Below are 54,580 nucleotides of genomic sequence, written 5' to 3'. Positions count from 1 at the left end.
GTGATCAGGCTGCGGTCGCGCGGCGACAGTGCCGGATCGGCCCAGACTTCGCCGAACAGGGTCTTGTCGGTCATTCCCGCCAGATGAGGCGCCAGATCGCCAAAGGATCGGCGCGCGTCGGTGGGTTCGGTCATGTCGGGTCTCCGCAAAATGGACGGCGTCCCCCAGCCTAACCGACTTATCCACAGGCTATTAGGCCCGCATCCGCGCTAGGCCCCATGACCCGGATTCATATATGGTCGGTCAGTCCGTCGATCGCCGCCCAGCCCGCCGCGCCGATCCCGCGCAGCATATGCCGATGCTTTGCCCTGACCCCGCCCAGCGCGATCACGGGCGCCTTCGCCTGCCGCGCAAGCGCCGCAAAGCCGATCCGCCCCAGCGCCCCGGCACCAGGATGCGACCGGGTCGGGAACAGCGGCGAGAGGAAGACCATATCCGCGCGCGCCGCCGCCTGAAGCTCCCGCCGGTCATGCGCCGCCTGGCTGTGGATAAGTCTGTGGAAATTTTTCGGCCCATCCCGCCCATGCCAGCCATCCGCGCGCCAGGCCGCCGCCGTTCGCACGTCCCCCGCCAGCATCAGCACCAGCCGCCGCCGCCGCGCAATCGCCCGCAATGCCTCGAACAGCGCGCGTCGTTTCATCGCTTCGGTGCGATAATGGCGAAAGACGATTCCCGCGCGGCCGCGCGGCAGGCGTGCCGCCGCCGCCAGCAATGATGCGTCTTCTACCCGCTCATCAGTCATCAGCCAGAGGCCGGGCAGCTTTTTGCGGTGGCGGGCGTGCATGGCCATCGCCTATAGCAGCCGCCATGACCACCGACATCCCCGAAGCTGCGGCCCGCCTCGCCACCCTGCGCGACCAGATCGACCGCGCCGCCCGCCTGACCCAGCGCAGTGCCGACGACATCAATCTGATCGCCGTGTCCAAGACCCAGCCGGCCGAAGCGATCCTGCCGCTGATCCACGCCGGCCAGCGCGTCTTCGGCGAAAACCGCGTCCAGGAAAGCCAGGACAAATGGCCGGCCCTGCGCGAACAATTCTCGGATCTGACCCTGCATCTGGTCGGCCAGTTGCAGTCGAACAAGGCCGCCGATGCCGTCGCCCTGTTCGACGTCATCCATTCGCTCGATCGCCTCTCGCTGCTGACCGCGCTCGCCAAGGCAATGGACGCCGCGGGCAAGCGCCTGCCCTGCTTCATCCAGGTGAATATCGGTGCCGAGGAACAGAAGGGCGGCTGCCCGATCGCCGATGTGCCGGCGCTGATCGCCGCCGCGCGCGACGCCGACATCCCCTTGCTCGGCCTGATGTGCGTGCCCCCGGCCGATGTCGAACCGGCACCCTATTTCGCCCTGCTCGCAAAAATGGCGCGGGAAGAGGGTCTCCCGCGCCTGTCGATGGGCATGTCGGGCGATTTCGAAACCGCCCTGATGCTGGGCGCCACCGACATTCGCGTCGGCACCGCCCTGTTCGGCGAACGCGCCCCCGTCAGCCGCCCCGTGCCCCGGAGCGGCCTGGGGATGATCAGAAACGCCCCCGCAAGGTAATGCCATAGGTGCGGGGTTCGGCCAGATAGGCGGAGATGAGCTGGTTCGCCATCGGCGCGCCCTGCGCGAACTGCCCGGTGGTCGATGTCGCCGGGCTGCTCGACTGGAGCGGGCTGCTGAAGGCGACCTGGGTATAATCCTGGTTGAAGATATTCTGGCCCCAGAATTCGACCGCCCAGCGCTGATCCTTGCCCCGCAGGCCGACGCGCGCATTGAACACCGCAAAGCCGTCCTGCGCCTTTTCCGGGAACAGATCGGACCCGGTATTATAGTCGCTCATCATGCGGCCATCGATGTAGAAGAGCGCGGACAGGCCGTTCGACCCGATATCGGGGGTCCAGGCCATGCTCGCGGTGGTCACCAGTTGCGGCGCATTGCTGTTGATCGATCCGGGCAGCAGGAACAGTGCCGGATCGAGCGGCACGCTGCCATCGCCGCTGCCGACCAGCCGCTTGGCGAATTTCGCCCGTGCATAGGTCAGGCCACCGGTCAGGCGGAAATGGCGCACCGGTGAAGCGGTCAGTTCCAGTTCCACGCCCTGGCTGATCAGGCCCGGCCCGACATCGCCGGAATCGCAGGTCCGCGCCGCCGACAGGGCGCTGTCACAGCCATTGATATTCTGCACGACGAAGCTGGTGCCGTTGAAGGTGTTCAGCTGGAAATTCTTGAACTCCTGACGGAAGGCCGCGATGTTCGCGCTCCATTTCGGCTGGGTATATTTAAGGCCGATTTCAAAGGCATCGACCTTCTCTGCGGCGAAGCGCAGGCTCGTCACATCGGCATTGGTGCGCGGCGCATAGACCGCCGGCACGCTGTTCAGGCCGGTCGATCCCAGCTGGAAGCGGTCGAGGTTGAAGCCGCCCGCCTTATAGCCCTTGGAATAGCTGCCATAGACCAGCATCTCGTCGATCGGCTTCCACGACAACACCGCCGTGCCGCTGAACTCGCCGTCGCTGATCTTGTCGTTGAGGTCGAGCGCATTGAGCGTGGTCGAGCCATTGCCAAGGCAGCCGAGCGTCAGGATGCCACCCGCCAGCGCCGCCGCACTGCCCAGCGACGCATTGGTCGCCAGCGTCGGCAGCGAAGAGGCCTGCAACGCCGCGCAGGTCGCGTTGTTGTTGTTGAAATCCGAAGAGAATTTCTTCGATTCATGGGTGTAGCGCAGGCCCAGGGTCAGATCGAGCCGCTTGGTGATGTGGATGATATTATGGGTAAAGAGCGCCCAATTCTCGCTCTTCTGGCGATAGATGGAGGCAACGTCGCCGGTGCCTTCCGGGATTGCCGCCAGCGCGCGCAGGCCATTGCCAAGACCGGTGGAGATCGCCCCCGCCTGCGCCGCCGCAACGCCGGCCGGCAGTCCGGCATTGATCAGCGCGGCAGTCAGGCCGGCGTTGAGATTGGCCTGCGTGCCGCCGATCAGCGCCGACGTGGCGAGACCGCTGCCGCAGGCTGCCAGTTGCGCTGCGGTGAAGTTGCTGTTGACGCCCGCACCCGCCATCAGGCGACAGGCGGCAAAGCGGCCATAGTCTGCGCCAAAGCGGATATTATCTTCCAGCGTCAGCTTCTCATTGGCGTAATAGCCGCCCACCAGCCAGTCGAGCGCCTCGTTGAAGGCCGAACCCTGCGCCCGCAATTCCTGGGTGAAGGTCTTGAACTGGCGATAGGTGTTGGGATCGCGATAGAGAAGGTCGGCGCCCGAATAGTCATAATCGCCATAGTCGCGGGATTTATAGTCGCGATAGGCGGTGATGCTGGTCAGTTTCGCGCCGCCCAGATCATAGTTGATCTCGCCCGACACGCCCCAGTCCTTGAGCTTGCTGACATAGTCGCGCCCTTCGGTGATGGTCAGCTCGCGATCATAGGGATCGGCGGGGAAGACGCTGCCCTGCCCGGCCAGGATCGCGCCGATGCGGTTGAACGGCGCCGTGCTATAGCCACCGCCGGTCGCCGGCCGCCGTTCGCGCGTCTCGACATAGGCCGCGCCGCAGCAGCTTTCGTCGCGATTGGTATAATCGCCGATCAGCCGGATCGACAGGGCGTCGCTGGGTTCGATCAGCGCCTGACCACGCAGGAAATAACGGTCGCGGTCATTGGTATCGCCAACCTTGTTGCCGCTGGCATCGACCAGATCATAGAAGCCGTCACGCTTCGACCAGACGCCATCCAGGCTCAGCGCAATCCCCTTGGCGATCGGGCCGGTGATGCGCCCGGCCAGGCGCCAATAATCATAATTGCCATAGGTCGCCTCGGCCATGCCGCCCAGGGTGAATTCCGGCGCCTTGCTGACGATGTTGATCAGGCCGGCCGACGCGTTGCGGCCGAACAACGTACCCTGCGGCCCGCGCAGCACCTCGACCCGCTCGATCTCGCCCAGATCATTGAGGCCCGCGCCGGTGCGCGACCGATAGACGCCGTCGATGAACACCGCGACCGAGCTTTCCAGGCCAGGATTGTCGCCGACCGTGCCGATGCCGCGAATACGGGCCGAACCATTGGCCTCGGTCCCGGTCGAGGATACCAGCAGGGACGGCGCCAGCTGGTTGAGCGCGCGAATATCATTGGCGCCGCTGTTCTGCATCGCCTGCTGGCCGACCGCCGATACCGCAATCGGTACGTCGGACAACGGGCTGGCGCGGCGGGTCGCAGTGACGATGATGTCGACGCTTTCGGTGTCCACCGCCGCCTGCGGCGCGGCATCCTGGGCATGGGCAAGCGGTATGGCGCCCACCAGTGCGACGGCACCGGCGGACAGCAGCCAAAGGCTCTTGTGCATCATGATGTGCATCCTCTCCTGGCCCGCCTGGCTTTTTGCCGGGTCGGGACTATGCGCGATTATGCTGCCACAGTCGGAATAACGCAATATATCGCGTGATTCCGGGCTTTTTCCGCAGTTGCGTGATGATGGCCGCATAGTCCTGTTGCCTAGCAGCAACAATTTAACGCCCGGTTTCCGTAGCGTTTGCTTACGTCAGCGGAAAGCGCAGCAATCGGTCGGAAACGGGTATCAACGCCATTGCACCCGGCCCGACGGCCTTTTGTATCTCGCCATGGCCTGCATCCAGCCCGCCCGTCAGCGCGCCGAGCGCCGGCAGGATCAGCTTGGTCGGCGATCCGACGAAGCAGCGGCGCGACACATGCCGGCCGCGCAGCGACAGGCGCAGCTTGGGGTGGAAATGGCCCGATATCTCCGGCCGGGGGTCGGCCGGGTCGGCCTCATGCCGCAGCCAGACGCCGTCTACCTCCGCCTCGACCGCACGGCGTCCGCCCGGCATATGCGCCACGCCGACGTCATGATTGCCGGTTATCCACAGCCAGTCGAGCCGTTCGGTCAGCCCCTGCAATCGCGCCCGCGCCCGCGGGTCCAGCCGCGCCGCGCCATCGGCATCATGAAAACTGTCGCCCAGCGACCAGATCGCCCGCGCGCCGGTGCGCGCCACCAGCGCCTCGATCATGTCCAGCGTCGCCGCGCTGTCATGGGGCGGCAGGAACTGGCCGAAGCGCGCATACCAGCTCGCCTTCTCGAAATGCAGGTCGGCGACCAGCAGCGCGCCCTGCGCCGGCCAGAACAAAGCCGCCTCCGGCAAAGCCAGGAAATCATGACCTGCGAACGAAAGGGGAACCATCGCCCGGCTATGCGCCCTCTTCGCCCGGCTTTCAAGTATGCGCGCCAGCGCCTATAGGGCTCCCCATGTTCACCGTCGCAGCCCTCTACCGTTTCGCCACCTTCGCCGACCCGCAGGCAACCGCCGCCGATCTGCGCGCACTGTGCGCCGATCTTGGCACCTGCGGCACGCTGATCCTGGCGCGTGAAGGCATTAATGGCACGGTCGCGGGCACGGCCGACGCGATCGAGCGGCTGGTCGCCCATATCCGCGCCCTGCCCGGCTGCGCCGATGTCGATGTGAAATATGCGACCGCGGACAGCGCCCCCTTCGGCAAGATGAAGGTGAAGGTGAAGGCGGAGATCGTGACGCTGGGCGCGGGCGACCTGGACCCCGCCCATCAAGCCGGCGTGCATCTCGATCCCGCGGACTGGAACGCGCTGATCGCCGATCCCGACACCGTCATCATCGACACGCGCAACGCCTATGAGGTGGCGGTCGGCACGTTCGAGAATGCGATCGACCCGGCCACCCGCTCCTTCCGCGAATTTCCGGCCTGGTTCGACGATTTCGCCGCCAAGCTGCGCGACGAAGGCCGCAGCCCCAAGATCGCGATGTTCTGCACCGGCGGCATCCGCTGCGAAAAATCGACCGCGCTGGTCAAGGCGCGCGGCTTTGACGAAGTCTATCACCTCAAGGGCGGCATCCTGCGCTATCTGGAGGAAATGCCACAGGCGCAAAGCCGCTGGCAGGGCGACTGCTATGTCTTCGATGAGCGGGTCGCGGTCGGCCATGGCCTCAAGCAAGGCCATTATGCCACCTGCAGCGCCTGCGGCCTGCCCTATCCGCGCGATGCCGACCATGACTGCCCCGGCGGCGATGCCGACGGCGCCTGGCCGCATCGGGGCTAGCTGTCACTCTCCACCAATTCGACCATCTCGAACTGATAGGATGTCCAGCCCCGCATCCGCGCGCCATCGGGCGCCGCCGCGCGCTTCTTCTTCGCCTCGGCCAGCGAGCGGGTGTGGCCCCAGAACACCTCGGTCTTGCCATTTTCCAGTATGGCGACGATCCGCCAATAATGGGTGAAGGGGTCGGCGGTCGGCCCGATCTTCTTCACATAGCCGTCGGGCATGGTCGCGGTCAGATAGCGTTTCCGGCGCGCCATCGGTTCAGGCCTGATAGCGGTGCAGGCCCGCCCCATGCGCCTTCAGCCAGGCGCGCGCCGGGCGCGGATCCTCGCCATAGATGCGCGCATGGGCGGCGTGGAAGGCCGGGCTATGGTCCATGTGCAGCAGATGCGCCAGTTCATGCGCCACGGTCGATCGCCGCACCCAGGCCGGCGCCAGGATCAGCCGCCAGCTATAGCGGATCGCCCCGGTCGATGTGCAACTGCCCCAGCGGCTGCGCGTGTCGCCGGTGCCGACCGACGCGACGATCAGGCCATGGTCCTGCGCCATCGCCAGCGTCTCCGCCTCCAGCACGGCCTTCGCCCGCGTCCTCAGCCAGCGCAGCACCCGCGCACCGACCGATTCCGCCGCCCCGCCCAGGATCAGCCGGTCGTCCTCCAGCCGGATCGTGCGGGTCGCCCCCGCGATCCAGCAGATGCGCACCTCGCGCCCCTCCAGCGGAAAGGTCGCGCCATCGCCCAGCAGCGTCACCGCCGGCGTCACCGCCATCTGCGCCCGGACCCAATCCTCATGCCCCTGCGCCCAACCCAGCGCGCGCTTGAGGTTCGCCCGCGCCGGCAGCGACAGCCGCAATTCGCCGCGCAGCCCGTCGATCGTCAGCTTGTAGGCGCGCGCTCGCGCGGACCGGCGCACCCGCACCGGCATGGCGACGCCATCGATCAGGATTTCTGCCTCAGAGCTCTCGGTCGACAAGATGATGTTCCCAATCGCCCGCATCGGCCTCCGCCACGGTCCAGCCGCGCACGGATTCCTTGGCCCGATGCACCGCCTCGCGATCGCCGCAGACCAGATAATGCCAGTCGGGTAGCGGCAGGCCGGCCTCGCGCAGCCGATAGGCGCAGGTGCGCGGCAGCCAGCTGATCTGCTTCACCTTGGCCGGGGTCAGTCGCACGCAATCGGGCACGAACCGCCGCCGATCGGGATAGTTGGTGCACTGGCCGCTATGCCGGTCGAGCAGGCGGCAGGCGACATTGGTCGGATAGATGCGGCCCGTGTCCTCATCTTCCGCCTTGTGCAGGCAGCATTTGCCGCAACCGTCGCACAGCGCTTCCCATTCGGCGCGGTTCAGCTTGTCGAGGGGCTTGTCCCAGAAGTCCAAATGTCACTTGACCCATTTTTCGAGAAAGGCGCGCACGATATCGGGTGCGCCCTCGTCCACATCCGGCGTGCCCGGATCATCCACCGGCACCAGCGCGATCGGCTTGCCGTCCGGCCCGAACAGATAGGGCGTGCGGCTGTGGCTGACCAGATAGTCGCTCGCCCCTTCCGGCTTTTCCGCATTGTAGAGGACGACGAAGTCCTTGGCCACCTTCGCGATCTGCTCCGGCGTGCCGGTCAGGCCGACGAGGCGCGGGTGGAAGGCCGCGACATAGGGCTTCAGCACCGCCGGCGTGTCCCGCTTGGGATCGACGCTGATGAAGATCGGCTGCACCTTCGCGGCGCGGGCGGGCGCGGCCTTTTCAAAGGCGCTGAACGCCTGCATGATCCGCTGCAGATCGACCGGGCAGACATCCGGGCAATAGGTGTAGCCGAAATAGACGATCCGATACTGGCCCTTATAATCGTCCCAATGAACGGTCTTGCCGTCCTGGTCGGTAAGGGTGAAGGGCGCGCCGATGCGCGCGCCGACCAGATTGCCCTGCTCGCTCTCGCCGCTTGATGCGTTGCCGCCAGCCCCCATATTGCAAGCCGTCAGCAAGGCCAGAAGCGGCAGGGCGAGCGAGATCAGCGCTTTGTTCATGGTGTCGCCTGCCATGCCTTGCTATGGGCCGATTTGCAAATCGAACGGGGCGCGCGACGATGAAGATTGGGATGAAGAGCGGACTTTCTACCTGGCTGTTTCTGGCGCGGCCTGCCGCCATCACCCTGGCACTGATGGCCCCGGTTGCGGCCCAGGCCCAGTTTTCCAACAATTACAACTTCCTCAAGGCGGTGAAGGACGCCGATGGGGACAAGGCGACCGAACTGCTGCAGAAGCCGGGTTCGACCGTCATCAACAGCCGTGACGTCACCACCGGCGAAACCGCGCTGCACATCGTCATCGGCCGCCGCGACACGACATGGCTCAACTTCATGCTGTCGAAGGGCGCCAATCCGAACCTTGCCGACAATAATGGCACCACGCCGCTGCTGCTCGCCGTGCAGAACCGGTACGAGGAAGGCGTGCGCCTGCTGCTCACCCGCGGCGCCCAGGTCGACAAGACCAATGGCAGCGGCGAGACCGCCTTGATCCGCGCGGTGCAGCTGCGCGACATCGGCCTGGTCCGCCTGCTGGTGGCGCAGGGCGCCAATGCGGACAAGCGCGACACCATCGCCGGCATGTCCGCCCGCGACTATGCTGAGCGCGACAGCCGCACGCCGGGCCTGGTCGAAGCGCTCGATTCCGCCAAGACCAACGCCGCCGCGCCCAAGGGCCCGGTCCAGGGCCCGGTCTTTTGATATGAAAAAGGGCGGCCTGGCCGCCCTTTTCTTTAACCCTTACCAGCCCAATTCCGCCGCATAATCCGGGTCGGCCAGCGCCGACAGGCGGCGGGCGGCGCGGCGGGCGAAGCGCAGCGTCTCTGCCTTGCGCCGGGCGGCGGCCAGCGGCTCGAACGGCGCGGCCCGCACCAGTTCGGCATCATATTGGTCGGCGACGATCAGGCCGGTGCGGGCCGGCCACAGCGCCTCGCTCTCGAACAGGCTGGTGTCGAAGCCCGATGGCACCGCCCAGAAATAGCGGTCGCAATAGTCGAAATAATCCGGCCATTTCATGTCGCCCAGCAAGTCCGCCCGGCTGCACTTGATCTCGACGATGGTCAGGCGCCCGGCGCTGTCGATCGCCATGATGTCGGCCCGCCGGCCATTGGGCAGCGGCACTTCCAATATGCCGTTCATGTCATGACGGTGGAACAGGCGCAGCGTGCCGCGCGCAACGGCCAGCGCGGTCCCGTCGGTCAGCGGTGAACAGCGATCGGCGTCTTGGGCGGCGTCTTGGATGGTCATGGTACCAGACTAGAACAGGAAGGGAACAAAAGAAAAGGCCGATTCGGACATGGGGTCCGAATCGGCCTTCAAAAGGGCGTCACTGTCGCGCGGTGAGCGCGGATCAGCGATAGAAGACGTGGTTGTCGATCGACGCCAGCTTGGTCTTGCCCCAGCCCGGCGACACGCGGCGGGCATGGAAGAACAGCGCGCCTTCGGCCTGGCTGTCCCAGCTGTCGTCCAGGGCGATCTGCGCGATCGCAACAGCTTCGCGCCAGGAATCGCTGGCAATGTTGATCGGCGGCATGCCGTGACCACGCACGAAGCTGAACTGGCTCGGCTGATAGATGACACCGCACAGGCTGCTGGCGAAGCGACCCGACTTGGCGCGGTTGATGATGACGCGGGCAACGGCCAGCTGGCCCTCCAGCGTTTCACCCTTGGATTCGAAATAGACCGCACCGGCCAGGCACTTCATGTCGCCTTCGACATCCTCGGGAGCGCCTTGCGCATCAACCAGGGCTGCCAGGGTCTCGGCCTTGGGCTCGATATCGGTCGAAAAATTGCTGCCAGCTTTGGTGCCGGAATCCAGCGACTGCGCGACTTCCTGCGGCGCAGCGAAAACGACGGCGGGCTTGGTGCCGGCCGTGGATGCGCTAGTCAGCGCGGCGGTTTCCGGAAGAGAAACCGTGGACAGGGAGGCCTCGCTGGCGCTCGACATGTCCGACGCCGTAACAGCCGCAGCGGCCGACAGCGTAAATGCCGCGATGATCGCGGCCTTCAGACGAAAACTCATTATGGCTCAAAATCGTGCGGTTATTGGCCAGAAACGTCGATTGTAACCGATATTCTGTGACGTTCGGCCGCCCCCCGTCTGCGTGTTTACCGGCCCGCCCCCCATGGACGAATGCAGGCAACCTGCGCGTTCAGCGTCGGCCGCCATTGCCCGCGCGCGTGCAAGGAGTCAACGATCAGCAGATCGTTTCAGCGGCGAACCGTTCCGCATCCGCGATATCAAGCTCCACCAGCCACAGGTCGGGGTCCGATCTGCGCCGACGTTCGGCATAGGCGGCAAACGCATCCGGCCCCTCTTCCGCAGGGGGTCCACAGCGCATCAATGCATGGCCGCCGCGAAAGTTCGATACCCGCTCGAAAATTGCGGATTCCCGCCCCTTGTCCATCACCTGGACCAGGATGACGCCGCTCATCTCGTCGCCCTTGGCCAGGATCATGGCAAAGCCGCCGGCGGCATTCACCCGCTTCACCAGCGCGCCGACCAGCATCGCGCTGGTCAGCCGCGCGGCCGAACTGTCCTCAGCCATGATATCCCGGCAGCGATGACAGCGGAATCTGCGACCGCATGAAGGTGCCGGTGCCCCGGCCCACCTCTTCCCCGTCCGAATCGAGAATGCTCGCCTCGGCGACATAGACGCGGCGCTTGCCGCTGATCCAGCGCCCCTCGGCGCGCAGCTTTCCGGGGCCGATCGGCCGGGTGAAGAGCAGGTTGAAAGCGGTGGTCAGCAGGAAGCGGTCGCTGACCAGGCTGTTGGCGGCATAGAAGGCCGCATCGTCCAGCATCTTGAAATAGACGGTGCCATGCACCGCGCCGGCGGCATGGAAATGCCGCTCGTCGACCTCGAAATCGATCACCGACCGGCCGGGTTCCGGCACGCGCAGGGTCGACAGGAACAGGTCGTTGATCGGCGCGCTGTTGTAGAGATGCTCCAGCGCGCGAAAATGCGCCGCCTCGCCACTGGCGAGCGCGGCGGCCTCAGGCGGCGTCACGCGCCTCACCACCGGCCAGCAGCGCATGCAGCGCCTCGGCCGACTTGGCACCGCGCAGGCGCGTCACCTGCGCCTCGTCGCGCAGATAGCGGGATACACGCGCCAGCGTCTTCAAATGCTCGGCGCCGCTGTCCTGCGGCGACAGCAGCGCGAACACGACATCGACCGGCGCATCATCGACCGCGTCGAACGGCGCCGGCGGATCGAGCAGCACGACCACGCCGCACATGCGGTCGAGGCCCGGCAGCTTGGCATGGGGAATGGCAACGCCGCCACCGAAGCCGGTGGAGCCCAGACGCTCGCGCTCCAGCAGCGCGTCGGCGGCCGCTTCGGCATCCACGCCATAGGATTGCGCCGCCAGAGCCGCGATCTTCTGGAACAGCATCTTCTTGCCGTTCACAGTCACCTCGGTGGCCAGCGCGTCCGGCGAGACAATATCGTTGAAATGCACCATTTTACTTCCGGGGGCAGCCGAGGCGCGCCCAGCCTGTCGAAAAAAATGCGCGTTGCTCGGAGAAACTAAAGCCCGGCCCCATAGGCCGCCTGCACCCGGAGGTCAACAGGCGGCCCGGCTTGGCAGGGGGTCAGCCGCGCGGCTCGACCCAGCCGATCGTGCCGTCCTGACGGCGATAGACCATATTATAGGCCGACGTGCCGGCATTGAGGAACAGCAGCGCATTGGTGTTGCGCAGGTCCAGCATCATCACCGCATCGGACACGCTGGCCTCGGGAATGTCGACCCGTGTTTCGGCGACGATCAGGGGCGCATCGGCCGCTTCGGCCTCCTCGTCGGCGGCACCGGCGAAGATGGTATAGCCCGCGCCGTCGATATCATCGACGCTGTAGCCATTGGCGCGCTGCGCCTCGGCAGCGGCGGCCTGGATGCTGCGGTCCTTCAGGCGGCGCATATAGCGGCGCAGCTGCTTCTCGATCCGGTCCGACGCCTGGTCGAAGGCGGGATGCGCCTCCTGCGCCTCGCCGGCGCCCTTCAGAATCAAGCCGGTCATCACATGGCAGACGATATCACAATGAAAGGCGCCATGCGGGGCCGGTCGGAAGGTCACCTGGGCGGAAATCGTGCGGGAGAAATATTTCTCGGCTATCGCTTCCAGCCGGTCGCTGACGTGCTGCTTGAGCGCCTCGCCCGTCTCGACCTGATGCCCGGAAACACGGATATCCATATGCCTTCTCCTTATTCTTGCCGGGACGCCGGATCAGCGGCCCGGTTGGCACGTGGCAAACGCCGGCAGGTTCAGGCCGGCGGCGCCTCCTCGAGCCAGAGCGGCTTATCCAGCTTCGCGACGAAAGCGGCATGCCTCTCCAGCTCCTCCGCGCTCGCCGTGAAGACGCGCGCGGGACGAACAGGGCGAACAACGGCGGTTTCCGTCAGTTCCACCCTGACGATCTCTTTCTCTTCCTCCTGTGCAAGACCCAGGCCGATCTGACGGCCGCCGGTCAATTCGACATAGAGCTGCGCCAGCAGTTCGGCGTCGAGCAGCGCGCCATGCTTGACGCGATGGCTGCGGTCGATGCCGTACCGGGTGCAGAGCGCGTCCAGGCTGTGCTTGGCGCCGGGATGCAGGGTGCGGGCGATCGCGACCGTGTCGATCATCCGGTCCATCGACACGGCGTCGCGCGCGCACAGCTTCAATTCGTGATTGAGGAATCCGAAGTCGAAGCGCGCATTATGCGCGACCAGCGGGCTGTCCTCCAGGAAATCCATCAGCTCGGCCACGCCCTCGCGGAACAGCGGCTTGTCCGACAGGAACTGGCTCGACAGGCCATGCACCGCCTCGGCGGCCGAGGGCATGTCGCGCTGTGGATTATAATAGGCATGGAAGGTGCGGCCGGTCGGCACGCGATTGATAAGCTCTATGCACCCGATTTCGACCAGCCGATCGCCGGATGCCGGATCAAATCCCGTCGTTTCGGTGTCGAAAATGATCTCGCGCATCGCCCTTTTGAACCGACTCTCTATGACTCTACTTATCTGCCTGTCCGGGCGCCAAGGCAAGCGACCAGACGCCTGACCTGTGCCCGGGTTGCGGCAAATGTCGTACCCGTGTTGATGATATAGTCTGCCCTTAGCCGCTTTTCAGCATCGGGCAGCTGCAAGTGCAGGATTCTACGAAATTTTGCCACCGTCATGCCCGGCCGGGCCAGCACCCGCCGCCGCTGTTTCCAGGCGGGCGCACTGACGACGATGATCCCCGCCATGCGCCGGTAGCCACCTGTCTCGAACAGCAAGGGCACGTCCAGAATCACGAATTGGCGCGACCGATGGCGTTTGAGGAATCGTCGACGCGACTCGCCCACGGCGGGATGGACGATCGCCTCCAGTGCCTTCAATTCGGCGGGATGGCCGAACACCGCCGCGCCCAGCTTGGCCCGGTCGACGCCCTGCGGCCCGGTGGTGCCGGGAAAGCGCGCCTCGATCGCCGGGATCAGCCGGCCGCCCGGCCCCTGCAGCCGATGCACCTCGGCATCGGCATCGAACACCGGCACGCCTTCACGACGAAACATCGCCGCAACCGCCGACTTGCCCATGCCGATCGAGCCGGTGAGGCCGTAGATCTTCACCCCGTCGCCGTTCAGTCCGCCGCCAGCAGCAGCGCGCGCAGTTCCGCGTCCAGCTCGCGCGGTGCCTCCGCATCGAAAAAGATGTCGAATGCCAGCGCCGCCTGGCCGATCAGCATTTCCAGCCCGTCGAGAGTCTTGAGGCCCCGGTTGCGCGCCGCCTTCAGCAAGCCCGTCTCCAGCGGCGCATAGACGATGTCATAGACGGTCGCGCTCGCCGGCAACGGCGACAGGTCCAGATCCAGCGCCGGCTGGCCGACCATGCCCAGCGACGTGCTGTTGACCAGCAGGTCGGCGGCCGGCAGCGCATCGGTCATGCCGATCACCTTGCCCTTCACCCCGGCCCGATCGAGCAGTGCCTGTCCCTTGGCCGGATCGCGCGCCATGATCGTGATCTCCGGCACGCCCAGGCTGGTGAGCGCGAACAGGATCGCCCGCGCCGCGCCGCCCGCGCCGATCAGCACCGCATGGCGCCCCTTCCACTTGTCGCGCAGAAGCGGCTGCAGGAATCCGCCGGCATCGGTGTTGGTGCCGATCAGCGGCCCGGCGGTCTCGCTGGCGATGGTGTTCATCGCACCGATCCGGTCGCGCACCCCACCCGGATCATCGGTATAGTCCATCACCGCGATCTTGTGGGGAATGGTGACATTGCAGCCAAGCCAGTCGGGATCGGCCCGGCGCTGCAGGAAATAGGCGGACAGCCCCTCGGCCGTCACATGAGTCTTCTTATACTCCGCCTCGATATCCAGCGCCTGCAGCCAGAAATTGTGGATAAGTGGCGATTTGCTGTGGTCGATCGGATCGCCGATCACCTCGGCATAGGGGAGCTTGTCGGTCATGACGCCAGAACGCCCCTTATGCGCAGGAAGTCAAGAAGCGGCAGCAGCGGCAGGCCCTGGATGCCGAACTGGCTGCCTTCCACCCTGGCGAACAGTTGCGCGCCCGGCCCCTCTATCCGGTAGCAACCGACGCACCATTGGCATTCGTCCCAGTCGCCCTCCAGATAGGAGTCGATGAATCCGTCCGACAGGGGCCGCACCGTCATCCTTACCCGTTCGACATGGCGCCAGATCGGTTCATTGTTGAGCACGATCACCGCCGCGCTGTGGAGATGATGGACCCGGCCCGACAGCAGGCGCAGGATGCGCGCGGCATCCGCCCTGTCCACTGCCTTGTCGATCATCGTCCCGTCGTCGAGAGTCAGGGTCTGGTCGCAGCCCAGCACCAGCGCCCCCGGCACGCGGCGCGACACCTTGAGCGCCTTCAGCTCCGCCAGCGCATCGGCCAGCGCGCGGCCATCATGGCCATCGGCGCGCAATGCTTCCTTGGCGGCCTCTTCATCCACACCCGGCGACAGCGCCTCGAACGGCACACCGGCCGCGCTCAGCATGGCGCGCCGGCTGACGCTCTGCGAGGCTAGGACGATCATGCTTCATTTCCTTCCGCCAGTTCGCGGTCGTTGAACAGGTTGATGATGGCGGCGGCCGCTTCCTCGATCGACCGGCGGGTCATGTCGATCACCGGCCAGCCATTGTCGGCGAACATGCGCCGGGCAAAGGCCAGTTCCTCCTGCACCTTGTCGCTATCCACATAGGCGGTCTCGGGCGCCTGGTTGAGCGACAGCAGCCGGTTGCGCCGTATCTGGATCAACCGCTCGGGACTGATGGTCAGGCCCACCACCATCGGATGCTTCAGGCCATAGAGGCTGCGCGGCGGCGGCGATTCCGGCACCAGCGGGATATTGGCGGTCTTGTAGCCGCGATTGGCAAGATAGATGGAGGTCGGCGTCTTCGACGCGCGCGACACGCCCGCAAGGACGATATCGGCCTCCTCCCAATTCTCATGCCCCACGCCATCATCATGGGCGATGGTGAACTGGATAGCCTCAATCCGCGCGAAATAGGCTTCGTCGAGGATATGCTTGCGGCCCGGCCGGGTCCGGGTTTCCTGCCCCAATATGTTGGACAGGGCATCGGCCACGCTGTCGAGCGCAGCGACATGGGGCAGGCCGAGCGCGCGGCAGCGCGTTTCCAGCCGCCGCCGCAGCACATGGTTGGTAAGTGTGAACAGCACCAGGCCGGGATGGGCGGAAATCTCCTCCATGATCCGGTCGAGATGCACTTCGGATCGGACCATCGGCCAGAAATGGCGGATCGCCTCGACATTTTCGAACAGGCCGATCGCCGCCTTGGCGATATTCTCCAGCGTCTCGCCGGTGGAGTCCGAAAGCAGGTGAAGATGGATACGTGACACAGGCATATCTCTGTGAGTCCCCTGTGGATAAAGCAAGGGATAGAGTTGTGGATAACTTTGCAGCCCCATTTCGTCCCCAGAAAGCGGAATCTTATCCACAGCCTCTCAACAGGGCCGGAATCTTATCCACAGCCTGTGGGTAATGGGGATGATTCAGATGACTCGCCGCGGAATCGCGTGACTCCAGGAGTCAAGCTGTTGGCAAAAGCGGGGACAGCGCATAAACCCCCGAACCAACAGCCCAACAACCTCAACATTCCTTTTTAAATATCTTTATAAAGTAGAGAGTTCATGACGGGTCCCGACGCTCACGCCGGCGCAGTCAGCGCCAAGCCGCTCCTTTCCGTATTGCGCGGCGCGGTGCCGCCCGTCCCGCCGATGTGGCTCATGCGCCAGGCCGGCCGCTATCTGCCGGAATATCGCGCACTCCGGGCCGACAAGGGCGGCTTCCTCGAACTGGTCTATGACAGCGCCGCCGCGGCAGAGGTCACGCTCCAGCCGCTGCGCCGCTTCGGCTTCGACGGCGCCATCCTCTTTTCCGACATATTGATCGTCCCCTATGCGATGGGACAGGATCTCTGGTTCGAGGCCGGCGAAGGCCCGCGTCTCGCCCCGATCCTGGCGGAGACCGACCTGTCGGCGCTGACACCCGATTTCAGCCGCTATGAGGCTGTGTATGAAACGGTGCGGCAGGTGAAGGCTGCGCTGGACCCGTCGGTGACCTTCCTGGGCTTTGCAGGCAGTCCCTGGACGATCGCCACCTATATGGTCGCGGGACAGGGCAGCAAGGACCAGGGCGCCGCGCGTCGCATGGCTTATCAACAGCCCGATCGCTTCGCCGCGCTGATCGACGCCATCGTCGACGCAACCGTCATCTATCTCTCCGGCCAGATTAAGGCGGGCGTGGAAGCGGTGCAATTGTTCGACAGCTGGGCCGGCAGCCTCGCCCCGCTCCAGTTCGAACGCTGGGTGATAGAGCCCAATGCCGCGATCGTCCGCAAATTGAAGGCGCTCCATCCCGACATTCCGGTGATCGGCTTTCCCAAGGGGGCCGGCGCGAAACTGCCGGCCTATGCGATCGGCACCGGCGTCGATGCGGTGGGTGTGGATGAAACCGTCGACCCGCATTGGGCCAACCAGGCGCTGCCCGCCGGCCTTCCGGTGCAGGGCAATCTCGATCCGCTGGCGCTGATTGCCGGCGGTCAGGCGGTGGAACAGGCTGTGGATAACTTGCGCGCCGCCTTTGCCGGCCGGCCCCATATCTTCAACCTGGGCCATGGCATATTGCCCGATACGCCGATCGCCCATGTCGAGGCGCTGATTGCCTATGTGCGCGGAACGGAGACACGCTGATGCCCTATCTCGGCGCCGCCTATCTGTGGGTGAAGGCCGCCCATGTCATCTTCGTCATCTTCCTGATGGCGGGGCTGTTCATGATGCCGCGTTTCTTCGTCTATCATCAGGAAACCGTGCCGGGCTCGGCGGAGGACCAGCGCTGGATCGAGCGTGAGACGCGCCTGCTCAAGATCATCCTCAACCCGTCGCTGATCCTTACCTGGGTCTTCGGCCTGATGCTGATGGTGGAAATCGGCGCCTGGCATTTCGGCTGGTTCCACCTGAAGCTGCTCTTCGTCCTCGCGCTGTCGGGCTATCATGGCTGGATCGCCAGCTATGCGAAGAAGCTCGCACGCGGTCAGCGCAGCCTTGCCGACAAGCAGTTGCGCATGCTGAACGAAGTGCCCGGCATCGCCGCGGCGGTGATCGTCATCATGGTGATCGTCCGCCCCTTCTGATGGTCGTAGCGTAAAGCGTCCGAAAAGATCGGGCACTTTACTTGGCCTCTGGCGCAAGTCTTCGGACTATGCTTTGCCTCCGCCGGTCCGCATCCTGCGGACTTTCTGTGGGGGTATCATGATTCGTCTGTTTTTCTGCGCGGCCGCGTTGGCCGCGCCGATGGCGGCTGCGCAGCAGCCTGCCGTCACCATCGCGCCTGCCGTCGATGGCAATGTCCTGCGTGCCGGTGCCAAGGTGCCCGTTCGCACGCTGGTCGAACTCACCACCAAGAAGAAGGCGGTGAAGGTCGGCGATCGCGTCAATATCGAGACCGCCGAAGCCGTGATGGTCGGCAATAATGTGGTGATCCCTGCCGGCACGCCCGGCATCGCGGAAATCACCAGCGTCCGGAACAAGGGCATGTGGGGCAAGTCCGGCTTCATCGAGGGCCGCGTGCTCTACGTCCGGCTGGGGGGCCGGCAGGTGCGCTTGACCGGCACCTTCAATGACAAGGGCGTGACCGGCACTGCCGGCGTCGTCGGTGCGATCGCGCTGATCCCGGTGGCCGGCTTCTTCACCACCGGCACCAGCGCCAACATCCCGTCGGGCTCGATCATCCCCGCTTTCCTCGACGAGGATCTGGCCTTCTCGGTCGACAGCGTGGCGGCGACGCCCGCGCCGATCGCCGCGACCCCGGCTGCGGTAGAAGCCGGCGCCGCTCCGGCCGCTGGCGCGCTCTGATCGACAGGGGGGATCGGGGCCTTTGCCCCGGTCCCTCGGGCTGCTGTCCTACGCGGCCATGACCATGCTATAGCTGGGGTGTCGCCGATCGGGTGACAAGCGAATAGGATCGCCCCCGCGCAACATAATGTCAAAATGTGCGGGAAATGTGCGAAGTTAAGCGGAGGCGCCCATGAATGACCCGCGCATCTGGTTCGGCCCCAAGCGTATCGGCTGGGGCTATGGTCCCCGCACCTGGGAGGGCTGGGCGGTGGTCGGCCTGTTCGTCCTCGGCTGTGTCCTGCTCAAGCGTCTGAGCTGAGGTAAGGCCGGGCCTTTAGACCAGATCGACCGCGATATTGTCTATCAGCCGGGTCTTGCCCAGCTTCGCAGCGCCCAGCAGCCGTGCCGGACGGTCGAGCGTCGCGATCGGCTCCAGGCTGTCTGCGTCGCACAGGGTCACATAGTCGATCGGGTCGAAACCATGGGTCGCCAGCGTGGCGATTGCCCTGGCCAGTGCCGCCTCGACCGGTTCGCCCTTCTCGATCTGCCGCTTCGCCTCACCCAGAGCGCGCGGCAGCGCCAGCGCATCCTTGCGCTCCTGTTCGCTGAGATAGGCGTTGCGTGACGACAGCGCCAGGCCATCCTCGGCCCGCTGGGTCGGCATGCCGATGATCTCGATGTCCAGATTGGTGTCGGCAACCATCCGGCGGATCACGGCGAGCTGCTGATAATCCTTCTCGCCAAAGATCGCGACATCGGGCGCGACCTGGTTGAACAGCTTGGTGACGACGGTGGCGACACCATCGAAATGGCCCGGCCGCGCCGCGCCATCCAGCCCTTCGCTTACCCCCGACACCCGGATATTGGTGGCATAGCCGGCCGGATACATGACCTCGACGCTCGGCGCCCACAGGATATCGACGCCGGCGGCCTGCAACAGCTGCGCATCCTTCGCCTCGCGCCGGGGATAGGCGTCCAGATCCTCGTTCGGGCCGAACTGGCGCGGATTGACGAAGATCGACACCACGACGTGCCGGCCATGGCGGCGCGCTTCCTCGACCAGCGCCATATGCCCGTCATGCAGCGCCCCCATGGTGGGCACCAGCGCCAGCCTCTTTCCGTCGGACTTCAGCGCGGCAACGGCAGCACGCAGGGCGGGAAGGTCACGGAGAATTTGCACGGGACGAGGGGCTCCGATAAGGGCAGGGACACAGGGGCGTCCTGCTAGGCTTCGCGCCACGGGACCGTCAAGAATCTAGAGCGACAAACACGGGGTTATCAAGGTCCGATGGCGAACGCGCAAACGCACCTCATCGTCTTCGCCAATGAAAAGGGCGGAACCGGCAAGTCGACGACCGCCGTCCACACGGCGATCGCGCTGACCGCGCTCGGCCACCGCGTTGGCCTGATCGATCTCGACCCGCGCCAGCGCACCGTCACCCGCTATATGGAAAACCGCGCCGAAACCGCGCGTCGTCGCGGCATCGATCTGTCGGCGCCCGACTTTGCGGTGTTTCAGGGCGACAATGTCGCCGCGCTCGACGAACAGGCGGCGGCGGTTGCGGAGGGCAAGGATTTCCTGATCGTCGACACGCCCGGCCGCGACGATGATTTCGCCCGGCACATGGCGGCCCGCGCCAACACGCTGGTCACGCCGATGAACGACAGCTTCGTCGATTTCGACCTGATCGGCCAGGTCGATGCCGAAACCTTCCGGGTGCGTCGCCTGTCCTTCTATTCCGAACTCATCTTCGAAGCGCGCAAGTCGCGGGCCAAGGCCGATGGCGTGTCGATCGACTGGGTGGTGCTGCGCAATCGCGTCCAGCATCATGACGCCCGCAACAAGAAGCGCGTCGGCGATGCGCTGATGGAATTGTCGCGCCGGGTCGGCTTCCGCGTCATTCCCGGACTGTCGGAACGCGTCATCTTCCGCGAACTCTTCCCCTCGGGCCTGACCCTGCTCGACAAGGGACATCTCGGCGATCTGGGTATCAGTCACATCGCCGCACGCCAGGAACTGCGCGAGATGGTGGCCGGATTGGCCTTGCCGACCGGCGATCATGCCGCGTCCGTGGACATGCTCGGCGCCGCCTGATGGGGCTGATCGCGCTGGTGCTGATCGGCCTGGCGGGCTGGCTCATCTGGACCGGGAGATTGCAGCGCATGTCGACCAAGGATGGCATGGCATTGGGGGCGGCGCTGGTCGGCGCGGTGCTGGCGGCCAAGGGCAAGCCGGCGCTCGGTGCGCCAATCCTGCTGGGCGCGGCTCTCTTTTTCGCGTCGCAGGGCAAGGCGAAGAAGGGCGCTAACCGCGCCAGGCGCAAGGCTGCGCCGCCGGTGCAGACTGACAGGGCCGACGTGGAGGGCGCCCGCGCCCTGCTCGGCCTGTCGGCGGATGCCCGCGCAACCGACATCCGTGCCGCACATCGCCGCCTGATCGCTTCGGTCCATCCCGACAAGGGTGGAACCGAAGCGCTGGCTGCCCAGATCAATGCCGCGCGCGACCTGTTGCTGGCTGACCTTGCCGAGCGGGATCGTCCGTCCGCCGGCTGATTGCCCCAGAAAGGACTATATGGCCCATCGCTTCTATCCGACCCTGCTGCGCGAATATGATATGCGCGGCGTTGTTGGCCCGATGCTCGGGGAAGCGGACGGCTATGCGCTGGGACGCAGCTTCGCGACCTGGGTGCGGCGCGTCGGCGGATCAGCGGTCGCGGTCGGCTATGACGGGCGGCTGAGTTCGCCCATGCTGGAGGGCGCCCTGGTCCGCGGCCTCACCGACAGCGGCGTCGATGTGCTGCGCGTTGGCCTCGGTCCCACGCCCATGCTCTATTATGCCGAGGCCGAACTGGACGTGGCGGGCGCCATCCAGGTGACAGGCAGCCATAATCCCGCAGATCAGAATGGTTTCAAGCTGGTCCTGGATCATGCGCCCTTTCATGGCGAGGCGATCCAGCAGCTCGGCGCGATGGCGGCGGCCGGCGACTGGCTGGCGGGCGAAGGCCGGGTGCGCGATGTCGATATCATGCCGGCCTATGTCGAACGTCTGGTGCGCGATTTTGACGGCGCCGCCTGGCGGATCGGCTGGGACGCGGGAAATGGCGCCGCAGGACCGGTCGTGGAGAAGCTGGTGCAACTCCTGCCGGGTGAGCATCATCTGCTCTTCACCGATGTAGACGGCAATTTTCCCAACCATCATCCTGATCCTACCGAAGAAGCGAATCTGGCCGATCTTCGTTCCCTTGCCCTCTCCAGGAAGCTCGATTTCGGCGTGGCTTTCGATGGCGATGGTGACCGGATCGGCGTGGTCGATGGCCTGGGCCGGATCATCTGGGGCGACCAGCTGCTAGGCCTGTTCGCGCAGGTCGTGCTGAAGGATCGTCCCGGCGCCCCGATCGTCGCGGATGTGAAGGCCAGCCAGGCCCTGTTCGACGAGATTGCGCGGCTGGGCGGTGAGCCGGTGCTGTGGAAGACCGGGCACAGCCATATCAAGTCCAAAATGAAGCAGATTGGCAGTCCGTTGGGTGGCGAGATGACCGGCCACATCATGTTTGCCGATGATTTTTACGGTTTTGACGACGGACTCTATGCCGCCGTTCGCCTGATCCGCGCCGCGGCCCGGTTGCGCCGCACCGTCACCGACCTGCGCGGTGACATGGCCGAAATGGTCAACACGCCGGAAATCCGCATCGCCGTGCCGGAAGACCGCAAGTTCGCGATCATCGAAGACCTGCGCGACCGCTTGGTTGCATCCGGCGCAATCGTGGAATCGATCGATGGCGCCCGCGTCCGCACCATCGATGGCTGGTGGCTGCTGCGCGCGTCCAACACCCAGAATGCACTGACCGCGCGGGCAGAGGCGTCGGATGCCGCAGGATTGGCGCGTCTGCTGGCCGAAATCGAATCCCATTTGCGTGATTCGGGCGTCGATCAGCGATTGCAAGCGGCGAAATAGCCTGTCGCAGCGCGCAAAATTGATATCGCTATCATTATTTCATGCGGAATTTCCCTTAGGGAAACATGGATTTATGACACCGGTTGCATGAAACGCAATCGCGCCATCATGTTTCGCATTTGCGACGAACGCCGCCTGGCCGCAAAAGGAACTCGCCTTTCAGGCATCCTCTCCTAAAACTTCATAGCCGTCCCTCGGGGCGGCTTTTTTTTTGACCTGTGACGTTGGCGCAACAGGGCGGCACTTGCCGTAGCGTCCAGCCGGCCGAAATCCGGGCAATTGAGCGAAAAATCGCGGAAATCCGTCATTGGCGCCTGTAGAAATCGTCGGGATAGCTGTTATGCGCATGGTTCCATAAGTCGCATGAGGCGTTTAAGCGCCCGCACCAAATGGCCAAATGAGTTTTTAGCAGAGGAAACGCCATGTCCCTTCGCCGTCGCATTCTTCCCACCATCCTGCTGACCGGCGCGATTGTCGCACCGATGCCGGCGCTGGCCGGTGGCTTCTATCTTCAGGAACAGTCGCCGGTGGAAACCGGCCGCGCCATGGCTGGCGGCGCCGCTGCAGGTGACGATCCCTCGACCATCTATTTCAACCCTGCCGCCATGACCCAGCTGTCGGGCGTCCAGGTTTCGGCCGGCGTCAACGCCCTGATGGCTTCCGCCCACCAGACCAACCGTGGCAGCTATCGCTCGGTCCCCGGTTCGACCGCCCGCGTGCCGGTGACCGGCAATGACGGCGGCCAGCCGTTCGAAAGCGTCATCCCGGTCCCCAATTTCTACGCCTCGGCGCAGGTCACCGACCGGCTGTGGCTGGGCCTCGGCGTCAATGCGCCCTTCGGCCTGAAGCTGGAATATGATGACGGTTTCTTCGGTCGCTATGACTCGATCTACACCGACCTCAAGACCTACAACATCCAGCCTTCGGCCGCGTTCAAGCTGAACGACAATTTCTCGATCGGCGGTGGCGTCGACGTGCAATATGTGAAGGCGAACCTGACCAACGCGCTGCCGCAGGTGTCGCCGCTGGTCACCACCGACGGCTTCACCAAGCTGAAGGGCGACGACTGGACCGTCGGCTGGAACGCCGGCCTGTTCTACACCAACGGCACCACCAATGTCGGCGTCCACTATCGGTCGGGCATCAACCACAAGCTCAAGGGCACCCAGACCATTTCCGGCCTGGTGACGCCGCTCAGCGCCGCCAATGGCGAGTTCGATGCCTCGGCACCGCTGGACCTGCCCGATATCGTCACCGTGTCCTTCATGCACAAGCTGACGCCGAACCTGCGCGCGATGATCACCGGCAAATGGTATGGCTGGTCCAGCTTCAAGGGGATCGAGGTCACCTCGGCCACCGGCACCACCAACAAGGAACTGGATTACAAGGACAGCTACAGCGTCAGCCTGGGCGGCGAATATGATTTCAGCCCCGCCTTCACGCTGCGCGCCGGCACCATGTTCGACCGTTCGCCGACCAATCCGCAGCATCTGACCACCCGCGTGCCCGATGGCGACCGCGTGTGGCTGACGGGCGGCGCGACCTGGAATATCTCGCCGGCCTTCGCGCTGAACGTTGCCTACGCCCATACCTGGGTGGAAAAGGCGAACATCATTCGCCCGGACAGCTATTTCCCGTCGCCGGCCACCGTCACCGCCACGACCCTGGCACAGACCAGCGGCAATGCGGACCAGGTTGCCGCATCGCTGACCGCGCGCTTCTAAAACGCCGCGTTAATGCTTATAGGGGGCTCCAGAGATCTGGAGCCCCTTTTCATGTCCGAACATAATCCCGGCCTGCGCCCCTGGCGCGACATCGCCCGACGGCAGTCGCGGCAGATCATGGTCGGCAACGTCCCCGTGGGCGGCGGTGCGCCGGTCACGGTGCAGACCATGACCAACACGCTGACCCATGACGTCAAGGCGACGATCGACCAGATCCGTCGCTGCGAGGATGCCGGCGTCGACATCATCCGCGTGTCCTGCCCCGACGAGGAATCGACCGCGGCGCTCAAACAGATCGTCCGCGCCGCGCGCGTGCCGATCGTCGCCGACATCCATTTCCACTATAAGCGCGCGCTGGAAGCCGCCGATGCCGGTGCTGCCTGCCTGCGCATCAATCCCGGCAATATCGGTTCGGCCGCGCGGGTGAAGGAAGTGGTGGCCGCTGCCAAGGCCAATAATTGCTCGATCCGCATCGGCGTCAATGCCGGCAGCCTGGAACGCGACCTGCTCGAAAAATATGGCGAGCCTTGCCCGGAAGCGCTGGTCGAAAGCGCGCTCGACCATATCAAGCTGCTGCAGGACCAGGATTTCCACGAATATAAGGTCGCCGTGAAGGCGAGCGACGTGTTCCTGGCGGTCGCGGCCTATATGCAGCTGGCCGATGCGGTCGATTGCCCGCTGCATCTGGGCATCACCGAAGCCGGCGGCCTGATCGGCGGCACGGTCAAGAGCGCGATCGGCATCGGTAACCTGCTCTGGGCTGGCATTGGCGACACGATCCGCGTTTCGCTTTCGGCCGAACCGGAAGAGGAAGTGCGGGTCGGCTATGAGATGCTCAAGACGCTCGGCATCCGCACCCGCGGCGTCAAGGTCATCTCCTGCCCCAGCTGCGCGCGGCAGGGCTTCGACGTGATCCGCACCGTCCAGGCGCTGGAGGAACGGCTGCAGCATATCAACACGCCGCTCTCGCTCTCGGTGCTGGGCTGCGTCGTCAACGGTCCGGGTGAAGCGCGCGAGACCGATATCGGCCTGACCGGCGGCGGCAATGGCAAGCATATGGTCTATCTGTCGGGCGTTACCGATCACACGATCCAGGATGCCGACATGGTCGACCATATCGTCAGGCTGGTCGAGGCCAAGGCGGCCGAGATCGAGGCGGCGGCGAGCGACGCGGGACAGGTCCAGGCGGCGGAATGACGGACAGCGCCGACCGGTCCGCCATCGCCCATGGCGCAAGCGCCACGGGTGCGCAGGCGGTCGGCACGTCCGCTATTGGGACATTGGTCCTGGGCGCAATCGCATTGGGGGCAATAGCGGTTGGCGCCCTGGCCATCGGTCGACTGCGCATCGGCAAGGCGCGGATCACCCGGCTTCATATCGACGAATTGCATATCGGCAGGATCGTCGGCCCCGGTCGCGACTGATCCCTTCACCCGTCGATGGATCTTCCGCTTTCCTCTCCCCGCAGCCCATCCGTGCTGCTGCCCTTCCTCATCTGCTGCCTTGGCGTCGCGCTTTTTTCGGTGATGGATGCGGCGATGAAGGGGCTCAGCCTCTCGATCGGCCTTTATAACGCGCTGCTCTGGCGCGCGATCACCGGCAGCCTGCTCGGGCTGGTCCTGATGCTCGCCACCCGCCAGCGCTGGCCAAACCGCTCCGTGCTGCGCCTGCATCTGCTGCGTGGCGTTGTCGTGGCGCTGATGGCCAGCTTCTTCTTCTGGGCGATCATGCGCCTGCCACTGGCCGAAGCCATCGCCCTCTCCTTCATCGCACCGCTGATCGCGCTCTATCTTGCGGCCTTAATGCTCAAGGAACGGATCGGGCGGCAGGCGATCGGCGCCTCGCTGCTCGGCCTGGTCGGGGTGGGCGTGATCCTGTCGGGGCGGATGCGCGGTGACTATGATGGCGATGCGCTGATGGGGGCGGGCGCGGTGCTGCTCTCGGCGATGCTGTTCGCCTGGAACCTGATCCTCCAGCGCCAGCAGGCCCAGCTTGCCTCGCCGATCGAGGTCGCCTTCTTCCAGCATCTGGTCATGCTGGGCGTGTTTGCGATCGGCGCGCCGGCCTGGGCGATCGTGCCGACCGGAGCGGCGGTGCCGCTGGTGCTGCTGGCTGCCATCCTGGCCTTCACCTCTCTCGCCGCGCTCGCCTGGGCCTATGCGCGTGCGGAGGCCCAGCGGCTGATCCCGGTCGAATATACCGCCTTTGTCTGGGCCGCGATCTTCGGCTGGCTGGCCTTTGGCGAGCAACTGACGCTCACCACCCTTGCCGGTGCCTTGTTGATCGTCGCCGGCTGCCTTATCGCCGCGCGCACGAAACGGGCGGATATCGCCCATGTGGAAGCGGGAGCGGCATGAGCAAGGTCATCATCAGGGACGCGCAATCAACGGATATCGATGCAATCGCGAATTTCATCCTGGCGCTCGCCGACTATGAGAAGCTGGCCCATGAAGTGAAGGCGGACCGCGAGACGCTGGCTCGCTATCTGTTCGGTCCCCGACCGATGGCGGAGGTGCTGATCGCCGAGCATGATGGCGCGCCGATCGGCTTTGCCCTCTTCTTCCACAATTTCTCGACCTTCGAGGGGCGTCCGGGCCTCTATCTGGAGGATCTGTTCGTCCTGCCCGAAGCGCGGGGATTAGGCGCCGGCAAGGCGCTGCTCGCCCGTCTCGCCCGATTGGCGATCGTGCGCGACTGCGCCCGGCTCGAATGGTCGGTGCTCGACTGGAACGCGCCGGCCATAGCCTTCTACCGGGCGATCGGCGCCCGGCCGATGGACGAATGGACCGTGCAGCGCGTAGATGGCGACGCGCTCAGCGCCCTCGCATCGCATCCTGCAGGCTGACGCCCAGCAGCACGATCGCAAAGCTGCTCAGGGCAATCACGACAAAGGCGGGATAGAAAGAGGCGAACATGGCGACATCTCCTTTCGCCGCCCATTTTGCGCCTGCGCCCCAGGCCCGCGACATACGCAATGTTGCGGATGGGGCGGGACGAGCCGAGGGGCCGCAGGCTTGACGAGGACTCCTGGCTCGGCGCATTGTGCCGGAACGGAACATTTGGGGGACATTTGACCATGGCTGTCAGCCGCGGAGCCAAGCGCGCGCCGGAATGGCGCGAAATGCTCAAGCGCAGCATCGTGCGCAGCGGCGCGCTGATCGGGGCGATCTCGCTGTTTCTGGCGACCCTGTTCCTGGCGCTGGCGCTGCTGAGCTATCAGCCCAGCGACCCGTCGATGAACACGGTGGCGGGCGATCATGTCGCCAATATCATGCGCGCGCCCGGCGCCATGGTGGCCGACATGCTGCTGCTGCTGTTCGGCGTGCCGATCGCGCTGCTGCTGCCGCTGATGGGGATCACCGCCCGTCGCCTGTGGGGCGATCATGAGATGATCGGGTGGAAGGCGCAGTTCGGCAAATGCCTGGTCGGCATCATCCTGATCGGCATCGCGCTGGCCCTGTTCCAGCCCGATCCGCTGGTCGGCCTGCCCTCCGGCTGGGGCGGCATGATCGGCCTTGTCACCGCCAAGGGGGTGATGAGCCTGACCGCCCAGGCGCCGGCCGCGCAGGGCTGGATCATCGGCATATTGGTGGTCGTGGCCATGCTGGCAGGCCTCTTCGTCTGGTATCGCAGCCTGGCGCTGGAAAAGCCGATCTTCACCATCCGCCGCCCGACCCTGCCCCGGCTCAGCCTGCCGCGCCCCTCGCTCGCCTTTGCGGGACAGGGAGGAGCGGTCGATCTGGACGAGGATGATGACGGCCCGGTCGAACGGGTGATCGCGCCGCGCAAGCAGGTGTCGAACGAGCCCAAGCCGCCGATTACCATCCAGGCGCCCAAGCCCGCCCCGGTGCAGCGCTCGACCGCGCCGGTGTCGCAGGATGATCTGTTCGGCCACAGCTCGCTGCCGTCGGCCGACCTGCTCAACCCCATCCCCGCCAATCAGGGCCAGAAGATCGACAAGGCGGCGCTGGAACGCAACGCCCGCCTGCTGGAGAGCGTTCTCGACGACTTCCATGTGAAGGGCAATATCGTCGAGGTTCGCCCCGGTCCCGTCGTCACCATGTATGAGCTGGAGCCGGCACCGGGCATCAAGGCGAGCCGCGTGATCGCGCTGGCCGACGATATCGCCCGCAACATGTCGGCGCTGTCGGCGCGCGTCGCGACCATTCCCGGCCGCACCGTCATCGGCATCGAACTGCCCAACACCAATCGTGAGGGCGTGTCCTTCCGCGAACTCATCACCAGCGAGCAGTTCGGTGCGGAAGCGACCCTGCCGATCATCCTGGGCAAGAATATCTCGGGCGAGCCGATCATCGCCGATCTGGCGCCGATGCCGCATCTGCTGATCGCGGGTACCACCGGCTCGGGTAAGTCGGTCGGCCTCAACGCCATGATCCTGTCGCTGCTCTACCGCATGACGCCGGACCAGCTGCGCCTGATCATGATCGATCCCAAGATGCTGGAACTGTCGACCTATGACGACATCCCGCATTTGCTCGCCCCGGTCGTGACCGAACCGAGCAAGGCGATCCGCGCGCTCAAATGGGCGGTGGAGCAGATGGAGGATCGCTATCGCATGATGGCGTCGATCTCGGTCCGCAACCTCGCCAACTACAACGAGAAGGTTCGCGCCGCCAAGGCCAAGGGCAAGCCGCTCGGCCGCCGCGTCCAGACCGGCTATGATCCCGAAAGCGGCAAGCCGATCTATGAGGAGGAGCAGCTGGATTTCCAGCCGCTGCCGCAGATCGTGGTGGTGGTCGACGAGCTGGCCGACCTCATGATGACGGCGGGCAAGGAAGTCGAATTCCTGATCCAGCGTCTGGCGCAGAAGGCGCGTGCTGCCGGCATCCACCTGATCCTCGCGACCCAGCGGCCTTCGGTCGACGTCATCACCGGCGTCATCAAGGCGAACCTGCCGACCCGCATCAGCTTCTTCGTGACCAGCAAGATCGACAGCCGCACCATCCTGGGCGAACAGGGTGCCGAACAGCTGCTGGGCAAGGGCGACATGCTCTACATGCATGGCGGCAAGGGCCTGATGCGCGTCCATGGTCCCTTCGTTTCGGACGATGAAGTGCGCGTGGTCGCCGACCATTGGCGGGCGCAGGGATCGCCCGATTATATCCAGGCGGTCACGGAAGAGCCGGAAGAAGGCAGCTTCGCGCTCGACGGCGTGGACCTGGGCGATGACAGCCCGGACGCGCAGCTGTTTCGCAAGGCGTGCCAGCTGGTGTTCGAGAATCAGAAGGCCTCGACCAGCTGGCTGCAGCGCCAGCTGCGAGTCGGCTACAACAGCGCCGCACGCCTGATCGAACGGATGGAGGAAGAAGGGCTGGTCGGTCCGCCCAACCATGTCGGCCGCCGTGAAGTGCTGCGTGACGAGAATGGCAATCCGCTCTGACGCTACGAAATGCCTGTTTTCCTTGAGCGATTGCGTTCCGTGCAACCATGCTTGCTGCCTTCGCATTTGTCGTGACAAGGGCTTTGGGACATTAGGAACAGGCCTTTCAGGCATCCTCTCCTAAAAACTTTTCAGGCTGATCTTCGGATCAGCCTTTTTTTTGTCCGCGAATCGGTCTAGGCAGGCGTCGCTGCTGCCGCGCCGATAAACATAATTGGAGCGGTGCCGCCGGTAAGACCGGCATGGCGAGGCGGGAGCACGGGGGATCGAGCCAGCCATTTCACGGCCGCTCTCCCCCGTCTGGTCTTTCCGATCGATCCTTTCCCTTCGATGGAACAGCAAGGTTCACAGCGGGTTCAAGCCCCACCTCCTATGCCCCCTTTTCCGAACAACCCGGAGATGATTGCATGAAGCGCATCCTCGCGCCTGTCGCCCTGTCCCTCGCCACCGCGCTGGTTGCGGTGCCGGCGGGCTATGCCCTTGCCCAGCAGGCGGCACCGTCCGACCTCAATCAGGTCAATGCCTATATCCGCGCCGTCACCACCCTGACCGCCGATTTCAGCCAGACCGACCGCAATGGTCAGGTGCTGACCGGCAAGCTGACCCTGAAACAGCCGGGCAAGATCCGCTTCCAATATGAAAAGGGTGTGCCGCTGCTGATCGTGGGTGATGGCAAGGCGCTGACCCTAATCGACTATGAAGTGCGCCAGGTGCAGCGCTGGCCGATCGGCAATTCGCCGCTGGCCGCGCTGATCGACCCGACCAAGGATCTGTCGAAATTCGGCACCGTCGTGCCCACCGGCGACCCGACGGTGCTGAGCGTGCAGGCAAAGGATCCCAAGCGGCCCGAGTTCGGCACCATCACCATGATCTTCAAGCGCAAGCCCGCGTCACCGGCCGGGCTGGAGCTTTATGGCTGGGTCGCGCTCGACGCGCAGAATAATCGCACGGCGGTGCGCCTGTCGAACCAGCAATATGGCGTGCCGGTTGCCGATTCCGCCTTCCGCTGGACTGATCCGCGTCCGCGCGGCCGTCCGAACGGCTAGGGCGGGCCACAGGAACGATGGGCTGAAAACTTTCTGCCATCGTTCATCTGCCGCTCATATCGGATCGCCTAGATAGAGATCACGGCGAGAGACGCAGACCGGGATTTCCCCCCTGTTACCCGGCACACCGCTCCCGTCGCAAAGCGCTTCAAGGGCGCGATCGAGACCCCCGTTCCACGCCCCCGGAGCGGGGGTCTTACTTTGTCCGGCGCTTGCGCGCGGGCGCGCGGCACCCTAGGTGCTTTTCATGGCCGATACCCTTTCGATTGCATCCTGGAACATCAACAGCGTCCGCGCCCGGATCGACATCGTCGAACGCTTCCTGACCGAAGAAGCGCCCGACATTCTCTGCCTGCAGGAAACCAAGGTGGTGAACGAGATTTTCCCCACCGACATGTTCAGGCGCCTGGGATATGTCCATCAGGTGCTGAACGGCCAGCGCATGCATCATGGCGTTGCGATCATGAGCAAGGTGCCGATCCATGAGGATGACCGGTTCGACTGGCAGGCCAATGGCGAAGCGCGCCATGTCGGCATCCGCCTCGACAATGGTGTGCGGATCGAGAATGTCTATGTCCCTGCCGGCGGCGATGTCGCCGACCGCACGGTCAATCCGAAATTCGGCCAGAAGCTCGACTTCATTGAGCGGATGATCGAGTGGTCCGGCGCGCTCGACAACAAGCCGACCATCCTGACCGGCGACTTCAACATCGCGCCTTTGGAATGTGACGTCTGGAGCCACAAGCAACTGCTCGACGTGGTCAGCCATACGCCGGTCGAATGCGCGCTGCTGGGCCGGTTGCAGGCGTCGAACGACTGGGTCGATATTGGCCGCCATTTCCACCCTGCCCCGGCGCGTCTCTACACCTGGTGGAGCTATCGCGCGAAGGATTGGGCGGCGTCGGATCGCGGCCGTCGCCTCGACCATATGTGGATGACCAGGGATGTCGCCGACAAGGCGGTCGCCCACCGTGTCGTCGAACCCGCGCGCAGCTGGGAAAAGCCGTCCGACCATATCCCGATCATCACCGAGTTCGCCTTCTGATGAACGGGCGGGATGCTGCCCGCGCCATCGATGCGCTGCGTCGCGGCTGGGCGATCCGCCTGACCGCGCCCGACGGCGCGATCCGGCTGATGGCGATCGAGGGCGCGGATGCGGTGACGCTGGCCGATTTCGATCCGCAGGGGCAGGCCGATATCCTGATTTCCGCCGCCCGCGCCGAGACGCTGAAGCTCGCCAACCAGCTGGCGGCGGCCGATCCCGACCTGCCGGTGCTGATCGAGCGGGCACCGTGGATCGACGCGGATGTCGCGACCTCGATTTCCGATCCGGTGCTGGACCTCGCCTCGCCGCTCAAGGGGCCGTTCCGTGCGCGCGCGCTGCCGGCGCCACAGGCGGCCAAGGCCGCGCTGCGCCTGGCCCGGTTGGCCGGTATCCTGCCCGCCTATTTCCTCACCGAAGGCGACGGCCCGGTCGAGGCGGAGGTCAGCGCCGATGATGTCGCCGATTATGACGATGCCATCCACCTCGCCATCGCCACCCGCGCCCGCCTGCCGGTATCGGCGAGCGAGAGCGCGGAGATCATCGCCTTTCGCAGCCCCGACGAGCCGCGCGAGCATGTCGCGCTGGTGGTCGGCAAGCGCGATGCATCGCCCCCGGTCATCCGCATCCACAGCGAATGCCTGACCGGCGACGTGTTCGGCAGCCTGAAATGCGATTGCGGCCCGCAATTGCAGCAGGCGCTGCACCAGATCGCCGACGCCCAATGGGGTGTGCTGCTCTATCTGCGGCAGGAAGGGCGGGGCATCGGCCTCGTCAACAAACTGCGCGCCTATGCGTTGCAGGATCAGGGCTTCGATACGGTCGACGCCAATGTGCGGCTGGGCTTCGCGATCGACGCGCGCGACTTCTCGGTCGCGGCGCGGATGCTCGATCTGCTGGGCATTGGCGGGGTCCGCCTGCTCACCAACAATCCGCAGAAGGTTGCCGGGCTGCAGGCAGCGGGGATCGAGGTGGTCGAGCGGCTGCCGATCATCCTGCCCGCCAACCCGCATAATGAACGCTATCTCGCCACCAAGCGCGACCGGACCGGCCACCAGCTATGAGCGTCATCCATGTCGATGCCGCCGCCGGGCGGCTGCGCTTCGGCGATCTCGACATGGCCTGCACCATCGGCCGCAGCGGCGCCTGTGCGGCCGCCGACAAGCGCGAAGGCGATGGTTGCACGCCGCTCGGAAGCTGGCCGATCCGCGCTGTGCTGCTGCGCTCCGGCAAGGTCTCCGCCACCGGCATCGCCCTGCCCTGGCGCTGGACCCATGCCGGCGATGGCTGGTCGGATGATCCGGCTGATCCCGCTTATAACCGTCCCGTGCGCCTGCCCCGGCCCTTCTCGACCGAAAGCCTGCAGCGCAGCGACGACGCCTATGACGTGATCGTCATCCTGGGCCATAATGATGCGCCGCCGGTGCCGGGCATGGGCAGCGCCATCTTTTTCCATCTGTCCGAAGGGCGCCCGACCGCCGGCTGCGTTGCGGTCGATCGCGACGACATGCTGCGCCTGTTACCGTTGCTGTCACCCGGCGACGTCATGACCATTGCCTGAGAATTTAGGCGCCTGAGTAGCGATCAGGCGCGCTCCAGTGCCTCGCCCACTTCGCCGCCGGCCGCCTCCAGCAGCCGCCGCTCCAGCGTCTGCAACCGCGCCTTGCTCTCGATCTTCCCGCCCAAGAGGTCGGTGACATAGAAGGTATCGACCGCGCGCTCGCCATAGGTGGCGACATGGGCGCTGTGGACCGTCACCTTCGACTGGAACAGGGCATTGGCCAGGCTAAACAGCAGCGCCGGCCGATCGCGGGCATTCACCTCTATCACGGTGAAGCGGTTCGACGCCTTGTTGTCGATAAGCACATTGGGCTCGATGCGGAAGGCTTCGGCGCGGGTGCGGGGCAGCGGGCGCGCTTCCAGCTTGGTGATCATGCGGTGGCGGTTGGACAGGGAATCCTCGATCGCCGCCTTGATCCGCGCCAGCTGCTCGGGACTGTGGAAGGCGCCGCCCAGCGGATCCTGCACCAGGAAATTGTCGATCGCGACGCCATCGCGCGTCGTATGGATGCGCGCGTCGATGATGTTGCCGCCAGCCAGATGGATGGCGCCGGCAATGCGGTAGAACAGGCCCGGATGGTCGGTCGCATAGACGGTGACCAAAGTCGCACCACGTTGTGGATAATATTGCGCGGCGATCGACAGCGAGGAGTCGCCCGCTTCCAATATATGCCGGGCATTATGGACCAGGATATCGTCCGGTTCGGCGATCCAGTAGCTTTCGGGCATGCGGCCGCTGAATGCGGCGAAGGTCGCCTCATCCATGCCCAGCGCCTCGCGCAGCGCCTCCTGCTTGGCGGCAACGCGTTCGCTGCGGCCCTTCTGCTTGTGGCCCAGGCGCAGCACTTCCTCGGCGGCATCATAGAGGTCGCCCAGCAACTGCCGCTTCCAGCTGTTCCAGACGCCCGGCCCCACCGCGCGGATATCGACCACGGTCAGGCACAGCAGCAGGCGCAGTCGCTCGGGGCTCTGCACCACCTCCACGAAATCGAGGATCGTCTTGTAGTCGGCCAGGTCGCGCTTGAAGGCGGTGGCCGACATCAGCAGGTGGTAACGCACCAGCCAGGCGACGGTCTCGGTCTCGGCGGCGGTCAGGCCCAGGCGCGGGCAGAGATGTTCTGCCACTTCCGCGCCCAATATGCTGTGGTCGCCGCCGCGCCCCTTGGCGATGTCATGCAGCAGCACCGCGACATAGAGCACCCGGCGCGACAATATCTTGCCCATCAGCTCGGTCGCCAGCGGATGGTCGGTGGCCAGTTCGCCCTTCTCGATCCGGGCCAGCAGGCCGACGGCGCGGATGGTATGCTCGTCCACCGTATAATGATGGTACATGTCGAACTGCATCTGCGCCACGACGCGGCGGAAATCGGGGATGAACCGGCCGAACACGGTGGACTCGTTCATCCAGCGCAGCACCGTTTCCGGGTCGCGCGGGCTGGTCAGCACATCCATGAAGGCGGCGTTGGCGCGTGCGTCCTTGCGCACCTTGGCGGTGATCAGGCCGGCATCGCGGCTGGCCGCGCGCATCGCGCTCGGATGAATCTGCAGCCCATGCCTGTCGGCCACGGCGAAAATCTCGACCAGGCGAACCGGATCGGCCTGGAAGAAATCGTCGCTCGGCAGCGCCAGCCGCCCGCGATCCAGCACGAAACCATCCAGCTTCTTGGGCCGGCGAAAGATGGACGGAATATAGCGGCGTCCGCGCTCGGCCAGCTGGTCGTCCAGATGCGCCAGGAACACCGCGGTCAGGTCGCCGACCGCCTTTGCATTGAGGAAATAATAGCGCATGAAGCGCTCGACCCCGGATCGTCCGGCCCGCGCGGTGAAGTGCATGCGCGTCGCGGTTTCCAGCTGCAGGTCGAAGGTCAGCCGGTCCTCGGCCCGACCGGTGATCATGTGCAGGTGACACCGCACCGCCCACAGGAAATCCTCGGCCTTCTGGAACTGGCGCAGCTCGCTCTGCGTCAACAGGCCGACATCGACCAGTTCGGCGACCGATTTCACCCGGTTCACATATTTGCCGATCCAGAACAGCGTGTGCAGGTCGCGCAGGCCGCCCTTGCCTTCCTTGACATTGGGCTCGACGACATAGCGGCTGTCGCCCATGCGGCGGTGGCGCTCGTCGCGTTCCTCCAGCTTCTCGGTGACGAAGGTGCGGGCGGTGCCCTGCATGATCTCGCTGTCGAAGCGGACGGCCACTTCCTCGTAAAGCGCCCGGTCGCCCCACACATAGCGTGCTTCCAGCAGGGCGGTGCGCACGGTGAGGTCGGCCTTGGCCATCCGCATCGTCTCGTCGATCGAACGGCTGGAGTGGCCGACCTTGAGCCCCAGATCCCACAGCGAATAGAGCATGGATTCGATGATCTGCTCGGTCCAGCCGGTCGGCTTCCAGGGGGTGATGAAGCCGATGTCGACATCGCTGTGCGGCGCCATCTCGCCCCGGCCATAGCCGCCCACCGCGATCAGCACGATCCGCTCGCCGGTGCTGCGGTTGCCGGCGGGATAAAGATGATGGGTGGTCGCGTCGTAGAGCAGCCGCAAGATCTGGTCGATCAGGAAGGCGAAGGCGGTGACCGCCTCGCGCCCGCGCGTCGGTTTTGCCTCCAGCCGGCGCGCGACATCCTCACGGCCATGCTCCAGAGCGGCCTTGAGTTCCTTGACGATCAGCCCGCGCAGCTTGATCGGATCGCCCCGGTGCTCCTGCGCCAGGGCGTTGATGCTGTCGGAAATCGCGCGCCGGTCAATGATCGCGCGGCGCGACCCCAGGCTGGGGAACTGCATGACCATGGCTCTCGTCTACTCGTGGTGACTGGCGGCGGCCAGTTGTTTCAAACGATATATGTGATCGAGTGCCTCACGCGGGGACAGGGCGTCGGCATCGATGCCATCCAGTGCGTCGCGCAGCGGATCGGCCACCTCTTCGGCCTGCGTCGCGACACTGGCGAACAGCGGCAGGTCGTCCAGGCCTGCGGCAATGCCGCCGGTCTTCGCCTTGCCTGCCTCCAGCCGGCCCAGCACATCCTTGGCGCGCTTGAGCACCAGGGGGGGCAAGCCGGCCAGCCGCGCCACCGCCAGGCCATAGCTGCGATCAGCCGGCCCTTCGGCCAGTTCGTGCAGCAGCACCAGGTCGCCCTTCCATTCGCGCGCCCGCACATGGTGAAGCGACAGCGCATCGAGCGTTTCGGACAGGCGTGTCAGCTCATGATAATGGGTGGCGAACAGGCAGCGGCAGCGATTGACCTCATGCACCGCTTCGACCACCGCCCAGGCGAGCGCGAGACCGTCATAGGTGGATGTGCCGCGCCCGACCTCGTCCAGGATGACGAAGCTATGCTCGGTCGCCTGCGCCAGGATCGCCGCGGTCTCGACCATCTCGACCATGAAGGTCGACCGGCCGCGTGCCAGATTGTCGGAGGCGCCGACGCGGCTGAACAGGCGGTCGACCAGGGTCAGCGTCGCCGATTCCGCCGGTACGAAGGCGCCGGCCTGGGCCAGGATGACGATCAGCGCATTCTGCCGCAGGAAGGTCGACTTACCGCCCATGTTCGGGCCGGTAACCAGCCACAGCCGGTCGGTCGCGACCAGCCGGCAATCATTGGCGACGAAGGGCTGGCCCTGCGCGCGTAGCGCATCCTCGACCACCGGATGGCGCCCGCCGACAATGTCGAGGCAGGGGCCAACCCCGTCCTCGACCACGAAATGGGGCCGTTGCCAGCCGCCTTCGGCCGCCCGTTCGGCTAGCGCGGCGGCAACGTCCAGCCGCGCCAGCGCATCGGCGGCGCGGGCGATGTCGGCCTTGCGGTCCAGCACCGCCTCGATCAGCGTTTCGAGATGGGCGGATTCCGCCACCAGCGCATGGGCGCCGGCCTGCGCCACCCGTCCGGCCTGCTCATGCAGGTCGATCGAGTTGAAGCGCACGACCCCGGCCAGCGTCTGGCGATGGGTGAAGCCGCTTTCGGGCTGCATCAGTTGGTCGGCGGCGCGGGCCGGCACCTCGACATGATAGCCCAGCACGCCATTATGGCGGATCTTGAGCGCGCTGATCCCCGTCTGCTCGCGATATTGCGCTTCCAGTGCGGCGATGGCGCGGCGGCCGTCACCGGCCAGGCGGCGCAGTTCGTCGAGCGCCGGGTCGAAGCCGTCGGCGATATAGCCGCCATTATTGGTCTCGGTCGGCGGGCTCGGCACCAATGCGCGCGCCAGCGCATCGACCAGCGCGCCATGCCCGTCGAGCGCCGGCAGCAACTGCGTCAGCAGCAGTGGCTGATCGGCCAGCCGCCCCAGCCGCTCGCGCAGCAATCGCGCTTCGCCCAGGCCGTCGCGCAATTGGCCCAGATCGCGCGGGCTGCCCCGGCCGACGGCAACGCGGCCCAGCGCGCGGCCGATGTCGGGCAGCGCCCGCAGCGCCGCACGCAACTGACTGCGCAGCGTCGCGTCATCATGGAACAGCTGCACCAGGCCCAGCCGCGCGTCGATCAGCGGCGCATCCATCAGCGGCGCCGACAGATCCTGTGCTAGCAGCCGGGCGCCTGCCCCGGTGACGGTCCGGTCGACCGCGCCCAGCAGGCTGCCCGCACGGGTGCCGCCGGTGGTCGCGACGATTTCCAGGCTCTCGCGCGTCGCCGCGTCGATCGCGACATGGGCGCCGCTGGTCTTGCGGAGCGGCGGAGCCAGGAAGGGCAGCGTGCCCTTCCCCGCATGGTCGAGATAGGAAATCAGCCCGCCCATCGCCGCCAGTTCGGCGCGGCTGAACTGGCCGAAACCATCCAGCGTCGCAACCGCGAACAGGCGCTTGAGCGCGTCTTCAGCACGGGTGCTGGAAAAGGCCGCCTTGTCGAACGGATGGCTGTTGGCGACCTCCAATGTCGACCCTTCGGCGATCACCACTTCGCTCGGCCGCAACCGGGCGAGTTCGGCGGGCAAGTCGCCCGCCCGCACCGTCATCGTCTCGAACCGGCCGGTCGAAATGTCGGCGGCGGCCAGGCCCAGCTCGCCTTCCCCACCGGTATGGGCGAGCGCGACCAGCATATTGTCGCGCCGGCTGTCGAGCAGGGTTTCCTCGGTCAGCGTGCCGGCGGTGACATAGCGGACGATGGCGCGTGCCACGAGCGCCTTGCCGCCGCGTGCCTTGGCCTCGGCCGGGGTCTCGGTCTGTTCGGCTATGGCGACGCGATGGCCGCCCTTGATCAGTCGGGCGAGATAGGATTCGGCGCTATGCACCGGCACGCCGCACATCGGGATCGGCTGCCCGGCATGTTCGCCACGGCTGGTGAGCGCAATGTCGAGCGTCGCGGCCGCCATCTTGGCGTCATCGAAGAAGAGTTCGAAGAAATCGCCCATGCGGTAGAAGAGCAGGCAATCCTGCGCCTCTGCCTTGAGGGTGAAATATTGTGCCATCATGGGGGTAGGCTGGGTGGTGGTGGAGGTCGAATTGGCCATGGGGCAAGCGGATAGCCTGATCGCTCCGCTGAAACCAGAGCTTCGCCAAAGGGCAGGAAAATTGCGCTTCTCGCACTTGCCCACAAGATAATCTTGCCGCTAGGGCGGCGCTATTGTTCCATTATGTGGGTATCGCGATGACCGAAAAGTCAAATGTGGAATTTTCCGAGCGCGAGGCGCTGTTCTTCCACGCGACCGGCCGCCCCGGCAAGATCGAGATCATCGCGTCGAAGCCGATGGCGACGCAGCGCGATCTCTCGCTCGCCTATTCGCCCGGCGTCGCGGTGCCGGTGCGCGCGATCGCCGAAGATCCGGCGACCGCCTATGATTATACCGCCAAGGGCAATCTGGTCGCGGTCATCTCCAACGGCACGGCGATCCTGGGTCTTGGCAATCTCGGCGCGCTGGCGTCCAAGCCGGTGATGGAGGGCAAGGCCGTCCTTTTCAAGCGCTTCGCCGATGTCGATTCCATCGACATCGAGCTGAAGACCGAGGATGTCGATCGCTTCATCGACGCGGTCGAACTGATGGAGCCGAGCTTCGGCGGCATCAACCTTGAGGATATCAAGGCGCCCGAATGCTTCGTCATCGAAACGACGCTCAAGGAACGGATGAACATTCCGGTCTTCCATGACGACCAGCATGGCACCGCGATCATCGCGGCGGCGGGCGTCATCAATGCCGCGCTGCTGACCGGTCGCGACATGAAGGACATGAAGGTGGTGGTGAACGGTGCGGGGGCCGCCTCCATTTCCTGCACCGAGCTGATCAAGGCGCTGGGCGTGCCGAACGAAAACGTCATCATGTGCGATAGCAAGGGCGTCATCTATCAGGGCCGCACCGAGGGCATGAACCAGTGGAAGTCGGCCCATGCGGTCAAGACCGACGCGCGCACCCTCACCGAAGCGGTCAAGGGCGCCGACGTGTTCCTCGGCCTCTCGGTCGCCGGCGCCATGTCGCAGGATATGGTGAAGTCGATGGCGGCCAATCCGATCATCTTCGCCATGGCCAATCCCGACCCGGAAATCCTGCCGCCTGACGCTCATGCCGTGCGTCCCGACGCGATCGTCGCCACCGGCCGGTCGGACTTCCCCAACCAGGTCAACAATGTCCTGGGCTTCCCCTTCATCTTCCGCGGTGCGCTCGACGTGCGGGCGACCGGCATCAACGAAGCGATGAAGCTGGCCGCCGCCAAGGCGATTGCCGATCTGGCGCGCGAACAGGTGCCCGAGGAAGTCGCCAAGGCCTATGGCCGTTCGCACAGCTTCGGCCCCGACTATATCATCCCCGCGCCGTTCGATCCGCGCCTGATGGAAGTGGTGCCCGCCGCCGTCGCCCAGGCGGCGATGGATACCGGCGTCGCACAGAAGCCGATCGCGGACATGGCCGCCTATCGCGATTCCCTGAAGGCGCGGCTCAACCCGACCACCTCGGTTCTCACCAGCGCCTATGAACTCGCCAAGGCCAATCCCAAGCGGGTCGTCTTTGCCGAGGCGGAAGAGGAAGTGGTGCTGCGCGCCGCGATCCAGTTCCGCGAGCTGGGCTATGGCATCCCCGTGCTGGTCGGCCGCGATCATGTGCGCGACAAGCTCAAGGAACTGGGCGTCCAGGATCCCGACAGCTTCGAACTGCACAACAGCGTCAATTCGCCGCTGGTGCCCGAGATGGTCGATCTTCTCTACGCCCGGTTGCAGCGGCGCGGCTATCTGCGTCGCGACTGCGAGCGGATGGTCAATCGTGACCGCAACATCTTCGGATCGCTGCTGGTGAAGATGGGCGTGGCCGATGCGATGATCAGCGGCGTCACCCGCCCCTATGGCCAGACCCTGCGCGAGGTGAAGCGGGTGATGGATCCGGCGGCCGGCCGTACCCCCTTCGGCATCCATGTCATGGTGACCAAGGACAAGACCGTCTTCCTGGCCGACACCACCGTGCATGAACGGCCGTCTGCGTCCGAACTGGCCGACATTGCCGAGGGCACGGTCGCGGTCGCGCGGCGCATGGGCCATGATCCGCGCGTCGCCTTCCTCTCCTATTCCAATTTCGGCAATCCGCCCGGCGCCTTCCTCGACAATGTGCGCGATGCGGTGAAGCTGCTCGACCAGCGCGACGTCGATTTCGAATATGAAGGCGAAATGACACCGGATGCGGCGCTCAATCCGACCGTGATGAAGAATTATCCGTTCAGCCGCCTGTCCGGCCCAGCCAATGTGCTGGTCATGCCGGGGCTGCAGTCGGCCAACATCTCGGCCAAGCTGCTGCGCGAACTGGGCGGCACGTCGATGATCGGTCCGGTGCTGGTCGGCATGGAAAAGTCGGTGCAGATCGCGACCATGTCGTCCAACGCGTCCGAGTTGCTGACGCTGGCCGTGCTGGCCGCCGGCGGCATCGCACTCTGATGATCGTGGCGGGGCACCAGCCCCGCCCCTATCCGCTACGACCGGTTGGTTTCTGACCGGTTTCGCTTGCCTTGCGCCATCGTCTGCTGGAAGACCATGGCATGAACAGCGCAACCATGATCGACAGTGCCACCTTCCGCCGCGTCCTGGGCCATTATCCGACCGGCGTGTGCGTCGTTACCGCGTCCGCCGAGGACGGCGCCCCGGTCGGCATGGTGGTCGGCTCCTTCACCTCGGTGTCGCTCGATCCGCCGCTGGTCGCCTTCTTCCCGGCCAAAAGCTCGGGCAGCTGGCCGCGGATTCAGCAGATCGGCCGCTTCTGCGTCAATGTCCTCGCCAGCGATCAGCAGCCGCTCTGTCGCCAGCTGGCGGCACCGGGCCCTGACAAGTTCGCCGGCGTGTCACACCGCGTATCCGACAATGGATCGCCCATCATCGACAATGTCGTCGCCTGGATCGATTGCAGCCTGCATGCCGTGCATGAAGCCGGCGATCATTATATCGTGCTGGGTGAGGTGGTCGCGCTGGAAGTGGAACGGCCCGACCGGCCGCTGCTGTTCTTCCAGGGCAATTATGGCGAATTTTCGCTGCTCGCATGAGGAACGGGCGGCGCGACGCCGTCTGATCGGGCAAGAGGGCAAGAAAAAAGGGGTAAAGCTCGTTAAAAAGCCGTAATGATCCATACATGGGTCAGAAACATCACGGCTCCTTAACGTCTGCCGTCTATCATCGTCCCCATTCCGGATCGGACTGATCATGACTGCGCTGCTCATCACCATCGACACCGAATTGTCCGCCGCGCTGCACCAGCGCGGCGTCGGTCTTGAGCAGAATCTGCGCCAGTCGATCTGGGGCGAGACGGCGGCCGGTGCTTTCGGCATCGGCTGGCAGATGGACCTGATGGACCGTCATGGCCTCAAGGGCGTTTTCTTCCTCGATCCCCTGCCGGCGCTGATCCACGGTCCCGCCTTTCTCCAGCCCATCGTCGCGGCCATCGTCAGTCGCGGGCATGAAGTGCAGCTCCATCTGCACAGCGAATGGCTGGCCTGGGCCAAAAATTCGCCGATCGAAGGGCGACAGGGCCGCAATATCGGCGATTTCAGCCTGGCCGACCAGATTACCCTGCTTGGCCTTGGTCGCGACCTGCTGGAACAGGCGGGCGCCCCGCGGATCAGCGCGTTCCGGGCCGGCAATTTCGGCGCCAATGACGATACGCTGCGGGCGCTGGCGGCGATCGGCATCGGCTGGGACAGCAGCGTCAATCCGGCCTATCTCGGCCAGGGATGCGGCATCAGCATGGACGCCGGCCAGATCGGCGCGGTTCGCGCCCAGGGGCTGGTCGAACTGCCCGTGTCGGGGATTGCTGACCGCCCCGGCCATTTCCGCCCGGCGCAGATCTGCGCCATGTCGGCCGCCGAAATGCGCGCCGGCATGCGCCACGCCGCGCAGGAAGGTCATGATGCCTTCGTCATCGTCACCCATAGTTTCGAAATGCTCTCGCGCGACCGGATGCGCCCGAACCGCACGGTGATGCGCCGGTTCGAGCAATTGTGCCGGACTGCCGCCGCGACGCCGGGCATGCGTCCTGCCGGCTTCCATGATCTGTCGCCCGCGCTCGCCGATGCCCCCGCGCGCATGCTGACCCGCGTGCCGCCCAACCGGCTGCGCACCGGCCTGCGCATCGCGCAACAGGCCTGGGCGACCTGGCGCTACGAACATCGGCTGGTGCCTGCGTGAGCCGCCTGCCCTGCGCGATCGTCATCGGCCTGGAAAATGCGATCAGCCTGACCATCGTCCGGGAACTCGGCCGTCATGGCGTGCCGGTCCATGGCGTCGGGCCGGCAAGCGGGATCGCGGCGGCATCGCGCTATTGCACGGACAGCACCGATCGGCCGTCAGGCCCGGCGGCCGATTGGCTGCCCGATCTGATCACCCGGACCGGCGCCCGCGCCGTCTTTGCCATTTCGGAGACCGATCTGCTCGATCTGGCGCTGCTGCCGCCGATGATCGGCGATTGCCACATCTTAGTCCCGCGCGTCGAAGCGCTCAACCAGGTGATCGACAAGCGTCGCACCCTGGCGGCCGCGGCGGCGCAGGGGCTGTTGATACCGCAAACCTGGCAACCGATGGCCGGCGACGATTTCCAGGCCCATGCCGCATCCATGCCCTATCCGCTGGTCGCCAAATGGGCCAATCCGCCAGCGGTGATGCCGCTCCTCGAACGGGCCGGGCTGGAATGGATCAAGGCGGAATATGTGCGGACGCCGGATGCGTTGCAGGCGCTGCTTGCCCGCTATCGTCCGGTCGGTATCTGGCCGATGATCCAGCAATATTGCGGCGGTGTTGGCCTGGGACAGATGCTGTTCATGGCCGATGGCGATGCGACCCTGCATTTCCAGCATCGCCGGCTGCACGAATGGCCGCCCGAAGGGGGCGTATCGACCCTGTGCCGTGCCGAACCGCGCGATCGCCATGGGCAACAGATGGCATTGTCCGAACAATTGCTGCGCGCGCTCGGCTGGCAGGGGCCGGCCATGGTCGAATATCGCTATGATGCAGGCAGCGGTCATTACTGGCTGATGGAGGTGAATGGTCGTTTCTGGGGCAGCCTGCCGCTGGCCGGCCATTGCCATGCCCATTTCGCCTGGGAAGCCTATCGCCGGGCGGTGCTGGGTGAAACGGATGCGGCGCCCCTGCCCCGTGATACCCTGCGCGCGCGCTACATGGTGCCGGAAACCAAGCGCCTGTTGCGATTGCTGATGGGCGGTAAGATCGCCGATCCCTTCTTCCGGGCCAGCCCATGGCGCGACCTTGCCACCTATCTGCTGGGCTTCCTCGACCCGCGCATGCGCTATTATGTCTTCAGTTTCAGCGATCCCCGGCCGCTGCTGCGCGATCTGGGGCAGATCGTCAGGAAGGCGTTGCGCCGGGATAAGTCCTGACCAGCGCCGTCACCGCCTGCTCGATCCGCTGCAGGCAATGCGCCATGTAGCGATCGTCCAGGCCATAGGGATCGTGCAGATGCGGCATTATCGGCTGTGTCCATGTGCCAAGCAACTGACGTGGTAGGTGCGACAGGCGCGGATCGGCAGCCAGCCGATGCAGTTGCCGCACTTCCATCGCCAGCAGCAGGTCGCCCGGCTGCGGCTGATAATCCGTCCTGTCGAGCGCCTTGTGGGCAGACAGGTCATGGCCCAGGGCCTGCGCCGCCGCGATTGCCGGATCATGGGCCGGTCGTCCGGTGGTGGTCGACAGGCCGAAGGAGGCCGTGCGGGCGCCGGCCTTGCCGGCCACCACATCGGCAAAGGCGCTGCGACAGATATTGCCCTGGCAGACGAAGACCAGCCGACGCACCTCGGCCGGGTCTGGACGCAGCGTGGCCGATTGCCCCAGCGCGAGCTGCGGATAGGACAGGGCCAGGCGCACCAGACCGCGAAATGTGCCGAACCGCGCGTTGATCATGCGACGGTGCCGATGGGGAGCAGGGAATCCATTGAAAGGGCCTTAGCCCAAACAGGTTGCGATTTCCCTCCCCCTGTGGCTAGCCGCAAAGATGCGATCAACAAAGGACAGTCCGCAGGGAAGCGATTCCACCATTGCCGATGTCGCCGCTGCGGTGGGCGTCTCGATCCGAACGGTATCACGGGTTCTCAACCAGTCGCCCAAGGTCAATGCGGAAACCCGCGAGCGCGTCCAGAAGGCGATTGCGGCGCTCAATTTCCGTCCCTCCATGCGCGCCCGCGCCTTCGCGATGGGCCGCTCCTTCCTGATCGGCATGGTCCATAATGATCGCAATGCGCTGGTGCTCGACGCCGTGCAGCGCGGTATCGTCGGCGAAGCGGGCCGGCGCGGCTATGAACTGGTGGTCCATCCCACGCCCATGGATGCCGCCGCCTCGGTCGAGGATGTGCTGCAATTCGTCCGTCGCTCACGCACCGATGGTCTGGTGGTGCTGCCGCCGGTATCGGGCATTGCCGGCCTGCCCGAAGCGCTGGCGCGCGAGCATATCCCCGCCGTTGCCCTGTCGGCCCTGCCGATCACCGGCTATGCCGATGTGATCCTGTCGCCCGAGCGCGAGGCGGCCGCACAGGTGGCGCACTATCTGCTGGAACTTGGCCATCGCCGCATCGCGATGGTCGGCGGCCCGGCCAACGCCATTTCCGCGCAGGAGCGCCGGGCGGGCTTTGTCGAGGCGCTGGCCGCCGCCGGTGTCACTTTGCTGGACGAGGCGGAGGGGGATTATGGCTTCCAGTCGGGCCTTGCTGCCGCCGAGCGTTTCCTGTCGCTGCCAACTGCGCCCACGGCGATCTTCGCCGCCAATGACGTCATGGCTGCCGGTGTCCTCAAATGCGCGGGAATCAAGGGCATTGCCGTTCCGCAGTCGCTGTCCGTCGTCGGCTTCGACGGCAGCCTGCTGTCGCATGTCGTGTCGCCGGCGCTCACGACTATCTGGCGCCCCTTTGGCGACATGGCGCGGATCGCGACCCAGCAGCTGATCGACCGGATCGAGGGGCAGGCCGTGACCGCCGAACTGCCCCCGCCGCTGCGCCTGGTGGAGGCGGAATCGAGCGGTCCGGCGCCCGCCTGACCGATCAGAGCCGATAGGCGCGGCGCACCAGCCCGACGGTCAGTTCCTGCGCCAGCTCGGCCGCTTCCCAGTCGGCCAGCCTATGTTCGGCGACCAGCCGTGCCAGGAAGGCGCAGTCGATGCGACGGGCGACATCATGCCGCGCCGGGATCGACAGGAAGGCGCGGGTGTCGTCGTTGAACCCGACCGTATTGTAGAAGCCGGCGGTCTCCGTCGTCATCTCGCGGAAGCGGCGCATCCCTTCCGGACTGTCATGGAACCACCAGGCCGGGCCCAGCCGCAGGCAGGGATAATGGCCGGCCAGCGGCGCCAGTTCGCGGGCATAGGTGGTCTCGTCCAGGGTGAAGAGGATGATGGTCAGGTTGGCGTCATTGCCGACCACGTCCAGCATCAGCTTGAGGGCACCGACATAGTCGGTGCGCATCGGGATGTCGGCGCCCTTGTCGCGGCCATGGCTGTGGAACAGCGCGGCATTATGGTTGCGGCACGAACCGGGATGGATCTGCATCACCATGCCGTCCGCCTGGCTCATCTTGGCCATTTCGGTCAGCATCTGGGCGCGGAACAGTTCGGCATCGTCGGCATCGGCCGTGCCGCCGACGATCTTCGCGAACAGCGCCTCGCATTCCACGGTCGACAGGTTGGCGGTGCGCGGCGTCGCAAAGCCATGGTCGGTCGCGGTCGCGCCCATGGCGCGGAAATCGGCGCGCCGCTTGGCATGGGCGGCGAGATAGCCTTGCCAGCTTTCGACATCCTCGCCGGTCATGTCGCCGAAGCGGATCAGCGCGTCGCGAAATTCCTCATGCTCGGGGTCGATCACCGAATCCGGGCGATAGGTGGTGACCACCCGCCCCTGCCAACCGGATTCCCGGATCGCCTGATGATGGCGCAGATCGTCGTCCGCGCCTTCGGTCGTCGCCAGCAATTCGATGTTGAAGCGTTCGAACAGCGCGCGTGGGCGAAAGGCGTCGGTGGCGAGCGCCGCGTTGATCGCATCATAGAGCTGGTCGGCGCTCTGTGCGTCCAGCGCCACGTCCAGCCCGAACACTTCGGCAAAGACATGGTCCAGCCACATGCTCGACGGAGTGCCCCGGAACAGATGATAATGGCTGGCGAACAGGCGCCATGCCGCGCGCGGATCGGTATCGGGCAGGCCGCCGCGATGCGGCACGCCCAGATCGTCCAGCGCGATGCCCTGCGAATAGAGCATGCGGAACAGATAATGGTCGGGCGCCAGCAGCAGTTCGGTCGCGTTGGACCAGGGGGCATTGGTGGCGAACCAGGCCGGGTCGGTATGGCCATGCGGGCTGATGATCGGCAGGTTGGCGACTTCGGCATAGAGCGCGCGGGCGATCGAACGGGTCGTGGGATCGGCGGGGAACAGGCGGTCGGGCGACAGGGTAAGCGGATGCATGGCGATCTCCTTGTCCGCCGGTTACCGCCTTGTGCCAACGCTGGCAATGGCCTATTCCAAACCCATGTCGATCCTTGCCGAAACCGCCCCGCTGCTGGCCCTTCAGGTCGCGCCCGAAGATGATGTCGCCGTCGCCCTGCACCCGCTGGAGGCAGGGCAGACGGTGCGCGTCGGCGCGGCCGATGTGCAGTTGCGCGATCCGGTCCCGGCCGGGCACAAGTTCGCGCTCCACGATATCGCGGCCGGCGCGGCGGTTCGCCGCTATCGCGCGCCGATCGGTTTGGCGACACGGGCCATCCTGGCCGGCGAGCATGTCCACAGCCATAATCTTCACACCGCGCTTTCGGGCGAACTGGCCTATCGCTTCACCGGCGCGCAGCCGCAGCCGCTATCCCAGACGGACCGGCCCGTCCCGCATTTTCGCGGCTATGTCCGCGCCGACGGCAGCGTCGGCACCCGCAATGAAATCTGGATTCTCCCGACCGTGGGCTGTGTCGGCCGATTGGGCGAGCGGCTTGCAATGAAGGGGGCGGCGCTGGCGGAGGGGCGTATCGATGGCGTCCATGCCTTCAATCACCCCTTTGGTTGCTCGCAACTCGGCGCGGATCTGGACGGCACGGCCGCGATTCTCGCCTCTCTGGCGCTCAATCCCAATGCCGGCGGCGTATTGCTGCTCGGGCTGGGCTGCGAATCCAACCAGCTCGATGCGCTGCTGTCGCGCATTCCGCCGGATCGGCGCGCCCGGCTGCGCACCGTCCGCGCGCAGAGCGAAAGCGACGAGTTCGAGGCCGGCATGACGGCGCTTGCTGAACTGATCGATCTCGCCAGCGCGGATCAGCGGCAGGATGTGCCGCTTTCGGCGTTACGCCTAGGGGTCAAATGCGGTGGCTCCGATGCAATGAGCGGGCTCACCGCCAATCCGCTGATCGGCCGCATGGCCGATGCCGTGGCCCAGGCGCAAGGTAGCGCGATCCTGACCGAAATCCCGGAGATTTTTGGTGCCGAGACGCTGTTGATGCAGCGCGCCGAGAATGAGGCCGTGTTCGATCGGCTGACGCAGGTGGTCAATCGCTTCAAACGCTATTTCCTCGACCATGGCGAACCGGTGTCGGAAAATCCCAGCCCCGGCAATATTGCCGGCGGCATCACCACGCTGGAGGAAAAATCGCTGGGCGCGGTGCAGAAGGGCGGGATCGCCACCGTGACCGACGTCATCGATTATGGCGACCGTATCAGCCGCACCGGCCTCACCATATTGGAAGGCCCCGGCAATGATGCCGTGTCGACGACGGCGCTGGCGGCGGCTGGCGCAACCCTGACCTTATTCTCGACCGGTCGCGGCACGCCGCTTGGCAGTCCGGTGCCGACGGTCAAGATCGCGTCGAACAGCGCGCTGGCCGATCGCAAGCCGGGCTGGATCGATTTCGACGCCGGACGCGTCCTGCAGGAAGGGATGGATGCCGCGGCTGATGCGCTGCTGGCGCATATCGTCGCGATTGCCAGCGGTGCGCCGGCCCGGAACGAGGTGAATGACGAACGCGCCATCGGCATCTGGAAGCGCGGCGTAACCCTTTAGCTTTTCGCCCAAGGATCAATGGGCGTTGCGGCGATCCGTCCGTGCGGGACCGGAGGATGCCGGCAGAATAAGCCCGGCGCCGCGCCATCAGGCGGGCACCGGGCCAGTTCCTCAGCCGTTCAGCTTGTCCTTGACCGCCTTGGCGGGGGTGAAGCCGAGCTTCTTGGAGGCAGCGATCTGGATGGTCGCGCCGGTCGAAGGATTGCGGCCTTCACGGGCGGCCGACTCCTTGACCTTGAACTTGCCGAAGCCGTTGAGCGAGATTTCTTCGCCCTTGGCAGCAGCATCGGCGATCGCGGCAAACACGCCATCGACCAGCTTGCGGGCATCGGCCTTGGTGATGTTGTGGGCCGAAGCCAGGGTGTCGGCGAGGTCGCTGTTGTTCATGGAATAGGCTTTCCTTTGTTGTTGGCGCGCATTGCATAGCTGGCACGAAAGCCAAGGTCCATCGGTCCTGAGCGTCCGATTGCGCTTAAAAGTGCGGTTAATGCGGCGTTTCAGACGCTTTGTGCATGCGCGCATGCCAACCGGCCGGTCAAAGGCCGATATTGCGGCCTGAGCGGCCGGATCATCGTCAGTGGAAAGGTGGCGGAGACGGAGGGATTCGAACCCTCGGTAGCCCCTTAAGGCTACGACGGTTTAGCAAACCGCTGGTTTCAGCCACTCACCCACGTCTCCGCACGAATTTGCCTACCGGAAACCGGGAGGCAGTGGCTAGGCGACGGGCTATAGCGACGGCTTTGATCCATGGCAACGGTCCAAATGTGCGATTTTTCATGCGGATTTGCACAATCGGATTCAATCTGGCTTAGAATCGACTCCGGTGGGCGTTCGTTCATTGTCGTTTCAGCTTGGCGACGGATAATCTGACGGATGTTTTCAAGAGCGGGCTTCGGGGAGTATCGGGTAATGATCGGCAGCATGGGGCGCACGGGCGCCCGCTTCGCACGGGTGGGTGCCCTGATGGCGGCACTCGGCGGGCTCCTGCTGGCGCCGGTCGCCAGCGCGCAGATTCGCACGGTCGATCCCAACACGGCGATCGATTCCGATCTCGCGCCGCCGCCGGTCCAGAACAGCACGCCGACCGATCCGGGCGTCGACTCCAGCCTGCCGCCGCCAGCCACCTCGACTGATTCCGGCACCTATAATGCCGCTCCCGCTGCCGGCGGTGCCACCGCCACCGGCGCGCCGGTCACCTCCAATTCGCCGCCGGCCGCGATGGCGCCGGGCGAATCCTATCAGGAAGATGATCTGATCGGCGCGGCCGAAGGCGTGTTCGGCAAGGGTGCCGAGGGCCTGGCCGGCATCATCGAGAAGATCCTCAAGGATCAGGGCCAGCCCAATGCCTATATTTCCGGGCGCGAGGCGTCCGGCGCCTTCGTGGTCGGCCTGCGCTATGGTTCGGGCACGCTCAACCACAAGATCGAGGGCAAGCGCGAAGTCTATTGGACCGGCCCGTCGATCGGCTTCGACGTCGGTGGCAATGCCGCCAACACCTTCGTCCTGGTCTATAATCTCTATGACAGCCAGGATCTCTACCATCGCTTCCCGGCGGCCGAAGGCACCGCCTATCTGGTCGGTGGCTTCACCGCCAGCTATCTGCGTTGGGGCAGCGTGGTGCTGATCCCGATCCGCCTGGGCGTCGGTTATCGCCTCGGCGTCAATGCCGGCTATATGAAGTTCAGCGAAAAGCGGACCTGGCTGCCCTTCTGACGGTCATAGCAGGGAGAGTTGGGCGCCCGCGTCGCCGCTCTCCCCCGCTTCTCCCTCGCCTTCCAGATTATGGATGCCCAGGCCCAGCAGCCGGGCCCCCATGCGCAGCGGCAATTGCGCCTTCAGCAGCGTACAGCCAGCGTCCACCAACTGTTCGACCGATCGAACCGGCGCGGCAAAGCTGCGCGACCGGGTGATGATGCGAAAATCGGCGAACTTCACCTTCAACACCACGGTCCGGCCATAGGCCTGCGCCTTCTCGATCCGGGCCCACAGGCTTTGCGCGATCCGCTCGATTTCGCGCAGCAGGGCCTCCTCGGCGACAAGATCCTCGAAGAAGGTGTCCTCGACGCTGACCGACTTGCGCTCCTGCCGTTCATGCACCGGCCGATCGTCCTCACCCCGCGCGGCACGATAATAGAAGAGCGCGCTGCTGCCGAAATGGGTCTGGAGGAAAGGCAGGTCGCGATCGCGCAGGTCGGCGCCGGTCTCGATCCCCAGCTTGTGCATCCGTTCGGCGGTGACCGGGCCGATGCCGTGAATCCGCCGCACCGGCATGCGCGCCATGAAGTCGGCGCCTTCCGCCGGCCGCACCACGCACAGCCCGTCGGGCTTGTTCTGGTCCGACGCCAGCTTGGCGATCAGCTTGTTGTAGGACACGCCGGCCGATGCGGTGAGGCCCGTCTCCTCCTGGATCAGCCGCCGGATTTCCTGCGCCACCTGCGTCGCTGACGCGATGCCCGGCTTGTTCTGCGTCACGTCCAGATAGGCCTCGTCGAGCGAGAGCGGCTGGATCATGTCGGTGAAGCGCGCGAAGATCGCGCGGATCTGGGCAGATACGCTGCGATAGACCTCGAACCGCGGCTTCACGAACAGCAGCTCGGGGCATAATCGCCGCGCTCTTGCACCCGGCATCGCCGATCGCACGCCGAATTTCCGCGCTTCATAGCTGCAGGTGGCGACGACGCCGCGTGGACCGCCGCCACCCACGGCGATCGCCTTGCCGCGCAGGCTGGGATCGTCGCGCTGTTCGACCGACGCATAAAAGGCGTCCATGTCGATATGGATGATCTTGCGCAGCGCGGGCGGCGGGGCGTCCATGGCCGGCCTTATGCCACCATGGGAACGAAAGGGAAACAGTCGGGCGTGTCAGCCCTTCTTCTTGCCCTTTTCATCCTTGGCCATGGCCAGCAGCGCGGCAAAGGGGCTGGCCTGATCCTCGGTCAGCACCCCGGCCTCGCGCAGATAGCTGTCGGCCTCCGGCGCGCGCGGATAGGGTTCCATCGCCAGCGCGACCGTCTCGGCCACCGCTTCGCCCATGTCGATGACATTGCCGTCATAGCCGATCGTGTCGCAATCCTCCGCGTCCAGCTCCAGCTCCTCGCCCTCGGGCAGATCGCCACTCTCGGGCACGAAGCGCAGCAGGAAATCGGTGTCGATGGTTTCGGGCACCGGCAGGCCGGTGGCGACGCAGGGCTGGGCCAGGGTGGCGCGGACCCGACCGCGCGCCAGGATCGTGCTGCCCTCCGCGCTCAGCCGATAGTCCGCCTCCAGCCGGTCGAGCGCCAGCAGCGCAAAACGGCGCATCAGCGCGGCGCGCTCGCCCTCATCGGCGCTGATGGTCACCAGGCTGTCACCCAGCTTGCCCAGCTGGTCGGCGCGCACCGGGCGCGAAAATTCGATCATGTCGCTCATCCAAGGTCTCCAGCCAGCAAGGCGTCGCGGGTCAGGCAGGCCAGCCTTGTCCAGCGTGCGCGCAACGCGCCCTCGACATGGGCCAGGGCGTCCGTCGACGGGGCATCACCGCGATACAGGTTTCGGCGCAGCGCATCCTCCAGATCACCCTTCGCCGTCAAGGCCGCACGATAGGCCGCCAGCCGTCCGCCCAGCGCGCTCATCATCCGGCCGATATGCTTGCCGACGACAACATCGCCAATCCCTTCCTGGCGAAGCTGGCCGTCCATGTCGTCGACGAACAGCTCGGTCAGCCACACGCTCTCCTGCGCCGCGCCCAGCGTCTCCAGCCGCATCAGCACCTGCGCCAATATCGCGACGATCATGTCGAACCGGCCGTCCAGCGTATCGGGCACACCGCCCTGCAGATACCAGTGTGGCTGCCGTCCCTCGGCCACCACCGCATGATAAAGCGGCATCAGGCCCGCCTTCGGATCATCGCGGCCCAGCAGGCGCTGGAGGAAGGAAGGACGGGATTGGGACATGGGTTGCCGTCTTTTCGTGATGGAATGTGGGCCAGCGGGCTTCGCGGGCGCGTGCGCCCCTTGCCGGGGCCTGCGCATTTCCATATTGATCGCTGGGCCGCCCGATGCAATGGCGGCTTTCTGTTTCTTGGGTTCGCGGGCCCGTCCCCGCAGGAGAAGACCATGCGCAAGTTTAGCCGCCAGTCCCGCCGCGGGCGTTTCCTGCTGGCTCTGGGCCTCGGCGCGATCGTGATCAGCGCATCGGGCTGTACCCGCATCCGCACGCATCAGGGCTATCAGGTCGACAAGCTGCTGGTGGACTCCGTCCAGCCCGGCATCGACAACCGTGCCTCGGTCGAAGGCACGCTGGGCCGTCCCAGCTTCGTCGCCCAGTTCGGCGAACAGGACTGGTATTATGTGTCGCGCGACATGCGCTCGCTCGCCTTCTCCAACCCCAAGCCGGTGTCGCAGACCGTGCTGCATGTCCGGTTCGATCCGGCCGGTAACGTGGTCGCGGTCGATCGCATGGGCCTGGAGCAGGTCGCGCACATCTCGCCGACCGGCGACAAGACCCCGACGCTGGGCCGTCATCGCAGCCTGTTCGACGAGATTTTCGGCAATATCGGTGCCGTGGGTGCCATGGGTGCCGGCTCGGCCGGTGGCGCCGGTCCGGGCGGCGGCCCGAACGGCAGCTAAGGCTGGCCGCATCGCGAAGATATAGGCGCCGTCCTGTCCATCATGGACCGGGCGGCGTTTTTGTTCGGACGGCATGACCTGGCCATCGGATCGGCAGCGGCTCGCCCTGCGATAGACACAAAAAAAACCGCCGTTTCCGGCGGTTTTTGCTTCCTTCCTCACCGAAGGAAAATGGTGCCCAGAAGAGCATTCTGGGGCACCGCGTAAGCAGTTGATTTCGCAGTCAAATCATAGACTTACGAAGTCGCCGTAAGCAGCATTAGCACACTTCGGATGCGTGGAAAAGGCTGGATGATCGTGGACACCGTGGCGATCCGTATGCAAGACGTTTCAATCAGTGCTTCGTCTGGGCGGGTCATCGTTGTATCCCGCGCCTATGGCATACGATGCATTCAGCATCGACACAAACAAGGTGATCCACGGCGGACTGATCCTTGAGAGCAGACTGCTCGGTCAGCTGACCCAGTTTAAAACGCGGTGAGGCTGGGCCTCGGTCAGATCCTTGGGCTTACCCATGTCCACGGCGCAGCGATCGTCGGCGCCCGTGGCCCCGGCCCCTTATGACAGCGTTGAGGAAGTCTGGCGGCGCGCAGGCGCGCCGCGCGCCGCGATCGAGAAGCTGACGGAGGCCGACGCCTTCCGCTGCATAGCCGAGAATCGCCGGCAGGGGCTATGGAAGGTCAATGTCCTCGGCGAAGCGCCGCTGCTTCTGTTCGCTGCGGCCGATGCACGGAAGGGCAGCTTTTCGTCTGGGGGCATCGAGCCGGCAGTGTCGGTCAGGGCAATGGCCCAGGGTTGCGACATCGTTGAGGACTATCGCTCGTCCGGCATCTCGCTCCGAGCGCATCCGCTCCAGTTCCTGCGGGCCGACCTGGACGACATGCGCATCGTCAAGTGCGCCGATCTCGCCTCAATCCGCGACGGTCGCAATATTGAGGTCGCTGGCGTCATTCTCGTGCGCCAGCGCCCCGTTTCGGCGAAGGGCATGCTGTGCGCGACGATCGAGGACGAGACCGGCGTCGCGCAAGCTATCCTCTGGCCCGATCGCTTCGAGATCTATCGCCGCCAGGTCATGTCCGCCTCGATGATCGCGATGCGCGGGCGGCTCCAGAAGGAACGCGAAGTCATCCATGTCATCTGCGATCGCATCACCGATGTGCGGAGCATGCCGGGACACGGCGATGGCGCGATCAGCGGCGGCGGCCCGGACCCGTAAGATTCAGGCTTTCCGAAGGGAAGGACGCTCTCCTATCGCCCGTTCAACCCTGTGCCGAACGAAGAGAAAATGATGCGCATCCGCAGCCATGGCTTCCGCTAAGACCGATGCGCGCATTGCAGGCACGATCAGTCGCGCGCTCAATGTCCTTCGGGAAGCTACCGGGACCCGCGGAAGACGAAGTCGCGCGGTGTCGCTTTGGCG

The 54,580-nt window shown here is 65.3% G+C and carries 57 protein-coding genes and 1 tRNA gene (1 of these 58 cut by a window edge); 29 read left to right on the top strand and 29 right to left on the bottom strand.

Going from position 1 to position 54,580, the window contains the following annotated elements; translation table 11 throughout:
* Window positions 1-134 carry the 5' end (the start) of a carboxymuconolactone decarboxylase family protein gene (locus BRX37_RS09560; RefSeq protein WP_125986561.1) on the bottom strand. It extends 190 nt beyond the left edge of the window, so 134 of the gene's 324 nt are visible here — the first part of the coding sequence; its start codon is at window positions 132-134; the stop codon falls past the left edge of the window.
* A gap of 95 nt (window positions 135-229) precedes the next feature.
* Window positions 230-784, bottom strand: a complete 555-nt coding sequence (locus BRX37_RS09555; protein WP_206434141.1) for a thiamine phosphate synthase — start codon at window positions 782-784, stop codon at window positions 230-232.
* Window positions 785-807: 23 nt separating this feature from the next.
* On the opposite strand from BRX37_RS09555, the gene BRX37_RS09550 reads away from it, so the two are divergent.
* Window positions 808-1,542 carry a YggS family pyridoxal phosphate-dependent enzyme gene (locus BRX37_RS09550; protein ID WP_125986557.1) on the top strand — a complete coding sequence of 245 codons (735 nt, stop codon included), beginning with the start codon at window positions 808-810 and terminating at the stop codon, window positions 1,540-1,542.
* Here BRX37_RS09550 and BRX37_RS09545 read toward each other — a convergent pair.
* Window positions 1,520-4,315 (bottom strand): TonB-dependent receptor, encoded by a 2,796-nt coding sequence (locus BRX37_RS09545; RefSeq protein ID WP_174320770.1) that lies wholly within the window; start codon window positions 4,313-4,315, stop codon window positions 1,520-1,522. The two genes, BRX37_RS09550 and BRX37_RS09545, sit on opposite strands and share 23 nt — an antisense overlap.
* A 190-nt stretch (window positions 4,316-4,505) precedes the next feature.
* Window positions 4,506-5,165, bottom strand: a complete 660-nt coding sequence (gene pdeM / locus BRX37_RS09540; RefSeq protein WP_125986555.1) for a ligase-associated DNA damage response endonuclease PdeM — start codon at window positions 5,163-5,165, stop codon at window positions 4,506-4,508.
* 65 nt (window positions 5,166-5,230) lie between these two features.
* Between pdeM and trhO the strand changes: the two genes are divergently transcribed.
* Entirely contained in the window at window positions 5,231-6,055 is an 825-nt protein-coding gene (trhO, locus tag BRX37_RS09535) for an oxygen-dependent tRNA uridine(34) hydroxylase TrhO (protein WP_063975999.1), read from the top strand.
* Here the strand turns inward: trhO and BRX37_RS09530 are convergent.
* Genes BRX37_RS09530 through BRX37_RS09515 form a run of 4 tightly spaced genes read right to left on the bottom strand, consistent with a single transcriptional unit; the run spans window position 6,052 to window position 8,090 of the window.
* On the bottom strand, window positions 6,052-6,312 hold the full coding sequence (locus BRX37_RS09530) for a hypothetical protein (protein ID WP_017499447.1): 261 nt from the start codon (window positions 6,310-6,312) through the stop codon (window positions 6,052-6,054). The genes trhO and BRX37_RS09530 overlap by 4 nt on opposite strands.
* A 4-nt stretch (window positions 6,313-6,316) precedes the next feature.
* Window positions 6,317-7,051: a M48 family metallopeptidase gene (locus tag BRX37_RS09525; protein ID WP_412458740.1), complete on the bottom strand. Its 735-nt coding sequence runs from the start codon at window positions 7,049-7,051 to the stop codon at window positions 6,317-6,319.
* Entirely contained in the window at window positions 7,008-7,433 is a 426-nt protein-coding gene (locus BRX37_RS09520) for a YcgN family cysteine cluster protein (protein WP_004209190.1), read from the bottom strand. Before BRX37_RS09520 ends, BRX37_RS09525 begins: the two co-directional genes overlap by 44 nt.
* Before the next feature lie 3 nt (window positions 7,434-7,436).
* Window positions 7,437-8,090, bottom strand: coding sequence for an SCO family protein (locus tag BRX37_RS09515; protein ID WP_037508898.1), 654 nt, complete (start codon window positions 8,088-8,090; stop codon window positions 7,437-7,439).
* Window positions 8,091-8,146: 56 nt separating this feature from the next.
* Here BRX37_RS09515 and BRX37_RS09510 point away from each other — a divergent pair, with 56 nt between their 5' ends.
* A complete protein-coding gene (locus tag BRX37_RS09510; protein ID WP_318276650.1) occupies window positions 8,147-8,773 on the top strand; it encodes an ankyrin repeat domain-containing protein in 627 nt (208 codons plus the stop codon).
* 39 nt (window positions 8,774-8,812) lie between these two features.
* Here the strand turns inward: BRX37_RS09510 and BRX37_RS09505 are convergent, their stop codons facing one another.
* From BRX37_RS09505 to BRX37_RS09455, 11 genes are all read right to left on the bottom strand, one after another.
* Window positions 8,813-9,319, bottom strand: a complete 507-nt coding sequence (locus BRX37_RS09505; protein ID WP_125986549.1) for an MmcB family DNA repair protein — start codon at window positions 9,317-9,319, stop codon at window positions 8,813-8,815.
* 103 nt (window positions 9,320-9,422) lie between these two features.
* A complete protein-coding gene (locus BRX37_RS09500) occupies window positions 9,423-10,094 on the bottom strand; it encodes a cell wall hydrolase (RefSeq protein ID WP_125986547.1) in 672 nt (223 codons plus the stop codon).
* Window positions 10,095-10,269: 175 nt separating this feature from the next.
* Window positions 10,270-10,620 (bottom strand): DUF1491 family protein, encoded by a 351-nt coding sequence (locus BRX37_RS09495; RefSeq protein WP_125986545.1) that lies wholly within the window; start codon window positions 10,618-10,620, stop codon window positions 10,270-10,272.
* Entirely contained in the window at window positions 10,613-11,110 is a 498-nt protein-coding gene (locus tag BRX37_RS09490) for a PaaI family thioesterase (RefSeq protein WP_004209196.1), read from the bottom strand. The genes BRX37_RS09495 and BRX37_RS09490 overlap by 8 nt, the downstream gene beginning before the upstream one ends.
* Entirely contained in the window at window positions 11,070-11,537 is a 468-nt protein-coding gene (locus BRX37_RS09485; RefSeq protein ID WP_010335784.1) for a PTS sugar transporter subunit IIA, read from the bottom strand. Before BRX37_RS09485 ends, BRX37_RS09490 begins: the two co-directional genes overlap by 41 nt.
* 130 nt (window positions 11,538-11,667) lie before the next feature.
* The gene (gene hpf, locus BRX37_RS09480; RefSeq protein ID WP_010335785.1) at window positions 11,668-12,264 is read right to left on the bottom strand and encodes a ribosome hibernation-promoting factor, HPF/YfiA family; all 597 of its coding nucleotides are present in this window, start codon (window positions 12,262-12,264) and stop codon (window positions 11,668-11,670) included.
* Window positions 12,265-12,335: 71 nt separating this feature from the next.
* Complete coding sequence (dnaQ, locus tag BRX37_RS09475) at window positions 12,336-13,037, bottom strand: DNA polymerase III subunit epsilon (RefSeq protein ID WP_004209199.1); 702 nt, start codon at window positions 13,035-13,037, stop codon at window positions 12,336-12,338.
* A 32-nt stretch (window positions 13,038-13,069) separates the two neighbouring features.
* On the bottom strand, window positions 13,070-13,663 hold the full coding sequence (coaE, locus tag BRX37_RS09470; RefSeq protein ID WP_069338956.1) for a dephospho-CoA kinase: 594 nt from the start codon (window positions 13,661-13,663) through the stop codon (window positions 13,070-13,072).
* Between the two features lie 11 nt (window positions 13,664-13,674).
* On the bottom strand, window positions 13,675-14,499 hold the full coding sequence (gene aroE / locus BRX37_RS09465) for a shikimate dehydrogenase (protein ID WP_125986543.1): 825 nt from the start codon (window positions 14,497-14,499) through the stop codon (window positions 13,675-13,677).
* Complete coding sequence (locus BRX37_RS09460; protein ID WP_125986541.1) at window positions 14,496-15,089, bottom strand: Maf family protein; 594 nt, start codon at window positions 15,087-15,089, stop codon at window positions 14,496-14,498. The genes aroE and BRX37_RS09460 overlap by 4 nt, the downstream gene beginning before the upstream one ends.
* Window positions 15,086-15,913, bottom strand: coding sequence for a pyruvate, water dikinase regulatory protein (locus BRX37_RS09455; RefSeq protein ID WP_026108809.1), 828 nt, complete (start codon window positions 15,911-15,913; stop codon window positions 15,086-15,088). Before BRX37_RS09455 ends, BRX37_RS09460 begins: the two co-directional genes overlap by 4 nt.
* A 291-nt stretch (window positions 15,914-16,204) precedes the next feature.
* Here BRX37_RS09455 and hemE point away from each other — a divergent pair, with 291 nt between their 5' ends.
* The 4 genes from hemE to BRX37_RS27260 all read left to right on the top strand — a co-directional run bounded on the left by hemE (window position 16,205) and on the right by BRX37_RS27260 (window position 18,728).
* Window positions 16,205-17,266 (top strand): uroporphyrinogen decarboxylase, encoded by a 1,062-nt coding sequence (hemE, locus tag BRX37_RS09450; RefSeq protein WP_125986539.1) that lies wholly within the window; start codon window positions 16,205-16,207, stop codon window positions 17,264-17,266.
* Window positions 17,266-17,706 carry a CopD family protein gene (locus BRX37_RS09445; protein ID WP_010335790.1) on the top strand — a complete coding sequence of 147 codons (441 nt, stop codon included), beginning with the start codon at window positions 17,266-17,268 and terminating at the stop codon, window positions 17,704-17,706. Before hemE ends, BRX37_RS09445 begins: the two co-directional genes overlap by 1 nt.
* Window positions 17,707-17,824: 118 nt before the next feature.
* Window positions 17,825-18,427 carry a hypothetical protein gene (locus BRX37_RS09440; protein ID WP_125986537.1) on the top strand — a complete coding sequence of 201 codons (603 nt, stop codon included), beginning with the start codon at window positions 17,825-17,827 and terminating at the stop codon, window positions 18,425-18,427.
* 172 nt (window positions 18,428-18,599) lie between these two features.
* Complete coding sequence (locus BRX37_RS27260) at window positions 18,600-18,728, top strand: hypothetical protein (protein WP_268746425.1); 129 nt, start codon at window positions 18,600-18,602, stop codon at window positions 18,726-18,728.
* A gap of 15 nt (window positions 18,729-18,743) precedes the next feature.
* On the opposite strand, the gene panC is transcribed toward BRX37_RS27260, so the two are convergent.
* Window positions 18,744-19,589, bottom strand: coding sequence for a pantoate--beta-alanine ligase (panC, locus tag BRX37_RS09435; RefSeq protein ID WP_125986535.1), 846 nt, complete (start codon window positions 19,587-19,589; stop codon window positions 18,744-18,746).
* Between the two features lie 108 nt (window positions 19,590-19,697).
* Between panC and BRX37_RS09430 the strand changes: the two genes are divergently transcribed.
* The 13 genes from BRX37_RS09430 to BRX37_RS09370 all read left to right on the top strand — a co-directional run bounded on the left by BRX37_RS09430 (window position 19,698) and on the right by BRX37_RS09370 (window position 33,138).
* The gene (locus tag BRX37_RS09430; RefSeq protein ID WP_125986533.1) at window positions 19,698-20,504 is read left to right on the top strand and encodes a division plane positioning ATPase MipZ; all 807 of its coding nucleotides are present in this window, start codon (window positions 19,698-19,700) and stop codon (window positions 20,502-20,504) included.
* Window positions 20,504-20,962, top strand: coding sequence for a J domain-containing protein (locus BRX37_RS09425; RefSeq protein ID WP_004209210.1), 459 nt, complete (start codon window positions 20,504-20,506; stop codon window positions 20,960-20,962). The genes BRX37_RS09430 and BRX37_RS09425 overlap by 1 nt, the downstream gene beginning before the upstream one ends.
* 19 nt (window positions 20,963-20,981) lie before the next feature.
* Complete coding sequence (gene pgmG / locus BRX37_RS09420) at window positions 20,982-22,364, top strand: phosphoglucomutase/phosphomannomutase PgmG (RefSeq protein ID WP_125986531.1); 1,383 nt, start codon at window positions 20,982-20,984, stop codon at window positions 22,362-22,364.
* Between the two features lie 422 nt (window positions 22,365-22,786).
* Entirely contained in the window at window positions 22,787-24,088 is a 1,302-nt protein-coding gene (locus BRX37_RS09415; RefSeq protein WP_004209213.1) for an OmpP1/FadL family transporter, read from the top strand.
* Between the two features lie 51 nt (window positions 24,089-24,139).
* On the top strand, window positions 24,140-25,285 hold the full coding sequence (gene ispG / locus BRX37_RS09410) for a flavodoxin-dependent (E)-4-hydroxy-3-methylbut-2-enyl-diphosphate synthase (RefSeq protein WP_125986529.1): 1,146 nt from the start codon (window positions 24,140-24,142) through the stop codon (window positions 25,283-25,285).
* On the top strand, window positions 25,282-25,512 hold the full coding sequence (locus tag BRX37_RS09405; RefSeq protein ID WP_125986527.1) for a hypothetical protein: 231 nt from the start codon (window positions 25,282-25,284) through the stop codon (window positions 25,510-25,512). Before ispG ends, BRX37_RS09405 begins: the two co-directional genes overlap by 4 nt.
* Window positions 25,513-25,527: 15 nt before the next feature.
* Complete coding sequence (locus BRX37_RS09400; RefSeq protein WP_164522440.1) at window positions 25,528-26,445, top strand: DMT family transporter; 918 nt, start codon at window positions 25,528-25,530, stop codon at window positions 26,443-26,445.
* Complete coding sequence (locus tag BRX37_RS09395) at window positions 26,442-26,933, top strand: GNAT family N-acetyltransferase (RefSeq protein WP_125986523.1); 492 nt, start codon at window positions 26,442-26,444, stop codon at window positions 26,931-26,933. Before BRX37_RS09400 ends, BRX37_RS09395 begins: the two co-directional genes overlap by 4 nt.
* Window positions 26,934-27,164: 231 nt before the next feature.
* Window positions 27,165-29,489: an FtsK/SpoIIIE family DNA translocase gene (locus BRX37_RS09390; RefSeq protein ID WP_037519264.1), complete on the top strand. Its 2,325-nt coding sequence runs from the start codon at window positions 27,165-27,167 to the stop codon at window positions 29,487-29,489.
* Window positions 29,490-29,896: 407 nt separating this feature from the next.
* The gene (locus tag BRX37_RS09385) at window positions 29,897-30,535 is read left to right on the top strand and encodes a LolA family protein (protein WP_004209221.1); all 639 of its coding nucleotides are present in this window, start codon (window positions 29,897-29,899) and stop codon (window positions 30,533-30,535) included.
* Window positions 30,536-30,782: 247 nt separating this feature from the next.
* Window positions 30,783-31,580, top strand: a complete 798-nt coding sequence (xth, locus tag BRX37_RS09380) for an exodeoxyribonuclease III (RefSeq protein ID WP_037519266.1) — start codon at window positions 30,783-30,785, stop codon at window positions 31,578-31,580.
* Complete coding sequence (gene ribA, locus BRX37_RS09375) at window positions 31,580-32,641, top strand: GTP cyclohydrolase II (protein WP_125986521.1); 1,062 nt, start codon at window positions 31,580-31,582, stop codon at window positions 32,639-32,641. The genes xth and ribA overlap by 1 nt, the downstream gene beginning before the upstream one ends.
* Window positions 32,638-33,138 (top strand): L,D-transpeptidase family protein, encoded by a 501-nt coding sequence (locus BRX37_RS09370; protein WP_017499420.1) that lies wholly within the window; start codon window positions 32,638-32,640, stop codon window positions 33,136-33,138. Before ribA ends, BRX37_RS09370 begins: the two co-directional genes overlap by 4 nt.
* A 23-nt stretch (window positions 33,139-33,161) precedes the next feature.
* Here BRX37_RS09370 and BRX37_RS09365 read toward each other — a convergent pair whose 3' ends face one another.
* Window positions 33,162-35,924: a [protein-PII] uridylyltransferase gene (locus BRX37_RS09365; protein ID WP_017499419.1), complete on the bottom strand. Its 2,763-nt coding sequence runs from the start codon at window positions 35,922-35,924 to the stop codon at window positions 33,162-33,164.
* 9 nt (window positions 35,925-35,933) lie between these two features.
* Window positions 35,934-38,576 (bottom strand): DNA mismatch repair protein MutS, encoded by a 2,643-nt coding sequence (mutS, locus tag BRX37_RS09360; RefSeq protein WP_125986519.1) that lies wholly within the window; start codon window positions 38,574-38,576, stop codon window positions 35,934-35,936.
* 137 nt (window positions 38,577-38,713) lie between these two features.
* On the opposite strand from mutS, the gene BRX37_RS09355 reads away from it, so the two are divergent.
* The 4 genes from BRX37_RS09355 to BRX37_RS09340 all read left to right on the top strand — a co-directional run bounded on the left by BRX37_RS09355 (window position 38,714) and on the right by BRX37_RS09340 (window position 43,917).
* Window positions 38,714-40,975, top strand: a complete 2,262-nt coding sequence (locus BRX37_RS09355) for an NADP-dependent malic enzyme (protein WP_037509024.1) — start codon at window positions 38,714-38,716, stop codon at window positions 40,973-40,975.
* Window positions 40,976-41,076: 101 nt separating this feature from the next.
* Window positions 41,077-41,574, top strand: coding sequence for a flavin reductase family protein (locus tag BRX37_RS09350; protein WP_004209228.1), 498 nt, complete (start codon window positions 41,077-41,079; stop codon window positions 41,572-41,574).
* Window positions 41,575-41,731: 157 nt separating this feature from the next.
* On the top strand, window positions 41,732-42,712 hold the full coding sequence (locus tag BRX37_RS09345; protein ID WP_125986517.1) for a polysaccharide deacetylase family protein: 981 nt from the start codon (window positions 41,732-41,734) through the stop codon (window positions 42,710-42,712).
* Window positions 42,709-43,917: a carboxylate--amine ligase gene (locus BRX37_RS09340; protein WP_125986514.1), complete on the top strand. Its 1,209-nt coding sequence runs from the start codon at window positions 42,709-42,711 to the stop codon at window positions 43,915-43,917. Before BRX37_RS09345 ends, BRX37_RS09340 begins: the two co-directional genes overlap by 4 nt.
* Here BRX37_RS09340 and BRX37_RS09335 read toward each other — a convergent pair.
* Window positions 43,886-44,437 (bottom strand): arsenate reductase/protein-tyrosine-phosphatase family protein, encoded by a 552-nt coding sequence (locus tag BRX37_RS09335; protein WP_125986512.1) that lies wholly within the window; start codon window positions 44,435-44,437, stop codon window positions 43,886-43,888. The genes BRX37_RS09340 and BRX37_RS09335 overlap by 32 nt on opposite strands.
* Before the next feature lie 91 nt (window positions 44,438-44,528).
* On the opposite strand from BRX37_RS09335, the gene BRX37_RS09330 reads away from it, so the two are divergent.
* Window positions 44,529-45,563, top strand: coding sequence for a LacI family DNA-binding transcriptional regulator (locus BRX37_RS09330; protein WP_017499412.1), 1,035 nt, complete (start codon window positions 44,529-44,531; stop codon window positions 45,561-45,563).
* Window positions 45,564-45,567: 4 nt separating this feature from the next.
* Here the strand turns inward: BRX37_RS09330 and uxaC are convergent, their stop codons facing one another.
* Window positions 45,568-46,977, bottom strand: coding sequence for a glucuronate isomerase (uxaC, locus tag BRX37_RS09325; RefSeq protein WP_125986510.1), 1,410 nt, complete (start codon window positions 46,975-46,977; stop codon window positions 45,568-45,570).
* Window positions 46,978-47,023: 46 nt separating this feature from the next.
* Here uxaC and BRX37_RS09320 point away from each other — a divergent pair, with 46 nt between their 5' ends.
* Window positions 47,024-48,553: a UxaA family hydrolase gene (locus BRX37_RS09320; protein WP_125986623.1), complete on the top strand. Its 1,530-nt coding sequence runs from the start codon at window positions 47,024-47,026 to the stop codon at window positions 48,551-48,553.
* 111 nt (window positions 48,554-48,664) lie between these two features.
* Here the strand turns inward: BRX37_RS09320 and BRX37_RS09315 are convergent, their stop codons facing one another.
* Both BRX37_RS09315 and BRX37_RS09310 read right to left on the bottom strand, forming a co-directional pair.
* Window positions 48,665-48,940, bottom strand: coding sequence for an HU family DNA-binding protein (locus BRX37_RS09315; RefSeq protein ID WP_004209236.1), 276 nt, complete (start codon window positions 48,938-48,940; stop codon window positions 48,665-48,667).
* Between the two features lie 199 nt (window positions 48,941-49,139).
* Window positions 49,140-49,231: transfer RNA gene (locus tag BRX37_RS09310), tRNA-Ser, on the bottom strand.
* Between the two features lie 231 nt (window positions 49,232-49,462).
* Between BRX37_RS09310 and BRX37_RS09305 the strand changes: the two genes are divergently transcribed.
* Window positions 49,463-50,266 carry a DUF1134 domain-containing protein gene (locus BRX37_RS09305; protein ID WP_010335812.1) on the top strand — a complete coding sequence of 268 codons (804 nt, stop codon included), beginning with the start codon at window positions 49,463-49,465 and terminating at the stop codon, window positions 50,264-50,266.
* A gap of 3 nt (window positions 50,267-50,269) precedes the next feature.
* Here the strand turns inward: BRX37_RS09305 and dinB are convergent, their stop codons facing one another.
* From dinB to BRX37_RS09290, 3 genes are read right to left on the bottom strand one after another with little or no spacing between them, the layout of a single operon-like run.
* Window positions 50,270-51,367, bottom strand: a complete 1,098-nt coding sequence (dinB, locus tag BRX37_RS09300) for a DNA polymerase IV (protein ID WP_125986508.1) — start codon at window positions 51,365-51,367, stop codon at window positions 50,270-50,272.
* Between the two features lie 48 nt (window positions 51,368-51,415).
* A complete protein-coding gene (locus tag BRX37_RS09295) occupies window positions 51,416-51,961 on the bottom strand; it encodes a YceD family protein (RefSeq protein ID WP_010335814.1) in 546 nt (181 codons plus the stop codon).
* Window positions 51,958-52,485 carry a ubiquinol-cytochrome C chaperone family protein gene (locus BRX37_RS09290; protein ID WP_125986506.1) on the bottom strand — a complete coding sequence of 176 codons (528 nt, stop codon included), beginning with the start codon at window positions 52,483-52,485 and terminating at the stop codon, window positions 51,958-51,960. Before BRX37_RS09290 ends, BRX37_RS09295 begins: the two co-directional genes overlap by 4 nt.
* Before the next feature lie 162 nt (window positions 52,486-52,647).
* Between BRX37_RS09290 and BRX37_RS09285 the strand changes: the two genes are divergently transcribed.
* Window positions 52,648-53,160 carry an outer membrane protein assembly factor BamE gene (locus BRX37_RS09285; protein ID WP_004209273.1) on the top strand — a complete coding sequence of 171 codons (513 nt, stop codon included), beginning with the start codon at window positions 52,648-52,650 and terminating at the stop codon, window positions 53,158-53,160.
* A gap of 544 nt (window positions 53,161-53,704) precedes the next feature.
* Window positions 53,705-54,376 (top strand): OB-fold nucleic acid binding domain-containing protein, encoded by a 672-nt coding sequence (locus BRX37_RS09280; RefSeq protein ID WP_318276649.1) that lies wholly within the window; start codon window positions 53,705-53,707, stop codon window positions 54,374-54,376.
* Window positions 54,377-54,580: the final 204 nt, after the last annotated feature.

Origin of the sequence: Sphingomonas sp. S-NIH.Pt3_0716 (assembly GCF_003950715.1) — a bacterium.
Taxonomy (GTDB): Bacteria; Pseudomonadota; Alphaproteobacteria; order Sphingomonadales; family Sphingomonadaceae; genus Sphingobium; species Sphingobium yanoikuyae_A.
Note: the sequence above shows the minus strand (reverse complement) of the source record. Positions and strands in the feature narration are given on the sequence as shown.

What these genes read in the sequence shown, in the direction of transcription:
- BRX37_RS09345 (WP_125986517.1), top strand. Translation starts at nt 41,732, where the DNA reads ATGACTGCGCTGCTCATCACCATCGACACCGAATTGTCCGCCGCGCTG.
- mutS (WP_125986519.1), bottom strand. Translation starts at nt 38,576, where the DNA reads ATGGCCAATTCGACCTCCACCACCACCCAGCCTACCCCCATGATGGCA.
- trhO (WP_063975999.1), top strand. Translation starts at nt 5,231, where the DNA reads ATGTTCACCGTCGCAGCCCTCTACCGTTTCGCCACCTTCGCCGACCCG.
- BRX37_RS27260 (WP_268746425.1), top strand. Translation starts at nt 18,600, where the DNA reads ATGAATGACCCGCGCATCTGGTTCGGCCCCAAGCGTATCGGCTGGGGC.
- BRX37_RS09425 (WP_004209210.1), top strand. Translation starts at nt 20,504, where the DNA reads ATGGGGCTGATCGCGCTGGTGCTGATCGGCCTGGCGGGCTGGCTCATC.
- BRX37_RS09305 (WP_010335812.1), top strand. Translation starts at nt 49,463, where the DNA reads ATGATCGGCAGCATGGGGCGCACGGGCGCCCGCTTCGCACGGGTGGGT.
- BRX37_RS09415 (WP_004209213.1), top strand. Translation starts at nt 22,787, where the DNA reads ATGTCCCTTCGCCGTCGCATTCTTCCCACCATCCTGCTGACCGGCGCG.
- BRX37_RS09495 (WP_125986545.1), bottom strand. Translation starts at nt 10,620, where the DNA reads ATGGCTGAGGACAGTTCGGCCGCGCGGCTGACCAGCGCGATGCTGGTC.
- dnaQ (WP_004209199.1), bottom strand. Translation starts at nt 13,037, where the DNA reads ATGCGCGAGATCATTTTCGACACCGAAACGACGGGATTTGATCCGGCA.
- hemE (WP_125986539.1), top strand. Translation starts at nt 16,205, where the DNA reads ATGACGGGTCCCGACGCTCACGCCGGCGCAGTCAGCGCCAAGCCGCTC.
- BRX37_RS09335 (WP_125986512.1), bottom strand. Translation starts at nt 44,437, where the DNA reads ATGATCAACGCGCGGTTCGGCACATTTCGCGGTCTGGTGCGCCTGGCC.
- BRX37_RS09330 (WP_017499412.1), top strand. Translation starts at nt 44,529, where the DNA reads ATGCGATCAACAAAGGACAGTCCGCAGGGAAGCGATTCCACCATTGCC.
- hpf (WP_010335785.1), bottom strand. Translation starts at nt 12,264, where the DNA reads ATGGATATCCGTGTTTCCGGGCATCAGGTCGAGACGGGCGAGGCGCTC.
- ribA (WP_125986521.1), top strand. Translation starts at nt 31,580, where the DNA reads ATGAACGGGCGGGATGCTGCCCGCGCCATCGATGCGCTGCGTCGCGGC.
- xth (WP_037519266.1), top strand. Translation starts at nt 30,783, where the DNA reads ATGGCCGATACCCTTTCGATTGCATCCTGGAACATCAACAGCGTCCGC.
- BRX37_RS09440 (WP_125986537.1), top strand. Translation starts at nt 17,825, where the DNA reads ATGATTCGTCTGTTTTTCTGCGCGGCCGCGTTGGCCGCGCCGATGGCG.
- pdeM (WP_125986555.1), bottom strand. Translation starts at nt 5,165, where the DNA reads ATGGTTCCCCTTTCGTTCGCAGGTCATGATTTCCTGGCTTTGCCGGAG.
- BRX37_RS09385 (WP_004209221.1), top strand. Translation starts at nt 29,897, where the DNA reads ATGAAGCGCATCCTCGCGCCTGTCGCCCTGTCCCTCGCCACCGCGCTG.
- dinB (WP_125986508.1), bottom strand. Translation starts at nt 51,367, where the DNA reads ATGGACGCCCCGCCGCCCGCGCTGCGCAAGATCATCCATATCGACATG.
- BRX37_RS09490 (WP_004209196.1), bottom strand. Translation starts at nt 11,110, where the DNA reads ATGCGCTGCTGGCCGGTGGTGAGGCGCGTGACGCCGCCTGAGGCCGCC.
- BRX37_RS09430 (WP_125986533.1), top strand. Translation starts at nt 19,698, where the DNA reads ATGGCGAACGCGCAAACGCACCTCATCGTCTTCGCCAATGAAAAGGGC.
- BRX37_RS09530 (WP_017499447.1), bottom strand. Translation starts at nt 6,312, where the DNA reads ATGGCGCGCCGGAAACGCTATCTGACCGCGACCATGCCCGACGGCTAT.
- BRX37_RS09350 (WP_004209228.1), top strand. Translation starts at nt 41,077, where the DNA reads ATGAACAGCGCAACCATGATCGACAGTGCCACCTTCCGCCGCGTCCTG.
- BRX37_RS09510 (WP_318276650.1), top strand. Translation starts at nt 8,147, where the DNA reads ATGAAGAGCGGACTTTCTACCTGGCTGTTTCTGGCGCGGCCTGCCGCC.
- BRX37_RS09315 (WP_004209236.1), bottom strand. Translation starts at nt 48,940, where the DNA reads ATGAACAACAGCGACCTCGCCGACACCCTGGCTTCGGCCCACAACATC.
- BRX37_RS09295 (WP_010335814.1), bottom strand. Translation starts at nt 51,961, where the DNA reads ATGAGCGACATGATCGAATTTTCGCGCCCGGTGCGCGCCGACCAGCTG.
- BRX37_RS09320 (WP_125986623.1), top strand. Translation starts at nt 47,024, where the DNA reads ATGGCCTATTCCAAACCCATGTCGATCCTTGCCGAAACCGCCCCGCTG.
- BRX37_RS09400 (WP_164522440.1), top strand. Translation starts at nt 25,528, where the DNA reads ATGGATCTTCCGCTTTCCTCTCCCCGCAGCCCATCCGTGCTGCTGCCC.
- uxaC (WP_125986510.1), bottom strand. Translation starts at nt 46,977, where the DNA reads ATGCATCCGCTTACCCTGTCGCCCGACCGCCTGTTCCCCGCCGATCCC.
- aroE (WP_125986543.1), bottom strand. Translation starts at nt 14,499, where the DNA reads ATGACCGACAAGCTCCCCTATGCCGAGGTGATCGGCGATCCGATCGAC.
- pgmG (WP_125986531.1), top strand. Translation starts at nt 20,982, where the DNA reads ATGGCCCATCGCTTCTATCCGACCCTGCTGCGCGAATATGATATGCGC.
- BRX37_RS09485 (WP_010335784.1), bottom strand. Translation starts at nt 11,537, where the DNA reads ATGGTGCATTTCAACGATATTGTCTCGCCGGACGCGCTGGCCACCGAG.
- BRX37_RS09515 (WP_037508898.1), bottom strand. Translation starts at nt 8,090, where the DNA reads ATGGCAGGCGACACCATGAACAAAGCGCTGATCTCGCTCGCCCTGCCG.
- BRX37_RS09395 (WP_125986523.1), top strand. Translation starts at nt 26,442, where the DNA reads ATGAGCAAGGTCATCATCAGGGACGCGCAATCAACGGATATCGATGCA.
- BRX37_RS09445 (WP_010335790.1), top strand. Translation starts at nt 17,266, where the DNA reads ATGCCCTATCTCGGCGCCGCCTATCTGTGGGTGAAGGCCGCCCATGTC.
- BRX37_RS09545 (WP_174320770.1), bottom strand. Translation starts at nt 4,315, where the DNA reads ATGCACAAGAGCCTTTGGCTGCTGTCCGCCGGTGCCGTCGCACTGGTG.
- BRX37_RS09505 (WP_125986549.1), bottom strand. Translation starts at nt 9,319, where the DNA reads ATGACCATCCAAGACGCCGCCCAAGACGCCGATCGCTGTTCACCGCTG.
- BRX37_RS09365 (WP_017499419.1), bottom strand. Translation starts at nt 35,924, where the DNA reads ATGGTCATGCAGTTCCCCAGCCTGGGGTCGCGCCGCGCGATCATTGAC.
- BRX37_RS09290 (WP_125986506.1), bottom strand. Translation starts at nt 52,485, where the DNA reads ATGTCCCAATCCCGTCCTTCCTTCCTCCAGCGCCTGCTGGGCCGCGAT.
- BRX37_RS09355 (WP_037509024.1), top strand. Translation starts at nt 38,714, where the DNA reads ATGACCGAAAAGTCAAATGTGGAATTTTCCGAGCGCGAGGCGCTGTTC.
- BRX37_RS09370 (WP_017499420.1), top strand. Translation starts at nt 32,638, where the DNA reads ATGAGCGTCATCCATGTCGATGCCGCCGCCGGGCGGCTGCGCTTCGGC.
- BRX37_RS09390 (WP_037519264.1), top strand. Translation starts at nt 27,165, where the DNA reads ATGGCTGTCAGCCGCGGAGCCAAGCGCGCGCCGGAATGGCGCGAAATG.
- BRX37_RS09555 (WP_206434141.1), bottom strand. Translation starts at nt 784, where the DNA reads ATGCACGCCCGCCACCGCAAAAAGCTGCCCGGCCTCTGGCTGATGACT.
- BRX37_RS09500 (WP_125986547.1), bottom strand. Translation starts at nt 10,094, where the DNA reads ATGAGTTTTCGTCTGAAGGCCGCGATCATCGCGGCATTTACGCTGTCG.
- BRX37_RS09550 (WP_125986557.1), top strand. Translation starts at nt 808, where the DNA reads ATGACCACCGACATCCCCGAAGCTGCGGCCCGCCTCGCCACCCTGCGC.
- BRX37_RS09460 (WP_125986541.1), bottom strand. Translation starts at nt 15,089, where the DNA reads ATGATCGTCCTAGCCTCGCAGAGCGTCAGCCGGCGCGCCATGCTGAGC.
- BRX37_RS09285 (WP_004209273.1), top strand. Translation starts at nt 52,648, where the DNA reads ATGCGCAAGTTTAGCCGCCAGTCCCGCCGCGGGCGTTTCCTGCTGGCT.
- BRX37_RS09525 (WP_412458740.1), bottom strand. Translation starts at nt 7,051, where the DNA reads ATGCGGGCGATTGGGAACATCATCTTGTCGACCGAGAGCTCTGAGGCA.
- ispG (WP_125986529.1), top strand. Translation starts at nt 24,140, where the DNA reads ATGTCCGAACATAATCCCGGCCTGCGCCCCTGGCGCGACATCGCCCGA.
- BRX37_RS09405 (WP_125986527.1), top strand. Translation starts at nt 25,282, where the DNA reads ATGACGGACAGCGCCGACCGGTCCGCCATCGCCCATGGCGCAAGCGCC.